47 protein-coding genes (1 of these 47 running past the window's edge) are annotated in these 57,671 nt (G+C 73.4%); 35 read left to right on the forward strand and 12 right to left on the reverse strand.

Annotation, left to right across the window (positions count from 1 at the left end; genetic code table 11):
• The coding region (locus tag B7P34_RS06865) for a class III extradiol dioxygenase subunit B-like domain-containing protein (protein WP_353620234.1) at nt 1-781 on the forward strand (781 nt) is incomplete at its 5' end.
• Nucleotides 782-1,032: 251 nt separating this feature from the next.
• Here the strand turns inward: B7P34_RS06865 and B7P34_RS06870 are convergent.
• Together B7P34_RS06870 and B7P34_RS06875 are read right to left on the reverse strand one after the other, a co-directional pair.
• Nucleotides 1,033-1,284, reverse strand: coding sequence for an antitoxin (locus B7P34_RS06870; RefSeq protein ID WP_106674910.1), 252 nt, complete (start codon nt 1,282-1,284; stop codon nt 1,033-1,035).
• A 31-nt stretch (nt 1,285-1,315) separates the two neighbouring features.
• On the reverse strand, nt 1,316-1,549 hold the full coding sequence (locus B7P34_RS06875) for a hypothetical protein (RefSeq protein WP_223267578.1): 234 nt from the start codon (nt 1,547-1,549) through the stop codon (nt 1,316-1,318).
• A 211-nt stretch (nt 1,550-1,760) separates the two neighbouring features.
• Between B7P34_RS06875 and miaA the strand changes: the two genes are divergently transcribed.
• The 6 genes from miaA (at nt 1,761) to hflX (ending at nt 9,838) form a co-directional block, all read left to right on the forward strand.
• Nucleotides 1,761-2,699 (forward strand): tRNA (adenosine(37)-N6)-dimethylallyltransferase MiaA, encoded by a 939-nt coding sequence (miaA, locus tag B7P34_RS06880; protein ID WP_106674912.1) that lies wholly within the window; start codon nt 1,761-1,763, stop codon nt 2,697-2,699.
• Between the two features lie 166 nt (nt 2,700-2,865).
• Entirely contained in the window at nt 2,866-3,285 is a 420-nt protein-coding gene (locus B7P34_RS06885; RefSeq protein ID WP_223267579.1) for a hypothetical protein, read from the forward strand.
• 74 nt (nt 3,286-3,359) lie between these two features.
• On the forward strand, nt 3,360-4,250 hold the full coding sequence (gene dapF / locus B7P34_RS06890) for a diaminopimelate epimerase (RefSeq protein WP_106674914.1): 891 nt from the start codon (nt 3,360-3,362) through the stop codon (nt 4,248-4,250).
• Nucleotides 4,251-4,447: 197 nt separating this feature from the next.
• Nucleotides 4,448-6,574 carry a RelA/SpoT family protein gene (locus B7P34_RS06895; protein ID WP_106674915.1) on the forward strand — a complete coding sequence of 709 codons (2,127 nt, stop codon included), beginning with the start codon at nt 4,448-4,450 and terminating at the stop codon, nt 6,572-6,574.
• 164 nt (nt 6,575-6,738) lie between these two features.
• Entirely contained in the window at nt 6,739-8,211 is a 1,473-nt protein-coding gene (locus B7P34_RS06900) for a M1 family metallopeptidase (RefSeq protein ID WP_106674916.1), read from the forward strand.
• 202 nt (nt 8,212-8,413) lie between these two features.
• Nucleotides 8,414-9,838: a GTPase HflX gene (hflX, locus tag B7P34_RS06905; RefSeq protein WP_223267591.1), complete on the forward strand. Its 1,425-nt coding sequence runs from the start codon at nt 8,414-8,416 to the stop codon at nt 9,836-9,838.
• A gap of 120 nt (nt 9,839-9,958) precedes the next feature.
• Here hflX and B7P34_RS06910 read toward each other — a convergent pair whose 3' ends face one another.
• The gene (locus B7P34_RS06910; RefSeq protein WP_106674918.1) at nt 9,959-11,149 is read right to left on the reverse strand and encodes a trypsin-like serine peptidase; all 1,191 of its coding nucleotides are present in this window, start codon (nt 11,147-11,149) and stop codon (nt 9,959-9,961) included.
• Nucleotides 11,150-11,411: 262 nt separating this feature from the next.
• Here B7P34_RS06910 and B7P34_RS06915 point away from each other — a divergent pair, with 262 nt between their 5' ends.
• From B7P34_RS06915 to B7P34_RS06935, 5 genes are all read left to right on the forward strand, one after another.
• Nucleotides 11,412-12,968 carry a diaminobutyrate--2-oxoglutarate transaminase family protein gene (locus B7P34_RS06915; protein ID WP_106674919.1) on the forward strand — a complete coding sequence of 519 codons (1,557 nt, stop codon included), beginning with the start codon at nt 11,412-11,414 and terminating at the stop codon, nt 12,966-12,968.
• 25 nt (nt 12,969-12,993) lie between these two features.
• Nucleotides 12,994-15,114 carry an IucA/IucC family protein gene (locus B7P34_RS06920; protein WP_106674984.1) on the forward strand — a complete coding sequence of 707 codons (2,121 nt, stop codon included), beginning with the start codon at nt 12,994-12,996 and terminating at the stop codon, nt 15,112-15,114.
• 108 nt (nt 15,115-15,222) lie between these two features.
• A complete protein-coding gene (locus tag B7P34_RS39285) occupies nt 15,223-16,080 on the forward strand; it encodes a GNAT family N-acetyltransferase (RefSeq protein ID WP_106674920.1) in 858 nt (285 codons plus the stop codon).
• 144 nt (nt 16,081-16,224) lie between these two features.
• Nucleotides 16,225-18,237 carry an IucA/IucC family protein gene (locus tag B7P34_RS06930; RefSeq protein WP_223267580.1) on the forward strand — a complete coding sequence of 671 codons (2,013 nt, stop codon included), beginning with the start codon at nt 16,225-16,227 and terminating at the stop codon, nt 18,235-18,237.
• Nucleotides 18,238-18,280: 43 nt separating this feature from the next.
• Entirely contained in the window at nt 18,281-20,260 is a 1,980-nt protein-coding gene (locus B7P34_RS06935) for an ATP-dependent DNA helicase (protein WP_106674921.1), read from the forward strand.
• A 123-nt stretch (nt 20,261-20,383) separates the two neighbouring features.
• On the opposite strand, the gene lexA is transcribed toward B7P34_RS06935, so the two are convergent.
• The gene (gene lexA, locus B7P34_RS06940) at nt 20,384-21,079 is read right to left on the reverse strand and encodes a transcriptional repressor LexA (protein ID WP_223267593.1); all 696 of its coding nucleotides are present in this window, start codon (nt 21,077-21,079) and stop codon (nt 20,384-20,386) included.
• A 626-nt stretch (nt 21,080-21,705) separates the two neighbouring features.
• Here lexA and nrdR point away from each other — a divergent pair.
• Both nrdR and B7P34_RS06950 read left to right on the forward strand, forming a co-directional pair.
• On the forward strand, nt 21,706-22,218 hold the full coding sequence (gene nrdR, locus B7P34_RS06945) for a transcriptional regulator NrdR (RefSeq protein WP_106674922.1): 513 nt from the start codon (nt 21,706-21,708) through the stop codon (nt 22,216-22,218).
• Nucleotides 22,219-22,330: 112 nt separating this feature from the next.
• Nucleotides 22,331-25,192: a vitamin B12-dependent ribonucleotide reductase gene (locus tag B7P34_RS06950; protein WP_106674923.1), complete on the forward strand. Its 2,862-nt coding sequence runs from the start codon at nt 22,331-22,333 to the stop codon at nt 25,190-25,192.
• Nucleotides 25,193-25,292: 100 nt separating this feature from the next.
• Here B7P34_RS06950 and B7P34_RS06955 read toward each other — a convergent pair whose 3' ends face one another.
• Nucleotides 25,293-25,715, reverse strand: a complete 423-nt coding sequence (locus tag B7P34_RS06955; RefSeq protein ID WP_106674924.1) for a nuclear transport factor 2 family protein — start codon at nt 25,713-25,715, stop codon at nt 25,293-25,295.
• A gap of 102 nt (nt 25,716-25,817) precedes the next feature.
• Here B7P34_RS06955 and B7P34_RS06960 point away from each other — a divergent pair, with 102 nt between their 5' ends.
• From B7P34_RS06960 to B7P34_RS06970, 3 genes are read left to right on the forward strand one after another with little or no spacing between them, the layout of a single operon-like run.
• The gene (locus B7P34_RS06960; RefSeq protein WP_106674925.1) at nt 25,818-26,432 is read left to right on the forward strand and encodes a TetR/AcrR family transcriptional regulator; all 615 of its coding nucleotides are present in this window, start codon (nt 25,818-25,820) and stop codon (nt 26,430-26,432) included.
• Nucleotides 26,433-26,458: 26 nt separating this feature from the next.
• On the forward strand, nt 26,459-27,292 hold the full coding sequence (locus B7P34_RS06965; RefSeq protein ID WP_106674926.1) for an arylamine N-acetyltransferase family protein: 834 nt from the start codon (nt 26,459-26,461) through the stop codon (nt 27,290-27,292).
• A 34-nt stretch (nt 27,293-27,326) separates the two neighbouring features.
• Nucleotides 27,327-27,932, forward strand: coding sequence for a YdbC family protein (locus tag B7P34_RS06970; RefSeq protein WP_106674927.1), 606 nt, complete (start codon nt 27,327-27,329; stop codon nt 27,930-27,932).
• A gap of 66 nt (nt 27,933-27,998) precedes the next feature.
• Here B7P34_RS06970 and B7P34_RS06975 read toward each other — a convergent pair whose 3' ends face one another.
• Nucleotides 27,999-28,640 (reverse strand): TetR/AcrR family transcriptional regulator, encoded by a 642-nt coding sequence (locus tag B7P34_RS06975; protein ID WP_223267581.1) that lies wholly within the window; start codon nt 28,638-28,640, stop codon nt 27,999-28,001.
• A gap of 138 nt (nt 28,641-28,778) precedes the next feature.
• On the opposite strand from B7P34_RS06975, the gene abc-f reads away from it, so the two are divergent.
• From abc-f to B7P34_RS07000, 5 genes are all read left to right on the forward strand, one after another.
• The gene (gene abc-f / locus B7P34_RS06980; protein WP_353620235.1) at nt 28,779-30,395 is read left to right on the forward strand and encodes a ribosomal protection-like ABC-F family protein; all 1,617 of its coding nucleotides are present in this window, start codon (nt 28,779-28,781) and stop codon (nt 30,393-30,395) included.
• Nucleotides 30,396-30,433: 38 nt separating this feature from the next.
• Nucleotides 30,434-31,093 (forward strand): histidine phosphatase family protein, encoded by a 660-nt coding sequence (locus tag B7P34_RS06985; RefSeq protein ID WP_106674929.1) that lies wholly within the window; start codon nt 30,434-30,436, stop codon nt 31,091-31,093.
• Between the two features lie 61 nt (nt 31,094-31,154).
• On the forward strand, nt 31,155-32,054 hold the full coding sequence (locus B7P34_RS06990; RefSeq protein WP_106674930.1) for an ADP-ribosylglycohydrolase family protein: 900 nt from the start codon (nt 31,155-31,157) through the stop codon (nt 32,052-32,054).
• Nucleotides 32,055-32,205: 151 nt separating this feature from the next.
• Nucleotides 32,206-32,907 (forward strand): ribonuclease HII, encoded by a 702-nt coding sequence (locus tag B7P34_RS06995; protein ID WP_106674931.1) that lies wholly within the window; start codon nt 32,206-32,208, stop codon nt 32,905-32,907.
• Nucleotides 32,908-33,116: 209 nt separating this feature from the next.
• Nucleotides 33,117-33,548 carry a hypothetical protein gene (locus B7P34_RS07000; RefSeq protein ID WP_223267582.1) on the forward strand — a complete coding sequence of 144 codons (432 nt, stop codon included), beginning with the start codon at nt 33,117-33,119 and terminating at the stop codon, nt 33,546-33,548.
• A 102-nt stretch (nt 33,549-33,650) separates the two neighbouring features.
• Here the strand turns inward: B7P34_RS07000 and B7P34_RS07005 are convergent, their stop codons facing one another.
• The 3 genes from B7P34_RS07005 to B7P34_RS07015 all read right to left on the reverse strand — a co-directional run bounded on the left by B7P34_RS07005 (nt 33,651) and on the right by B7P34_RS07015 (nt 37,297).
• Nucleotides 33,651-34,229, reverse strand: a complete 579-nt coding sequence (locus B7P34_RS07005) for a hypothetical protein (RefSeq protein WP_106674933.1) — start codon at nt 34,227-34,229, stop codon at nt 33,651-33,653.
• 272 nt (nt 34,230-34,501) lie between these two features.
• Nucleotides 34,502-34,933, reverse strand: a complete 432-nt coding sequence (locus B7P34_RS07010) for a VOC family protein (RefSeq protein ID WP_106674934.1) — start codon at nt 34,931-34,933, stop codon at nt 34,502-34,504.
• A gap of 198 nt (nt 34,934-35,131) precedes the next feature.
• The gene (locus tag B7P34_RS07015; protein WP_106674935.1) at nt 35,132-37,297 is read right to left on the reverse strand and encodes a RecQ family ATP-dependent DNA helicase; all 2,166 of its coding nucleotides are present in this window, start codon (nt 37,295-37,297) and stop codon (nt 35,132-35,134) included.
• 147 nt (nt 37,298-37,444) lie between these two features.
• Between B7P34_RS07015 and B7P34_RS07020 the strand changes: the two genes are divergently transcribed.
• From B7P34_RS07020 to B7P34_RS07050, 7 genes are all read left to right on the forward strand, one after another.
• Nucleotides 37,445-38,866 (forward strand): DUF4192 domain-containing protein, encoded by a 1,422-nt coding sequence (locus B7P34_RS07020; protein ID WP_106674936.1) that lies wholly within the window; start codon nt 37,445-37,447, stop codon nt 38,864-38,866.
• 125 nt (nt 38,867-38,991) lie between these two features.
• Nucleotides 38,992-41,034: a glycogen debranching N-terminal domain-containing protein gene (locus tag B7P34_RS07025; RefSeq protein ID WP_223267583.1), complete on the forward strand. Its 2,043-nt coding sequence runs from the start codon at nt 38,992-38,994 to the stop codon at nt 41,032-41,034.
• A gap of 89 nt (nt 41,035-41,123) precedes the next feature.
• On the forward strand, nt 41,124-41,885 hold the full coding sequence (locus tag B7P34_RS07030; RefSeq protein ID WP_030368650.1) for an NUDIX hydrolase: 762 nt from the start codon (nt 41,124-41,126) through the stop codon (nt 41,883-41,885).
• Nucleotides 41,886-42,142: 257 nt separating this feature from the next.
• Nucleotides 42,143-43,951 carry an ATP-binding cassette domain-containing protein gene (locus tag B7P34_RS07035; RefSeq protein WP_106674938.1) on the forward strand — a complete coding sequence of 603 codons (1,809 nt, stop codon included), beginning with the start codon at nt 42,143-42,145 and terminating at the stop codon, nt 43,949-43,951.
• Nucleotides 43,952-44,163: 212 nt separating this feature from the next.
• Nucleotides 44,164-45,048, forward strand: coding sequence for a FadR/GntR family transcriptional regulator (locus B7P34_RS07040; RefSeq protein ID WP_189382546.1), 885 nt, complete (start codon nt 44,164-44,166; stop codon nt 45,046-45,048).
• 491 nt (nt 45,049-45,539) lie between these two features.
• On the forward strand, nt 45,540-47,033 hold the full coding sequence (locus B7P34_RS07045; RefSeq protein WP_223267594.1) for an RNA polymerase sigma factor: 1,494 nt from the start codon (nt 45,540-45,542) through the stop codon (nt 47,031-47,033).
• 184 nt (nt 47,034-47,217) lie between these two features.
• Nucleotides 47,218-48,315, forward strand: coding sequence for a S1 family peptidase (locus B7P34_RS07050; protein WP_106674941.1), 1,098 nt, complete (start codon nt 47,218-47,220; stop codon nt 48,313-48,315).
• On the opposite strand, the gene B7P34_RS07055 is transcribed toward B7P34_RS07050, so the two are convergent.
• Nucleotides 48,275-48,505 (reverse strand): DUF7455 domain-containing protein, encoded by a 231-nt coding sequence (locus B7P34_RS07055; RefSeq protein ID WP_106674942.1) that lies wholly within the window; start codon nt 48,503-48,505, stop codon nt 48,275-48,277. The two genes, B7P34_RS07050 and B7P34_RS07055, sit on opposite strands and share 41 nt — an antisense overlap.
• A gap of 442 nt (nt 48,506-48,947) precedes the next feature.
• Between B7P34_RS07055 and B7P34_RS07060 the strand changes: the two genes are divergently transcribed.
• The 6 genes from B7P34_RS07060 to B7P34_RS07085 all read left to right on the forward strand — a co-directional run bounded on the left by B7P34_RS07060 (nt 48,948) and on the right by B7P34_RS07085 (nt 55,901).
• A complete protein-coding gene (locus tag B7P34_RS07060) occupies nt 48,948-51,068 on the forward strand; it encodes a DNA gyrase/topoisomerase IV subunit B (RefSeq protein WP_106674943.1) in 2,121 nt (706 codons plus the stop codon).
• Between the two features lie 199 nt (nt 51,069-51,267).
• Nucleotides 51,268-51,756, forward strand: a complete 489-nt coding sequence (locus tag B7P34_RS07065; RefSeq protein WP_106674944.1) for a DUF1453 family protein — start codon at nt 51,268-51,270, stop codon at nt 51,754-51,756.
• A 34-nt stretch (nt 51,757-51,790) separates the two neighbouring features.
• Nucleotides 51,791-52,948: a sensor histidine kinase gene (locus B7P34_RS07070; RefSeq protein WP_106674945.1), complete on the forward strand. Its 1,158-nt coding sequence runs from the start codon at nt 51,791-51,793 to the stop codon at nt 52,946-52,948.
• A complete protein-coding gene (locus B7P34_RS07075; protein WP_223267584.1) occupies nt 52,945-53,721 on the forward strand; it encodes a response regulator transcription factor in 777 nt (258 codons plus the stop codon). Before B7P34_RS07070 ends, B7P34_RS07075 begins: the two co-directional genes overlap by 4 nt.
• A 114-nt stretch (nt 53,722-53,835) precedes the next feature.
• A complete protein-coding gene (locus tag B7P34_RS07080; RefSeq protein ID WP_223267585.1) occupies nt 53,836-54,312 on the forward strand; it encodes a DUF485 domain-containing protein in 477 nt (158 codons plus the stop codon).
• Nucleotides 54,309-55,901, forward strand: a complete 1,593-nt coding sequence (locus B7P34_RS07085) for a solute symporter family protein (protein WP_106674947.1) — start codon at nt 54,309-54,311, stop codon at nt 55,899-55,901. The genes B7P34_RS07080 and B7P34_RS07085 overlap by 4 nt, the downstream gene beginning before the upstream one ends.
• Before the next feature lie 116 nt (nt 55,902-56,017).
• On the opposite strand, the gene B7P34_RS07090 is transcribed toward B7P34_RS07085, so the two are convergent.
• The gene (locus B7P34_RS07090; protein WP_106674948.1) at nt 56,018-56,695 is read right to left on the reverse strand and encodes a response regulator; all 678 of its coding nucleotides are present in this window, start codon (nt 56,693-56,695) and stop codon (nt 56,018-56,020) included.
• Nucleotides 56,692-57,671: the 3' portion of a sensor histidine kinase gene (locus B7P34_RS07095; protein ID WP_106674949.1), read on the reverse strand. It continues 649 nt past the right edge of the window; only the last 980 of its 1,629 coding nucleotides appear in the window; its start codon lies beyond the right edge, outside the window; its stop codon occupies nt 56,692-56,694. Before B7P34_RS07095 ends, B7P34_RS07090 begins: the two co-directional genes overlap by 4 nt.

Here is a 57,671-nt window from a genome sequence, read left to right on the forward strand (position 1 = left end):
GCAGAACCGCGGCCCGGGACGCCTCGGGCCGCGCCTGCGCGGGAGGCGCCGCGGGCGTATCGTTCCCGCCATGCTCGTCGCCGCCGCCGTATGCCCCTGCCCGCCGCTGCTCGTCCCTGAGGTCGCCGCCGGAGCCGCACCCGAGCTGGACGACCTGCGGGCCGCATGCCTCGACGCGGTGGGCGTCCTCGCCGCCGCCCGCCCCGACCGCCTCGTCGTCCTCGGCCCCGCGCCCCTGGACGGCCGGGGGCCGCACCCGCAGGGCGCGCGCGGCTCGTTCCGCGGCCTCGGCGTGGACCTCGACGTCCGCCTGGGGCAGGGCGCGCCCGCGGACGGCCGGGAGCTCCCGCAGTCCCTGGCGGTCGCTGCCTGGCTGCTGGACCGTACGCGCTGGGCCGTCGCGCCCGTCGAGGGCCTGGGCGTCGGGGAGCCGCTGGACCCCGAGCGCTGCCTCGCGGCCGGGCGCGAGCTGGCCGGAGCCGACGGCCGGACCGCCCTGCTGGTGATGGGCGACGGCAGCGCCTGCCGCACGCTCAAGGCACCGGGCTACCTCGACGAGCGGGCCGCCGGCTTCGACGCGGAGGCGGCACGGGCGCTGGGCGCCGCCGACACCGCGGCCCTGGCCGCGCTCGACACCGCACTCGCCCAGGAGCTGAAGGCCGCGGGCCGTGCCCCGTGGCAGGTGCTCGCCGGAGCGGGCGAGGGCGCGGGGCTCAAGGGACAGCTGCTGTACGACGAGGCGCCCTACGGGGTGGGGTACTTCGTGGCGACGTGGTCGTAGGCCCGGCGCGCCGCCTCTGAGCGGCCTCAGGCCGCCGTGACGGGCCCGTGAGGAGCCCGGGGGCCCTGCGGGTCCCCTCGCGCCGAACGGCGGCGAGGGGGCCGTACAGGCCCTCAGCGGCTTCTCGCGCGGGGCGGCCGGGCTCGCGACCGGGCATCCCCGGTGCCTCCGGACACAGCGACGGGGCGCGGAGCCGATGCTCCGCGCCCCGTCGCCGACGAGGTCAGTGGGCCGGGACAGCCCGGCGATCCTCAGGAGGCCTGACCGCCCGGGGAGCCGCCTTCCTTGCCGCCCTCCTTCTCGGCGAGCCGCTCGATGGCGTCCTTGGCCTTGCCGGTGCCCGTCTGGATCCGGCTGCTGTACTTGCCCTTGGTCTTCTCGTCGACGACCTTGGCGGCCTTCTCCAGCCCCTGCTCGATCTTGTCCCCGTGCTGCTGCGCGAGATCCCCGATCTTGTCCTTCGCTGGGGCGAGCTTGGCCTTGAGAGTGTCCAACAGGCCCATGGCGCCTTCCCTCGTCTTCCTGGTTCAAGAGCTACTTACGGGCGCCCTCACCGGCCTCGCTGTCCGCAGCCTTCTCCGCCGACTGCTGCTTGGGGATCTCGACCCCCTCGCCGGCCTGAGCCTCGGCCTCGGCCTCGCCGGACTCCTCCGCCCCGGCCGCCTCGGCCTCCGTCGCGGCGGCGTCGGCCGATTCCGCCGTCAGAGTGGCCGTTGCCGCCTCTTCGGTTGACGCCTCGGACGACTTGCGGCGAAACCTTGAAAACACGCCCATATCTACTCCATTACCTTACTGGTGTGAGCGAAACCCCGCGCCGCCCGGTCCGCGCCGGGGCGCCGATCCGTGGAACAGCTGCCTCCGGCACGTGAAACCGGCCGCCGGGACCTCGCAACAGGCAACGAACCCGGCAGCGCCGCGTCACGTCGCTCGTTCGTGGGGTGCGGTCAGGGTTTGCGAGACTGATCCGGTGAAAAACCCGGTGAAAAACGCAGTTCCCGCCCCGCGGGTCATCGCCGTCGTGGGTCCCACGGCGGCCGGCAAGTCCGACCTCGGCGTCGCCCTCGCCCAGCACTTGGGCGGGGAGGTCGTCAACGCCGACTCCATGCAGCTGTACCGGGGCATGGACATCGGCACCGCCAAGCTGACCCTGGAGGAACGGCAGGGCGTGCCGCACCACCTCCTGGACATCTGGGACGTGACCGAGACCGCGAGCGTCGCCGAGTACCAGCGGCTGGCCCGCGCGGAGATCGACCGGCTCCTCGCCGAGGGCCGCACCCCCGTGCTCGTCGGCGGCTCCGGCCTCTACATCAAGGGCACGATCGACGCCCTGGACTTCCCCGGCACCGACCCGGCCGTCCGCGCCCGCCTGGAGGAGGAGCTGGCCGAGCGGGGCCCCGGCGTCCTGCACGCCCGCCTCGCCGCCGCCGACCCGGCCGCCGCCCGAGCCATCCTGCCCGGCAACGGCCGACGCATCGTGCGCGCCCTGGAGGTCATCGAGATCACCGGCCGGCCCTTCACCGCGAACCTGCCGGGCGAGGAGCCCGTCTACGACGCCCTGCAGATCGGTGTCGACGTCGAGCGCCCCGAGCTGGACGAGCGGATCACCCTGCGCGTGGACCGCATGTGGGAGGCGGGCCTCGTCGACGAGGTGCGGGAGCTGGAGCGGCAGGGCCTGCGCGAGGGCCGCACCGCCTCCCGCGCCCTCGGCTACCAGCAGGTGCTCGCCTTCCTGGCGGGGGAGTGCACCGAGGACGAGGCGCGCGCCGAGACCGTACGGGCCACCAAGCGGTTCGCGCGCCGCCAGGACTCGTGGTTCCGCAAGGACAGCCGGGTCCACTGGCTGAGCGGAGCGGCCGACCGCAGGGCGGAACTGCCCGGGCTCGCGCTGGCGTTGCTCGAACGGGCGGTCACAGCCTGATCACGTGATGGCATCGGGACGCTACGCACGCCATTCCGGCCTGCGCGGGCGTGCCATCATCAAGCTTCGATCGAGCCGTGAAGTCCGGGTAGGAGGGCGCGTGGCGATGGAGGCCGGCCCTCGCGACAGACCACAACAGCCGCCGCGGAGGGGGCACCTCCCGGCAGTGGCCGGGGGAGAGCCGGAGGCTCTGACCCCGGACGGTCCCGAGGACACCGAAGGGGCCGTCGAGACCGGCAGCGCCGCGCCCGCGTCGTTCCGGGAGCTGCGCCCGCAGCGCAGGCTGCGCATCTGGCAGCTGGCCCCGATCGTCGGGCTCGCCGCCGTCGGCTCCCTGATGTTCGCCTTCCCGCTCGCCTTCGAGTTCGGCGACGGCGGACCTGTCGTCGCCATGCTCGGCCTGCTCATCAGCTGCTGCGCCGCGGGCTGGGGGGTGATGGCCGCCCGCCGGGTCGGCTACACCTGGCCCGGCATGCCGGCCCCCGGCTCCGGCGGCCGCCCGGACTGGCGGTACGCCGCCACGTACGCCCTCGTCGTCGCCCTCGTCGTCGTCCTCGCCGTGTGGCGCGTGGCGCGGCTGCGCTGAGCGAGGCCGCAGCAGTGGGGCGGGCCGGGGCCCTCGCCGGGGGGACGGCGGGCCCGTCCCCGTACCATCGAACCGTGAGCACCACACAGATCGCCTTCCTCAAGGGCCACGGCACCGAGAACGACTTCGTGATCATCCCGGACTACGACGGCCGCATCGAGCTGTCGCCGGCCGCCGTCGCCCGTCTGTGCGACCGCCGCGCGGGCATCGGCGCCGACGGCGTGCTCCGGGTCGTCCGGTCCGCGGCCCACCCCGAGGCGCGCGCCATGGCCGGCGAGGCCGAGTGGTTCATGGACTACCGCAACAGCGACGGCAGCATCGCCGAGATGTGCGGCAACGGCGTCCGGGTCTTCGCCCGCTACCTCCGTCACGCGGGCCTCGTCGAGGCGGGCGACCTGTCCGTCGCGACCCGCGCGGGCGTCCGGCAGGCCCACATCGCCAAGGACGGCCCCGACGGCACGCCCGGCGGGATCACCGTCGGCATGGGGCGGGCCGTGCTCCCCGAGGGCGAGGTGACCGTCACCGTCGGCGGCCGCAGCCGCCCCGCCCGCAACGTGAACATGGGCAACCCGCACGCCGTCACCTTCGTCGGCCACCTCGACGAGGCCGGCGACCTGTACACCGCCCCCGGCGTCGCCCCGGCCGCCGCCTACCCGCACGGCGCCAACGTCGAGTTCGTGGCCGACCGCGGCCCGCGGCACGTCGCCATGCGCGTCCACGAGCGCGGCTCCGGCGAGACCCGCTCCTGCGGCACGGGCGCCTGCGCGGTGATGGTCGCGACCGCCCGCCGGGACGGCCTCGACCCCGCCGTCACCGGCCTCCCCGTCACGTACACCGTCGACGTCCCGGGCGGGCGCCTGGTGATCAGCGAGGCGCCGGACGGCACGGTCGAGATGACCGGCCCCGCCGTGATCGTCGCGGAGGGCGCCTTCGACCCGTCCTGGCTGGCCGCGGCGCTCGCCTGAGGACACCTCGCCCGAGGACGCCACTACCTCCTTTCCGCTCCGTCCGCCGGGCTCCGTGCGGCGTGGCTCGCTCGAATGGGTGATCCGTTTCACTCTGGGCGAGAGCGGGTGAGCAGCGCGTGATGGGCTCGGTAGCATCAAGCACCGGTACGGAGGCGCGCAGCCGACCGCCGGTCGACGCTGCCGGAGGTGCCCCCATGAGCACGGACGCCACGCCCGAAGGTGTTCCAGGCCGCTGGCGCGGCCGCGCCCGCCTCGACCTGAGACGGCTGGGGCGGGCGGCCCTCGGCGGGTCGGGCTCGCGCGGCAGGCTGCCGGACGCCATCGACCACGTCGCCAAGGTGCACCGCGCCCACCACCCGGGCGCGGACCTCGACATCCTGCGGCGCGCCTATCTGCTCGCGGAGTCCTCCCACCGCGGCCAGACCCGCAAGAGCGGCGAGCCGTACATCACCCACCCGCTCGCCGTCACCCTCATCCTCGCCGAGCTGGGCGCCGAGACGACGACCCTGACCGCCTCCCTCCTCCACGACACCGTCGAGGACACCGAAGTGACGCTGGACCAGGTCCGCGCGCAGTTCGGCGAGGAGGTCCGCTTCCTGGTCGACGGCGTCACCAAACTGGAGAAGGTCGACTACGGCGCGGCCGCCGAGCCGGAGACCTTCCGCAAGATGCTCGTGGCCACCGGCAACGACGTCCGCGTCATGTCCATCAAGCTCGCCGACCGGCTGCACAACATGCGCACGCTCGGCGTGATGCGCCCCGAGAAGCAGGTCCGCATCGCCAAGGTCACCCGGGACGTCCTGATCCCGCTCGCCGAGCGGCTGGGCGTCCAGGCGCTCAAGACGGAGCTGGAGGACCTCGTCTTCGCGATCCTCCACCCCGAGGAGTACGCCCGCACCCGCGAATTCGTCCTCGGGCGCGCCGACGGCCTCGCGACCCTGGAGGCGACGGCGGAGCGGGTCCGGGCGGTCCTGCGCGAGGCGGACATCGCGGCCGACGTCCTCGTCAAGCAGCGCCACTTCGTCTCCGTGCACCGGGTGCGCCTCAAGCGGGCGGAGGTGACGGGCTCGGACCTCGGCAGGCTGCTCGTGCTGGTCGCGGAGGACGCCGACTGCTACGGCGTCCTCGGCGAGCTGCACACGTGCTTCACTCCGTTCATCTCGGAGTTCAAGGACTTCATCGCCACCCCGAAGTTCAACCTCTACCAGTCGCTGCACACGGCGGTGGCGTGCCCCGGCGGGGAGGCCGCGCAAGTCCTCATCCGCACCCACCAGATGCACAGGGTCGCCGAGGCCGGCGTCGTCGCCCTGGGCAATCCGTACGCGGCCCCGGAGACCCCTGACGCCACGGACGGCGAGCGCGTCGACCCCACCCGGCCCGGCTGGCTCTCCCGGCTCCTGCAGTGGCAGCAGGCCACGCCCGACCCCGACACCTTCTGGACCTCGCTCCGCGACGAGCTCGCCCTGGACCGCGAGATCACCGTCTTCCGCGCCGACGGCGGCACCATCGGCCTGCCCGTCGGGTCGAGCTGCGTCGACGCCGCCTACGCCCAGCACGGGGACGGCGGGCACAGCTGCATCGGCGCCCGCGTCAACGGCCGCCTCGTCACCCTCAGCACCGTGCTGCGCGACGGCGACACCCTGCAGCTGCTGATGTCCCGCGACAGCGCCTCCGGGCCCTCGCCGGACTGGACGGAGCACGCCCGTACGCCCGCCGCGCGGATCGCCATCGAGCGCTGGCTGGCGACCCATCCCGCGGCCGAGGCGACCCCGCCCGTGCCGCTCGCGCCGGGCCGCCCCTGCCCGCCTCCCCGGGCCACCGCGCCGGCCGCGCGGTGGCCCGTCGCCGTCACGGCCGACGGGGCGGACCTGGCGGCCGCGAGCGTCCGGCTGGCGGGCTGCTGTACGCCCGTGCCGCCCGACGAGGTCACCGGCTTCGCGGTGCGCGGCGGCGCCGTCACGGTGCACCGGACGCAGTGCCCGGCGGTGCACCGCATGGTCACCTCCGGCCGGCAGCCCGTCGGCGTCCGCTGGAGCAGCCCCGAGGAAGGCGGCGCCTGCGGCTACCGCGTCACCCTGCGCGCCGAATCGTTCAGCAGGCCGCACCTCCTGGCCGACCTCACGGAGGCCATCGCCGCCGAAGGGGCGGCGGTCATCTCGGCGGCCGTCGAGCCGCCCCACGAGCAGCGCGTGCGCCACACCTACACCCTCCAGCTGCCGGACGCCGACCGGCTGCCGGAGCTGATGCGCGCCATGCGGCGGGTGCCGGGGGTCTACGACGTGGCGCGGGCCGGCCGGCCGGTGGCCACGGCGCGCCTCTAGCCGGGGGCGGGGCGGCCGGCGGCGGGAGGCGGCCGGGAGTGGAGTGACGGTTTTCGTCCCCCTGGGCAGGGAGCCGCTCGTACAGCCTTCCGGGCACGCTCGTACGGGTGGGGCGGCGCCGTGCCGCCACTGCGCAGGGGTCCCGCGCTGATAGCGATGGACGCATGCCGCAGTCACCCGGGAAACCCGCCCTGATCCCCTGGCGGACCGTGCGCCGCCGCGCCGCCCTCGCCGTCGTCACGGCCCTCCTCGTCGGCGCAGCGGCCCCACCCTCCGCGAGCCCCCAGGGCGTCGGCGACCGGCTCTTCCCGGATCTCGGCAACCCCGGCTACGACGTCGCCGCCTACGACATCAAGTTTGACTACCACGCCAACAGCCGGCCGCTCGACGCCGTCACGACCATCGCGGCACGGGCCACCACCGGCCTGGACCACTTCAACCTCGACTTCTCGGGCGGCACGGTCCGCTCGGTGACGGTCAACGGCCTGCCCGCCCAGTTCGCCTCCGCCAAGGAGGACCTCGTCGTCACCCCGTCCGTCGCCCTGCCCGCCGAGGGCCTCTTCACCGTCGTGGTCCGGCACACCAGCGACCCGCGCGACCCCAAGGACGGCGGCTGGATCCGCACCAAGGACGGGCTGGTCATGGCCAATCAGGCCGACGCGGGGCACCGGGTCTTCCCCTGCAACGACCACCCCTCCGACAAGGCCCGCTTCACCTTCCACGTCACCGCCCCCAGCGGCCTGACGGTCGTCGCCAACGGCCGGCCGGAGGGCCGCGCGGCCCGGGGCGCGAACACCGCCTGGACGTACCGCACCGAGCACCCCATGGCCACCGAGCTCGCCCAGGTCGCCATCGGCCGCTCCGCCGTCGTCCACCGCACGGGGCCCCACGGCCTGCCCGTACGGGACGTCGTCCCGGCGGCCGACCGGCAACGCGTGGAGAAGTGGGCGTCCAAGACGCCCGAACAGATCGCCTGGATGGAGGGGAAGACCGGCCGCTACCCGTTCGAGAACTACGGCGTGCTGATCGCCGACGCGTCGACCGGCTTCGAGCTGGAGACGCAGACCCTGTCCCTCTTCGAGCGCGGCCTGTTCGTCCGGGACGACCTCCCCGCCTGGTACCTCGAGTCCATCATGGTCCACGAGCTGGCCCACCAGTGGTTCGGCGACAGCGTCAGCCCGGCGACCTGGTCCGACCTCTGGCTCAACGAGGCCCACGCCACCTGGTACGAGGCGCTGTACGCCGAGCACAAGGGCGGCCGCACGCTCGACGCCCGGATGCGGGCCGCCTACGAGCACTCCGACGCCTGGCGCGGCGACGGCGGGCCGCCCGCCCTGCCGAAGCCGCCCGACCCCGGCAGGCGGATCAGCATCTTCCGGCCCGTCGTCTACGACGGGGGCGCGCTCGTGCTCTACGCGCTGCGGCAGAAGATCGGGGCGGCGTCCTTCGACCGCCTGGAGCGCGAGTGGGTCAACGCCCACCGGGACGAGACCGCCACCACGGCCGACTTCACCGCCCTCGCCTCCCAGGTCTCCGGCCAGGACCTGAAGGAATTCCTGCAGGACTGGCTCTACGGCCCGAAGACCCCGCCCATGCCCGGCCACGCCGACTGGAAGGCCGGGGCGAAACCCGCGTGACGCTCCGGCGGCGGCGTGGGACCATCGACGCGTCGGCGGGGCCGCCGGCCGCGGGAATCCCCGGGGCCGCTCGCGCGTTGTCGACGGTGCGGCCGCTCCACGGCCGCCACCTCCCAACGATGCAAAGGATCAAATGACCTCCTCTTCTTCCCTTCCCCAGGACCGGCAGAGCCTCCCGGAGAGCCTTCGGGCCGACGCCCTGATGGAAGAGGACGTCGCCTGGAGCCACGAGATCGACGGGGAGCGCGACGGCGAGCAGTACGACCGCTCCGAGCGCGCCGCCCTGCGGCGCGTCGCAGGCCTCTCCACCGAGCTGGAGGACGTCACCGAGGTCGAGTACCGGCAGCTGCGCCTGGAGCGCGTGGTGCTGGTCGGCGTCTGGACGTCCGGCACCGTGCAGGACGCGGAGAACTCCCTCGCGGAGCTCGCCGCCCTCGCCGAGACCGCGGGTGCCCTGGTGCTCGACGGCGTCGTCCAGCGCCGCGACAAGCCGGACCCGGCCACGTACATCGGCTCCGGCAAGGCCCAGGAGCTGCGGGACATCGTCCTGGAGTCCGGCGCCGACACCGTCGTCTGCGACGGTGAGCTCAGCCCCGGCCAGCTCATCCAGCTGGAGGACGTCGTCAAGGTCAAGGTGGTCGACCGCACCGCCCTGATCCTCGACATCTTCGCCCAGCACGCCAAGTCCCGAGAGGGCAAGGCGCAGGTCTCGCTCGCCCAGATGCAGTACATGCTGCCGCGGCTGCGCGGCTGGGGCCAGTCGCTGTCCCGGCAGATGGGTGGCGGCGGCTCCGGCTCGTCCGGTGGCGGCATGGCCACCCGAGGCCCCGGTGAGACCAAGATCGAGACGGACCGCCGGCGGATCCGCGAGAAGATGGCGAAGATGCGCCGGGAGATCGCGGAGATGAAGACCGGCCGCGACGTCAAGCGCCAGGAGCGCCGGCGGAACAAGGTCCCGTCGGTCGCCATCGCCGGCTACACCAACGCCGGCAAGTCCTCCTTGCTCAACCGGCTCACCGGCGCGGGCGTCCTGGTGGAGAACGCCCTGTTCGCCACCCTCGACCCGACGGTGCGCCGGGCCGAGACGCCCACCGGCCGTGTGTACACCCTCGCCGACACCGTCGGCTTCGTCCGGCACCTGCCGCACCATCTCGTCGAGGCGTTCCGCTCCACCATGGAGGAGGTCGGCGACTCCGATCTCATCCTGCACGTGGTGGACGGCGCGCACCCGGCGCCCGAGGAGCAGCTGGCCGCCGTGCGCGAGGTGATCCGCGACGTCGGCGCGGTGAACGTGCCCGAGATCGTCGTGATCAACAAGGCGGATGCCGCGGACCCGCTGGTCCTGCAGCGGCTGCTGCGCGTCGAGAAGCACTCGATCGCGGTGTCGGCGCGCAGCGGCGAGGGCATCGACGAGCTCCTCGCCCTGATCGACCGCGAGCTGCCGCGCCCCGCCGTGGAGATCGAGGCGCTCGTGCCGTACACCCAGGGCTCGCTGGTCGCGCGGGCGCACGCCGACGGCGAGGTGATCTCCGAGGAGCACACCCCGGAGGGCACGCTCCTGAAGGCGCGGGTGCACGAGGAGCTCGCGGCGGAGCTCCAGCGGTACGTGCCTGCGGCCCGCGGCTGAGGACAGCGGCCCTGAGCTGAGGACAGGCTCTGAAGCGAGAAGGCCCCGCTCCCCGGAATTCCGGGGAGCGGGGCCTTCTCGCTTCAGAGCCGCTGCTACTGCGACGTCACCGCTCGGACGTCACCGTTTGGCGAACTTCTGGCTGATGGCGTTGTAGACGCCCTGCGCCTCCGGGCCCAGGCGCGGGCCGGCCAGCCAGGTGCTGTTGGCCGGGCCGATCGAGGTGTTGGAGACCAGCACCACCTTGCCGTCCGGGCCCTTGGCGAACCAGCCGCCGCCGGACGAACCACCGGTCATCGTGCAGCCGATGCGGTACATCGTCGGCTGGGACGTCTCGATCGTCAGCCGGCTCGGCCGGTCGACGCAGTCGTACATCTTCTGGCCGTCGAAGGGCGCGGCCGCCGGGTAGCCCCAGGCGCCCATGGACTGGATGGACTTCACCTGCGGGGCGTTGAACTCGACCGTGAGGGCGTTGCCGACCGTCTCCTCCAGGGACTTGCCGGAGCCCGCCTCGGGCTTCACGTGCAGCACGGAGAAGTCGTACGGGGCACCCGCGCCACCGGTCTCGGCGCCCTGCGCGATCCACTGGGAAGAGGTCTGCGCCCAGTCAGCCCACCACACGCCGTACGGGGCGACGTCCTGCACCGGCGCGCTGTTGACCTGGGCGCCCGGAAGGCCCTTGTCGTTGTACGACGGCACGAAGGCGATGTTGCGGTACCAGCCGCCCTTCTTGCCGGCGTGCACGCAGTGGCCCGCGGTCCACACCATGTTGGACTTGCCCGGGTGCGCCGGGTCCTTGACGACCGTCGCCGAACAGACCATGTGGCCCTCGGGGCTGTCGAAGAACACCTTGCCGACCGGGGCCGCGTTGTTGTGGTACGGAACGGCGACCGACTTCGCCTGCACCGGCTGCGGCTCGGGGTCCGTCACGCCCTGGTCACCGGAGGAGCCCGGCGCCGTGCCCGGAGCGCCCTGCGTGGAGAGCGTCTTGTCGTTCGGCCGGGCGTCCTTCATGGAGTCCGGCTTCCAGTGGTCCTTGATGATGGGGTTGACGAAGTCGCGGGCCTCGCGCAGCCACTGCTCCTTGTCCCAGTTCTTCCAGGCGCCGTTCTTCCACTTCTCCAGGTCCTTCAGAGAACTGGGAAGGTTCTTGGGCAGCTCGAGGCCCTCGTCGCCCTTCTGCGAGGCGGCCGCACTGGGCTTGTCGCTCCCCGCCGCCTCGTCGTCGGACGGGCCGCACGCGGTGGCGGTCAGTGCCAGCGCGGCCGTCAGAGCGGCCGCGGCCAGCGCCGGCCTGCGGATGGATGGCATGGAGTGGGTTCCCCCTGATCGATCTGTTCGGACGTGTCCGCAATGCGCGACCACGGTGTGGACTTGTCATGCACCGCCCCAGCGGGGGAGGCAGGGCCCCACTATGCCGGTGAGGTGGAGGACGGGTTCGGGCGGGTCCTCGGTTCCGCATCGCAAGGATCTTGGCGGTGGGCCGTGATCCGTGGCGCGCGGCGTCGTTGATACGTACGGGGGAGTGCTGACCAGCGTTCAGCCCAGAGTTCAGCAGGAGGAGCCGGAGCCCGTGGCCTTGACCCAGCTACCGCCGACGGTGTCGTCGGCCGCGGTGTACGAAGGCATTCTGCGGCGGCAGTCGTCCCGCGAATCGGCCGCGCGCACGTACGCCCGGTCGCTGCCCATCGTGCCGGTGCGTGCCCGGGGGCTGACGATCGAGGGCGCCGACGGCCGCCGCTACCTCGACTGCCTCTCGGGGGCCGGCTCGCTGGCGCTGGGCCACAACCACCCGGTCGTGCTGGAGGCCATCCGCTCCGTCCTCGACTCCGGCGCCCCCCTCCACGTGCTCGACCTGGCCACTCCGGTCAAGGACGCCTTCACGGACGAGCTGTTCGCCACGCTGCCGCGGGGGCTGGCCGCATCGGGCCGGATCCAGTTCTGCAGCCCGGCCGGCACCGACGCCGTGGAGGCCGCCTTCAAGCTCGTCCGCATCGCGACGGGCCGCGACGGCCTGCTGGCCTTCACCGGCGCTTACCACGGCATGACGGAAGGGGCGCTCGCCGCGTCGGGCGGGGCGCCGGGCGCCCGGGTGACCCGGCTGCCCTTTCCCCAGGACTACCGTTGCCCCTTCGGCGTCGGCGGGGAGAACGGCGCGCGGCTCGCCGCCCGTTGGACCGAGAGCCTCCTGGACGACCCCAAGAGCGGCGTTCGCCCGCCGGCCGGGATGATCGTCGAACCCGTGCAGGGCGAAGGCGGCGTGCTCCCCGCGCCGAGCGGCTGGCTGCGCCGGATGCGCGAGCTGACCGCGGAGCGCTCCATCCCGCTCATCGCCGACGAGGTGCAGACCGGAGTGGGCCGCACGGGGGCGTTCTGGGCCGTCGGGCACAGCGGCATCGAGCCCGACGTGATGGTCCTGTCCAAGGCGATCGGCGGCAGCCTCCCGCTCGCCGTCATCGTCTACCGCGAGGCCCTCGACGCCTGGCAGCCGGGCGACCACGCGGGCACGTTCCGCGGCAACCAGCTCGCGATGGCCGCCGGAGCGGCGACGCTGCGGTACGTGAGGGAGAACGGCCTGGCCGGCCGCGCCGCCGCGCTCGGCGGGCGCATGCTGGACCGGCTGAGGCGGCTGGCGGCGGAGTACGACTGCATCGGTGAGGTGCGGGGAGCCGGGCTCATGATCGGCATCGAGTTCGTCGAGCCGGAGGACGGCGCCGGCTCCGCAGCCCGTGCCGAGTGGCTTGCCGCGGCCGGTGACGGGGCAGGGCCGACGGCCCGCCCGGAAAGCGGCGGCGTACCGGCTCCCGGTGCGCGAGGCGGGCCAGCAGGCGGCGCGCGGCCGGGCACAGGGCGCGGCCCCGGCGCCGACGGCCCGCTGCCCGCCTCGCCCGCGCGGGCCGCGGCCGTCCAGCAGGAGTGCCTCCGCCGCGGCCTCATCGTCGAACTGGGCGGTCGCCACTCCTGCGTCGTCCGCCTCCTGCCGCCCCTGACCATCACCGACGAGCAGGCCGAGGCGGTCCTCGACCGGCTCGCCGACGCCGTCGCCGCGGTCTGCCGCCCCGGTTCGCGCATCCCCGGCATCCCCGCCCCGAGCACGCCGAAGGAGGCAGGCGCCGCATCCCCGGCCTGACGCCGTGACGTGCACGCCGCACCGTATGAACGCATCCACCGGGACCGGAGCCTCCACCACCGGCCAGGAACGGGAATCGTCCGCCCAGGAACGCGAACCGTCCGCGCAGGGCTGCTCCGCGCAAGGCTCCGCGCAGGGCGCGTCCCCGTCCGCCCGTCCGCATGAGGCCGCCCAGCTGCGTGAGGCTGCCCGTCCGCATGAGGCCGCCCGGGACCGCGAGTCCGCTCAAGGGCGTGAGCCTTCCCCTGACGCACAGCCTGTCGTCTCCGCCGTCCCCCGCCAGGGCGGCGCCCCGCGCGGCGAGATCCCGGACCCCGGCCCCCCGTGCGCCCCCGACCTGCTGGAGCACCCCGATCCGGCCGTCGCCGCGGACGCCGCCGCCGTGGAGAACCTGCTGCGCTGCTGGATCCGCGAGACCGGCGTTCCGCGGCCGGACGGCCCCGTGCTGCACCTGCCGCTCACCGCGAGCGGAACGGCCCTGCAGGCGCCGGTGACCTACTGGTCGGCCACCGGCTGGCACCGCCTCGGCCGGCCGGCCCTGGCGGACGCCCCCGACGACGCCCCTGCCGTCGACGCCGTCACCCTGGCCGCACTCCTCGGCCGGGAGGCGGCGCACCGCGCCGCCCGCGCGGGCTGCCCCGCCACGGGTGAGACCGCCGACCTCGCCTCCCGCGTGGCGGACTCCGCGCGCCGCACCGCCGTCTTCCTCGCCGACCGGCGCGCCCGCCCCGCCGACCCGGGCGCGGGCGAGCTCTTCCTCTACGCCGAGCAGTCCCTGCTCCTCGGCCACCCCCTCCACCCCACGCCCAAGAGCCGCGAAGGCCTCTCCGACACCGAGGCCCGCGCCTACTCCCCGGAGCTGCGCGGATCCTTCCCGCTGCACTGGCTGGCCGTCCACCGCTCCCTCCTCGCCACTGACTCGTCGTGGACCGAGCGGGGCCGGCCCGTCGACGCCGCCACCCTCGCCGCCCGGCTCGCCGGCCCGGAGCTGTGCCTGCCCCAGGACACCGTGCCGCTGCCGCTCCACCCCTGGCAGGCCCAGGACGTCCGCAGCCGCCCCGACGTCCGGGCGCTCCTGGACGCGGGCCTGCTCCACGACCTCCGCTCCCTCGGCGCCCCCTGGTACGCCACCTCCTCCGTACGGACCGTGCACCGGCCCGGCGCGCCCGCGATGCTCAAGCTCTCCCTCGGCCTGCGCATCACCAACTCCCGCCGGGAGAACCTCCGCAAGGAGCTGCACCGCGGCGTCGAGGTGCACCGCCTGCTGCGCAGCGGCCTCGCCGAGCAGTGGCGCGCGGCCTGCCCCGGCGGCCTCGGCTTCGACGTCGTCCGTGACCCCGCCTGGCTCGCGGCCGACGCCCCGGACGGCACGCCGCTGAGCGGCCTTGACACCGTCATCCGGCACAACCCCTTCGGCCCCGGCGACGATGCCGTCTGCCTCGCGGGGCTCGTGTCGCCCCGCCCCTGGCCCGCCACCGCGCACGGCCAACCCGGAGAGCCCGCCGAAGCCCTCCCCATGCGCTCCCGCCTCGCCCGCATCGTGGCCCGCCTCGCGCACCTGACGGGTCGCCCCGCCGGCGCCGTCTCCGCGGAGTGGTTCCTGCGCTATCTGGAAGCGGTCGTGCGCCCGGTGCTCTGGCTGGACGGGGAGGCGGGCGTCGCCCTGGAGGCCCACCAGCAGAACACCCTCGTCCTCCTCGACCGGGACGGCTGGCCCGCGGGCGGCCGCTACCGCGACAACCAGGGCTACTACTTCCGTGCCTCCCACCGGGACGCACTCGACCGGCGGCTGCCCGGGATCGGCACCCGGAGCGACACCTTCGTGTCCGACGAGGTCACCGACGAGAGGTTCACCTACTACCTCGGCATCAACAACATCCTCGGCCTGATCGGGGCGTTCGGCGCGCAGCGCCTGGCCGACGAACAGCTCCTGCTGGCGGCGCTGCGCCGCTTCCTCAGGGAAGCCGCCGCCGGCCCGGCCGCCACCCGCTCGTCCCTGCCCGCCCGCCTCCTCGAAGCGCCCACCCTGCGCTGCAAGGCCAACATGCTGACCAGGCTGAGAGGGCTCGACGAGCTCGTCGGCCCGGTCGACACCCAGTCCGTTTACGTCACCATCGCCAACCCCCTGGTCACGTCGGCCCGATGACCGGCGCGAGCCCCGGCCCCGGGCGAACGGGGCCCTTGAGGACACGGGCCCGGCAGGGCCCACGGGATCCCTGACACCGAGGGGATCCTCCGAGAGGAGTGCGTCTCCGTGCCGCCCACCGACCCCAGTACCACCCCGGGCGCCGGCCCGGGCCTCGGCGCCGTCCCGGGCCCCGGCCCGAGCTCCGACGGCCTCGCCGTCACGGGCACCGGCGGCAGGCTCGACGACAGAGCCTGCGCGAGCGCCGGCGACGGCGCCGGCCCCCCGACCGACAACGAGACCACCCTCGAACTGAAGCTGTCCGAAGAGCTCACCGAGCTCCTCGACCACGACCCGCCGGAGCCCGCCGCGATCACCGCAGGCCGCGGGCCCGCCGCGGCCATCGGCCCGGGGTCCGACCTCCTCGACTCACTGCCCGACTGGGGCCCCGCCGACACCGGCGCCGGCACCTTCCAGCTCGTACCCGTCCGCGTGGAGCGCGACCTGCGGCTCATCACCCGCTGGATGAACGACCCGGCCGTCGCGGCCTTCTGGAAACTGGGCGGTCCCGAGAGCGTCACCGAGGCCCATCTACGCGTCCAGACCGGTGGCGACGGGCGCAGCATCCCCTGTCTCGGGGTGCTCGACGGCGTGCCGATGAGCTACTGGGAGGTCTACCGCGCCGACCTCGACCCCATCGCGCGCCACTATCCCGCCCGCCCGCACGACACCGGCATCCACCTCCTGATCGGCAAGGTCGCCGACCGGGGCCGCGGCCTCGGCACCCGCCTGCTGCGGACGGTCGCCGACCTCGTCCTGGAGCACCGGCCCTCCTGCGGCCGCGTCGTCGCCGAACCCGACCTGCGCAACACCCCGTGCGTCTCCGCCTTCCTGAGCGCGGGCTTCCGGCTGATGGCGGAGGTCGACCTCCCCGACAAGCGGGCGGCACTCGTGGTCCGCGACCGTTCCCTGCGCACGCTCCTCTAGTACGTACGCACTCTCTCCGGTACGTACGCGCTTCCACTCGTACGTACGTGCCTCAGCCCTCGTCCGTCATCCTTCGCGCCTCACCCTTCACCCCTCGTCCCGGTTCATCCCACCCCATCCCACCGGCCTTTTCGAGGAGCCCCTTTGTCTCCTTCACCCCGGTCCGAATCGCCCCGGCCCGAACACCTCGGCACCCGCTCCGGCCCGGACGGCACCGCCCGCGCCGCAAACGCCGACAGCGCGGACACCCCGGCCCACTCCCACCCCGCGGACACCACTGACCGCCCCACGCGCCCCGCCCGCCCCGACGGCTCGGACTGGTCGCTCGCGGGGGCCCGCCTGCTCGCCAAGATGCTCGGCGAGCTCAGCTACGAGGGCGTGCTCAGCCCCGAGCCGGACGACACCCCCGAGCCGGACGACACCCCCGAGCCGGACGACACGCCGGAGCCGGACGACGCCCTGCCCGAGCCGCCGGACACGCTGCCCGGGCGTCCGGACGGCACCCCGGCGGTCCAGGGGCCCGCCGCTGCGTACCGGCTGCCGTTAACGGACGACGTCACCTGCTGCTTCCGCGCCCGCCGGGGCGCCTACGGCCACTGGCGCGTCGACCCCGACTCCGTCACCCCCTTCCAGGACCCCCTCCGCTTCCTCGCCCTCGCCCACGACACCGTGCTCGGCCTGTCCGGCGACACCACCGGCCACCTGCTCAGGGAACTGCTCGCCACCCTCGCCGCCGACACCCGCCTCCAAGCGGGCGCCCTCAGCGCGGCGGACCTCGCCGACCTCGACTACGCCGCGCTGGAAGGCCACCAGACCGGCCACCCCTGGCTCATCGCCAACAAGGGCCGGCTCGGCTTCTCCGCCTCCGACGCCGCCCTGTGGGCCCCGGAGGCCCGCATCCCGCGCCGCCTGCCCTGGATCGCCGTCCATCGCGACCTCGCGCACTACCGGGCCGTCCCCGCACTCGCCACCCCCGAACGCCTCTACGCCGAAGAGCTCGCCCCCGGCACCCGGGCCGCCTTCGCCCGCACCGTCGCCGACCACGGGCGCGACCCCGCCGGCTACCTCTGGCTCCCCGTCCACCCCTGGCAGTGGGACGAGACCGTGGCCCCCCTCTTCGCGCCCAGCCTCGCCGACGGATCCATCATCCTCCTGCCCACTGACAACGACCTCCGGCTCCCGCAGCAGTCCGTGCGTACCTTCCTCAACACCAGCCGCCCGGACGCCCGGACCGTGAAGCTCCCGCTGTCGGTCCTCAACACCCTCGTCTGGCGCGGCCTGCCCACCGAGCGCACCCTCGCCGCCCCCGCCGTCACCGCTTGGGTCCAGGCCCTCCGGGACGAGGACGACTTCCTCCGCGACGAGACCCGGGTGATCCTCCTCGGCGAGACCGCCTCCGTGACCGTCGAGCACCCCCTCTACGACCGGCTGCCCGGCGTCCCCTACCAGTACAAGGAACTGCTCGGCTGCATCTGGCGCGAGCCTCTCGGCCCCGCCCTCGCCCCCGGCGAGCGCGCCCGCACCCTCGCGGCCCTGCTGCACACCGACCCCGCCGGCCGCTCCTTCACCGCCGAGCTCGTCCGCCGCTCCGGCCTGGCCCCGGCCGACTGGCTGTGCCGGCTCTTCGCCGCGCTGCTCCCGCCGCTGCTGCGCTTCCTCTACCGCTACGGCACCGTCTTCTCCCCGCACGGCGAGAACGCCATCGTCGTCTTCGACGACAACGACGTCCCCACCCGCCTCGCCGTCAAGGACTTCGTCGACGACATCAACATCAGCGCCGTGCCGCTGCCCGAGCACGGCTCCATGCCCGCCGACGTACGGGAGGTGCTGCTCACCGAACCGCCCGGCTTCCTCACCCAGTTCATCCACTCCGGCCTCTTCGTCGGCGTCTTCCGCTATCTCGCGCCGCTGTGCGAGGAACAACTCGGCGTGCCCGAAGCGGCCTTCTGGTCGCTCGTCCGGGCGGAGATCGTGCGGCACCACGAGCGCTTCCCGCGGATGAAGGACCGCTACGAGACCTTCGACCTGCTCACCCCGCGGATCGAGCGCCTCTGCCTCAACCGCAACCGTCTGCACCTCGACGGCTACCGCGACCGCCCGGAGCGCCCGCACGCGGCCGTCCACGGCACCGTGCCCAATCCGCTGCACATTCCGTGACGGCGCCGTCGATGTCAGTGCCGCCCCTTAGGGTGGAAGAGCTATGACTGCCTCCTCCTCGCCCTCCCTCGCCGACCTGCTGCACGCCGCCGTCACCGCCGTCGGCGGCACCGAGCGGCCCGGCCAGGTCACCATGGCCGAAGCCGTCGCCGAAGCCGTCGACGGCAATTCCCATCTGCTCGTCCAGGCCGGCACCGGCACCGGCAAGTCCCTCGGCTATCTGGTGCCGGCCCTGGCCCACGGCGAGCGCGTGGTGGTGGCCACGGCGACGCTGGCGCTCCAGCGCCAGCTCGTGGAGCGCGATCTTCCGCGGACGGTGGACGCCCTGCAGCCGCAGCTGCGCCGCCGCCCCCAGTTCGCCATGCTCAAGGGCCGGTCCAATTACCTGTGCCTGCACCGGCTGCACGAGGGGGTGCCCCAGGACGAGGAGGAGGGGCTCTTCGACCCCTTCGAGGCGGCGGCGCCCTCCAGCAAGCTCGGCAAGGACCTGCTGCGCCTGCGCGACTGGTCCGACGAGACGGAGACCGGTGATCGCGACGACCTCACGCCCGGTGTCTCCGACCGCGCCTGGTCCCAGGTGTCGGTCACGTCCCGCGAGTGCCTCGGCGCCTCGAAGTGCGCGTACGGCGCGGAGTGCTTCGCCGAGGCGGCCCGGGAGCGGGCCAAGCTCGCCGACGTGGTGGTCACCAACCACGCCCTGCTGGCCATCGACGCCATCGAGGGCGCCCCGGTGCTGCCGAGCCATGAGGTCCTGATCGTCGACGAGGCCCATGAGCTGGTTTCCCGGGTCACCGGCGTCGCCACCGGCGAGCTCACCCCCGGCCAGGTCAACCGCGCCGTGCGGCGCGCGGCCAAGCTGGTCGACGAGAAGGCCGCGGATGCCCTGCAGACCGCCGCGGAGAGCTTCGAGCGCCTGATGGAGCTCGCCCTCCCGGGCCGTCTGGAAGAGCTCCCCGATGATCTCGAGTACGCCCTGATGGCGCTGCGCGACGCCGCCCGCACGGTCATCTCGTCCATCGGCAACACCCGCGACAAGTCCGTCCAGGACGAGGACGCTGTCCGCAAGCAGGCCCTGGCCTCCGTGGAGAACATCCACGCGGTCGCCGAGCGCATCGTGGAGGGCTCCGAGTACGACGTCGTGTGGTACGAGCGGCACGACCGTTTCGGGGCCTCGCTCCGGGTGGCCCCGCTCTCGGTCTCCGGGCTGCTGCGCGAGAAGCTCTTCAGCGAGCGGTCCGTGGTGCTCACCTCGGCCACGCTCAAGCTGGGTGGTGACTTCAACGGCGTCGCCGCGTCCCTGGGCCTGGCCCCCGAAGGCGCCGGCGGCGCGGACAGCCCGGAGTGGAAGGGCGTCGACGTCGGCTCGCCGTTCGACTATCCCAAGCAGGGCATCCTCTACGTCGCCCGGCATCTGTCCCAGCCCGGCCGGGAGGGCAGCCGTACGGACATGCTCGACGAGCTGGCCGAGCTGGTGGAGGCCGCCGGCGGCCGGACCCTGGGCCTGTTCTCCTCGATGCGCGCCGCTCAGGCCGCGGCCGAGGCGCTGCGCGGCAGGCTCGACGTGCCGATCCTCCTCCAGGGCGAGGAAACGCTCGGCGAGCTGATCCGGAACTTCGCCGCCGACCCCCGTACGTGCCTGTTCGGCACGCTGTCGCTGTGGCAGGGCGTCGATGTGCCGGGGCCGAGCTGCCAGCTGGTGGTCATGGATCGCGTGCCCTTCCCGCGCCCGGACGATCCGCTGATGAGCGCCCGGCAGAAGGCCGTGGAGGAGGCGGGCGGCAACGGCTTCATGGCGGTGGCGGCCACGCACGCCGCGCTGCTGATGGCGCAGGGCGCCGGCCGGCTCGTCCGGGCCTCGGGGGACCGCGGTGTGGTCGCCGTACTCGACCCCCGGCTGGCCACGGCCCGCTACGGCGGCTTCCTGCGCTCGTCACTGCCGGACTTCTGGTACACCACGGACCGTAACCAGGTGCGGCGCTCGCTGGCGGCGATCGACGGGGCGGCGAAGGCGGAGGGCCGATAGACGAGGGCCGATAGACACTGCGGGCCCGCTTCCGCCGGGCCCCAGGACGTAAGACCCCACGGCATAAAAGAGCCCCGGAACCGGCGCAGGTGGTTCCGGGGCCCGGCCTTGCGGCCTGCGCCTTCAGACGCGGCGCAGCACCGCCACGACCTTGCCGAGGATGGTGGCCTCGTCGCCAGGGATCGGCTGGTAGGCGGCGTTGTGCGGCAGCAGCCACACATGGCCGTCCTCGCGCTTGAAGCGCTTGACCGTGGCCTCCCCGTCGAGCATGGCGGCCACGATGTCGCCGTTCTCCGCGACGGGCTGACGGCGGACCGTCACCCAGTCGCCGTCGCAGATGGCGGCCTCGATCATGGAGTCGCCGACGACCTTCAGGACGAACAGCTCGCCGTCGCCCACCAGTTGGCGGGGGAGCGGGAAGACGTCCTCGACGGACTCCTCGGCGAGGATCGGACCGCCCGCGGCGATCCGGCCGACCAGCGGCACGTAGGACGCGGCGGGCTTGCCGGTGGTGTCCGTGGGCTGCGAGCTGGGCTGGTCGGAGCCGCGGACCTCGTAGGCCCGGGGGCGGTGCGGATCCCGGCGCAGGAAGCCCTTGCGCTCCAGCGCCATGAGCTGGTGCGCCACCGAGGAAGTGCTCGACAGCCCGACCGCCTGGCCGATCTCCCGCATGGAGGGTGGGTAGCCCCGGCGCTGGACGGAATCCCGGATCACTTCGATGACCCGCCGCTGGCGGTCGGTGAGGCCCGAGCTGTCAGCCCGGATGCCTGGAGGTCGTCCCGGGAGGGCCCGAGCGGGCTTCTGCCCCTCGGAGCTCATGGCTGCGTCATTCATCGGGTGTGCCTGGTCGAGTCGGTTCTGGGAGCGGTCCTGGGCGGTGATTGTGGCGCTGTCTGCGGTGGTGGTCACGTCGGCCCCTCTCGAGATGTTCTCCCTAGCTGGACAACGGTAGTTGCTTTCGAAAGGTTGCGCCAAACACACGTTCGAGTGAAATATCGAAGTTTGCCTGACGTGATCAAGGTCGAGGGTGTACGGCTGAAGATCAATTCGGACAATTACGGTACCCTTCGGTGCGAAGCGCACCGGGTGGGCTCCGGGGCCCTGCGGGCCCCGCGCAGGGCCGGCCGCGGCGGACCGGAGACCTCCGCGAACGGCTCCAGTCTGTCATCAAAGCCCCCGTGCTCCTGCGGCAGGGGCGGCTCGCGTAGGCTCGTGAGCGGTCTTCGCGGCCGCGACACGCGTCCGGCACGGTTCACCGCACGGCACCAGATCTAGTGGTTTGATTGGCGGAAGCCGCCCACAGGTTGTGGTCGAGGGGCGTCGCCGGTCATTTGCGGGCGCCGTCATCGCCTATGCTGGGGGCTGCTTCGCAAGGCCCCCGTTCGGGGGTCCGCCGAGGCTGAAGATCGTGCACAGTCCTACGAGGGTGAGGAGGGTGGAGAGCCATGCACTGCCCCTTCTGCAGGCACCCCGACAGTCGCGTCGTCGACAGCCGGACCACCGATGACGGCTGCTCGATCCGGCGCCGGCGCCAGTGCCCCGACTGCTCCCGTCGTTTCACGACCGTGGAGACCGCGTCGCTGATGGTGATCAAGCGGAGCGGGGTCACCGAGCCCTTCAGCCGCACCAAGGTCATCTCCGGAGTGCGCAAGGCGTGCCAGGGCCGCCCGGTCACCGAGGACGCCCTGGCCCAGCTCGGCCAGCGGGTCGAGGAGGCGGTGCGCGCCACGGGCAGCGCCGAGCTCTCCACCCATGACGTGGGTCTCGCCATACTCGGCCCCCTCCGGGATCTCGACCTCGTCGCGTATCTCCGGTTCGCGTCCGTGTACCAGGCGTTCGACTCGCTCGAGGACTTCGAGGCCGCCGTCGCGGAGCTCCGCGAGCAGCGGTCCGCCGCGACCGCCGGCGACGGCGCCGAGGACTCCCGGGTCCCCGCGCCCAGCACGGCCGCCGAGTAGCCGCGGCCATCACAGACCTGCCCGGTGCGCCGCGCGCCCGGGCGAAGACAGACATAGCGCGCCACGGAAGAAATAGGCGCATTAGGGCGTTTTGCCCGTAGAGGGAGGCGGCATGACCGAGACGACGAGCGGCCCGGCACGAGGTTCCCGCTCCAAGGGGAACAAGGGCGGCAAGGGTCTGCGCATCGAACGCATCCACACCACCCCCGGTGTCCACCCGTACGACGAGGTCGTGTGGGAGCGTCGTGACGTCGTCATGACCAACTGGCGCGACGGCTCGATCAACTTCGAGCAGCGCGGCGTGGAGTTCCCCGACTTCTGGTCGGTGAACGCGGTCAACATCGTCACGAGCAAGTACTTCCGCGGCGCGACGGGTTCGCCCGAGCGGGAGTCCAGCCTCCGCCAGCTCATCGACCGCGTCGTGCTGACCTACCGCAAGGCGGGCGAGGAGCACGGCTACTTCGCCTCCCCGGCGGACGCCGAGATCTTCGAGCACGAGCTGACCCACGCCCTGCTGCACCAGGTGTTCAGCTTCAACTCCCCGGTCTGGTTCAACGTCGGCACCAAGCAGCCGCAGCAGGTCTCCGCCTGCTTCATCCTCTCCGTCGACGACTCCATGGAGTCGATCCTCGACTGGTACAAGGAAGAGGGGATGATCTTCAAGGGCGGCTCCGGCGCCGGCCTGAACCTCTCCCGCATCCGCTCCTCCAAGGAGCTGCTCTCCTCCGGCGGCAACGCCTCCGGTCCGGTCTCCTTCATGCGCGGCGCCGACGCCTCCGCAGGAACGATCAAGTCCGGCGGTGCCACGCGCCGTGCGGCCAAGATGGTCGTCCTCGACGTCGACCACCCCGACGTCGAGGCCTTCATCGAGACCAAGGTGAAGGAGGAGGAGAAGGTCCGCGCCCTGCGCGACGCCGGCTTCGACATGGACCTGGGCGGCGATGACATCACCTCCGTCCAGTACCAGAACGCCAACAACTCCGTCCGCGTCAATGACGAGTTCATGAAGGCCGTCGAGACCGGCTCGAAGTTCGGGCTGCGCGCCCGGATGACCGGTGAGGTCATCGAGGAGATCGACGCCAAGGGCCTCTTCCGCAAGATGGCCGAGGCCGCGTGGGCCTGCGCCGACCCGGGCATCCAGTACGACGACACGATCAACCGCTGGCACACCTCGCCGGAGTCGGGCCGGATCACCGCGTCCAACCCGTGCAGCGAGTACATGCACCTGGACAACTCCTCGTGCAACCTCGCCTCCCTCAACCTCATGAAGTTCCTCCGCGACGACGACCAGGGCAACCAGTCGTTCGACGCCGAGCGCTTCGCCAAGGTCGTCGAGCTGGTCATCACGGCGATGGACATCTCCATCTGCTTCGCCGACTTCCCGACCGAGAAGATCGGCGAGACCACCCGCGCCTTCCGCCAGCTGGGCATCGGCTACGCCAACCTCGGCGCCCTGCTGATGGCCACCGGCCACGCGTACGACAGCGATGGCGGCCGCGCCCTCGCCGGTGCCATCACCTCCCTGATGACCGGCACCTCCTACAAGCGCTCCGCCGAGCTGGCCGCGGTCGTCGGCCCGTACGACGGCTACGCCCGCAACGCCGACGCCCACAAGCGCGTCATGAAGCAGCACGCCGACGCCAACGGTGCCGCCCGGCGCATGGACGACCTCGACACCCCGGTGTGGGCCGCGGCGACCGAGGCCTGGCAGGACGTCATCCGCCTCGGCGAGAAGAACGGCTTCCGCAACGCCCAGGCGTCCGTCCTGGCGCCCACCGGCACCATCGGCCTGATGATGGACTGCGACACCACGGGCGTCGAGCCGGACCTGGCCCTGGTCAAGTTCAAGAAGCTCGTCGGCGGCGGCTCGATGCAGATCGTGAACAACACGGTGCCGAAGGCGCTCAAGCGCCTGGGCTACCAGCCGGAGCAGGTCGAGGCGATCGTCGCCCACATCGCCGAGCACGGCAACGTGATCGACGCCCCGGGCCTCAAGGCCGAGCACTACGAGGTCTTCGACTGCGCCATGGGCGAGCGCGCGATCTCCGCCATGGGCCACGTGCGCATGATGGCCGCCGCGCAGCCGTTCCTCTCCGGCGCGATCTCCAAGACGGTGAACCTGCCGGAGTCGGCCACCGTCGAGGAGGTCGAGGAGGTCTACTACGAGGGCTGGAAGCTCGGCCTGAAGGCCCTCGCGATCTACCGCGACAACTGCAAGGTCGGCCAGCCGCTCTCCGCCAAGAAGAAGGAGGAGGCGAAGGCCCCCGAGGCCGCCCCCGCCGCGGAGAAGATCGTCGAGTACCGCCCCGTCCGCAAGCGCCTCCCCAAGGGCCGCCCGGGCATCACCACCTCCTTCACGGTGGGCGGCGCCGAGGGCTACATGACCGCCAACTCCTACCCGGACGACGGTCTCGGCGAAGTCTTCCTGAAGATGTCCAAGCAGGGCTCGACCCTCGCGGGCATGATGGACGCCTTCTCCATCGCCGTCTCGGTCGGCCTGCAGTACGGCGTGCCGCTGGAGACGTACGTCTCGAAGTTCACCAACATGCGCTTCGAGCCGGCCGGCATGACGGACGACCCGGACGTGCGGATGGCGCAGTCGATCGTCGACTACATCTTCCGCCGCCTGGCGCTGGACTTCCTGCCCTTCGAGACCCGCTCGGCACTCGGCATCCACTCCGCCGAAGAGCGTCAGCGTCACCTGGACACCGGCTCGTACGAGCCGACCGACGAGGACGTCGACGTGGAGGGCCTCGCCCAGTCCGCGCCGCGCCAGACCGAGGCCCCGAAGCCGGCCCAGCCGGCCGCCGCGGTCCCGGCCCCGAAGCAGGCCCACAACTCCACCGAGCTGGTGGAGATGCAGCTGGGCCTGAACGCGGACGCCCCGCTGTGCTTCTCCTGCGGCACGAAGATGCGCCGCGCGGGCAGCTGCTACCTCTGCGAGGGCTGCGGCTCGACCAGCGGCTGCAGCTGATGCGGGTGCCGCCCGGCACTGAATAGCATCTGAAGGCGGTGGTCGGAGGAATTCCTCCGACCACCGCCTTCGTCATGCCGCCTTCGTCATGCCCGCTTCGTCATGCCGGCGCGAGGAATTCCCTCTGGTCCTCGGTGATCGGCACGTCGTTGATGCCGGCCTCGCGCCGCCGCATCAGGCCGTCCGGGGCGAATTCCCACTGCTCGTTCCCGTAGCTGCGCCACCACTGGCCGGCGTCGTCGTGCCACTCGTACCGGAAGCACACCGAGATCCGGTTGCCGGACCACGACCAGAGCTCCTTGCGCAGCCGGTAGCCCTGCTCCTTCTCCCATTTGCGCCGCAGAAAGGCCCTTATCTCGTCGCGGCCGGTGAGGAATTCGTGCCGGTTCCGCCAGACGCAGTCCTCGGTGTAGGCGAGGGCGACCCGTTCGGGATCGCGGCTGTTCCAGGCGTCCTCGGCGGCCTGCACCTTGGCGCGGGCGGAGGATTCGTCGAAGGGTGGCAGGGGTGGGCGCTGAGTCATGGCATGCCCTTCCGCACATGAGAAATGGGCGAGAACGATCGTTCTCTCGTTTCGTGTGTAGCCTAGAGAACGATCGTTCTCCGCGCCAGACCGGGAGGGGCAATGGACATCACCGAAGCCGACGGACGCCTGCTCGACGCCGCGGAGGCCCTGTTCTACGAGCACGGCATCCAGGCGGTCGGGATGGACCGGATCCGGGCCGCGTCCGGGGTCTCGCTCAAGCGCCTCTACCAGCGCTTCCCCTCGAAGGACGTGCTGGTGGAGGCCTACCTGCGGCGCCGCGACGGGCGCTGGCGCGGCGCGCTCGCCGAGTACGTCGCCACGCGCCCGTCGGCGGTGGAGCGCCCCCTCGCGGTGTTCGACTGGCTGGAGGAATGGTTCGGCGAACCGGATTTCCGGGGCTGTGCGTTCATCAACGCCTACGGCGAACTCGGTACGGCATCCCCGGCCGTTTCCGAAGCCGTGCGGGACCACAAGGCCGAAGTGCTGCGCTATCTGCATGGACTGGTGCGCGACGCGGGGGCCGCGGAGCCCGGGCCCGTGGCGGAACAACTGGCGGTCCTGGCCGACGGCGCGATCACCGCGGCGGCGATCGGCGGAACTCCGGCCCCCGCGCGCAGCGCACGGAAAGCCGCTTCGACGGTGCTGGAGGCGGCCGGTGTCGCGCAGCGGCAGCCGGCGGGGTGCCCCGCGCCGGGAGGTCATACTGTCGGGTGACCGGCCGAGGGGAGAGGGAAACAGCAATGACGGGCGATTTCACATGGGGCGGCGAGGGCCTGGACCTGGGCGCCTATCTGGCGCGCATCGGCATGGAAGGACCGGTGCGGCCCGATCTCGCCACGCTCAGGGCGGTGCACCGCGCTCATGTGGCCGCTTTCCCCTTCGAGAACCTTGAGATCCTGTTGGGCCGGCCGATTCTCCTGGACGTCAAGGCACTTCAGGACAAGATGGTGGCGCAGCGCCGCGGAGGCTACTGCTACGAGCAGAACTTGCTCTTCGCGGCGGTCCTGGAGCGCATCGGATTCTCCTTCACGGGTATCGGTGCGCGGATCAGGATGGGCGGCGAGAAGCTGCGCCCGGTGACGCACATGGCGCTGAAGGTCGAAGCCGCCGGCGAACAGTGGCTGTGCGACGTCGGGTTCGGCGGTGAGGGGCTGCTGGAGCCCCTGCCGTTCCGTGACGGTGCGCAGGTGCGGCAGGGCGGCTGGACGTTCGGCATCGAGCGGGAGCCGGCGGACGTGCAGGTGCTCCGTTCGCTCCATCCGGAGGGCTGGTTCGACCTGTACGCCTTCGGCCCGGAGGAACGCGTCCCGGTCGACTACGCCGTCATGAACCACTACATCTCCACGCACCCGCACTCACCCTTCGTCTCGCGCGTGGTGGTACAGCAGACGGAGCCCGGCATACGGCGGAGTCTGGTGGGTTCCATGCTCGTCACTGCCCGCCCGGACGGTCAGGAGGAGCAACGCGAGGTGCGTGCGGCGGAGTTGGTGCGGTTGCTGGCGCAAGAGTTCCGGATCGAGCTCGGCGAGACGGACGCGGCGGTCCTCGGACGGGTGCAGTCCTCCGGTACGTGACTGCGGTCCGCTGTGCGGGCCGTACGATGGCGCGGTGCTGGTCAAGTGGACTCGCTGCACCGTGGTCGATCGCCGCGGCTTCGAACGCGGGCAACGCAAATGGGCGGGCCTGCTCGGCGAGCCCGGTTTCCGGGGGCAGGGCGGGGGCTGGAGCAGAGCGCGTCCCCACGTGGTGCACCTGTTCGGCTTCTGGGAGAGCCGGGCGTTCTACGACTCCTTCATGGCGCGGTCCCACGACAGGCTGGCGGCCGCGCAGGCCGGGACCTTCAAGAACGTCCAAGTGCGGCTGTTCGAGCACCGCTTCGACGTGAAGGTGGGCTTCAGTCCGCAGTTCACGGATGCGGACGTGGTGCGGATCGCCCACTGCAGGGTCCGGGAGGACCGCGTGGAGCACTTCACCCTGATGCAGGAGAAGGTGTGGAGCCCGGCCATGGCCGGGTCTCCCGGCATGCTGCGCGGCGTCTTCGGGGAGGCCCCCGGCCGGGAGTTCCTCGTCCTCTCCGTGTGGAACTCCGAGGCCGAGCACGGGAAGTACCGCGCGGAGCGGGTCGAGCGGCTCGCCCTGCGGACGCAGCTGGAAGCCGACGTGGCGGAGATCGGCGGCGATATCGTCGCCCTGGAGCCCTCCTGGACCGTGTGACGCGCCGGGGTGCCCGCGGCCGTGCGGCCCCGGCCCGTATGCCCGCGGGGCCCGTACGGCCGCGGGTCAGGCCAGTGACGTGAAGGCCCCCGCGCGGGCTGCCGCCAGGGCGGCGTCCGCGGCCTGCCCGGCGACCGCCCCGTCGACCGGTTCGCGGGTGATGAACAGCCGGAAGAAGAGCGGCGCCGAGACGGCGCGGGCGAGTGCGCCGGGGTCCGTGCCGGCGGGCAGTTCGCCGCGGGCGACGGCCCGTTCGACCAGCGGCGCGCAGCGCCCGAAGCGTTCGGCGTAGAAGCCCCGCAGGGCCTGCGCCGCCTGCTCCGACTGGAACGCGGCGGCGATGAAGGCGGCGGGCGCCGCCCCGGCGGCCGGATCGCCGAAGGTGTCGACGACCTCCTGCGCCAGAGCGTGCAGATCACCGCCGAGGGTCCCGGTGTCGGGCGGTGTCCAGCTGTCCTCGCCGGCCAGGTCCAGTGCGTCGGCGACGAGCCCCTCGACGCTGCCCCAGCGCCGGTAGAGCGTCGTCTTGTGGACGCCGGAGTGCTCGGCGACGTACTCCACGGTGAGGCCCGGATAGCCGTGCTCGACCAGCCCGGAGAGGACGGCGTCGCGTACGGCGGCGCGCGTGCGGGCGGTCCGGCCGCCGGGACGCACCGTGCCGGGCGCCGAGGGGCCGGGGGAGGGGGTCCGGGAAGGGTTCGAGGGCAACTGCAACTCCTGTTGCGTTAGCTGGGTAAGTCTGCCATGCTGAGCGTAACGCAACTGGGGTCGCATTTGGTGAAGGCGGTCCAGTGCCTGACCGTGGGGGCCTCGTGGTGCCCGCTGCCGATGCCGACGGAGGTTCCCTTGCCCACTCAGCTTTCTCTGCGCGGTGTGTCGATGTCCCGGGGCGACCGGCCGCTCCTCGACGACGTCACGTTCTCGGTACGGCCTGGCGAGCGCATCGGCATCGTCGGCGAGAACGGCGCCGGGAAGTCCACGCTGCTCAGGCTCCTCTCCGGCGCCGAGACTCCCGACGACGGAGTCGTCGTGTCCGACGCCGAGGGCGGCGTCGGCCGGCTCGGGCAGACGCCCGAACTGCCGCCGGACCGCACGGTGGGCGACGCGGTGGACCACGCCCTCGCCGACCTGCGCTCCATGGAGCGCAGGCTGCGGGAGCTGGAGGGATCCCTGGGGGAGGCCCGGCCCGAGGCCCTCGCGGAGTACGGAGAGCTGCTCACCGCCTTCGAGGCGCGCGGCGGCTACGAGGCCGACGCCAGGGTGGACAAGGCCCTGCACGCCCTGGGACTCGCCGGCATCGGACGCGAGCGGCTGCTGGGCAGCCTCTCCGGCGGCGAGCAGGCACGGCTCGGGCTCGCCTGCCTCATCGCGGCGGCCCCCGAGGTCATGCTCCTCGACGAGCCCACCAACCACCTCGACGGCTCCGCCCTGACCTGGCTCGAGGACACCTTGCGGGCGCACTCCGGCACCGTCCTCGCTGTCTCCCACGACCGCGTCTTCCTGGAGCGCGTCGCCACCACCGTGGTGGAGCTCGACGCCGACCGCCGGACCGTCGTCCGCTACGGCGGGGGATACGCCGGATTCGTGGAGGAGCAGGCCGCTGCCCGCCGCCGCTGGGAGCAGGCCTACGAGGAGTGGACGGCCGAGACGGCGGCGCTGGAGGGGGCCGCCGCCGGCGCCGCCCGGCGGGTGGCCCCGGGCCGGGCCGCCAAGGACGGCAACAAGATGGCCTACGACCGCGACAAGGGCCGCGTCCAGGCCTCGGTCTCCAGCCGCGTGCGCAACGCCCAGGAGCGGCTGCGCCGGCTCCGGGAGAACCCGGTGCCCCGCCCGCCGGAGCCGCTGCGCTTCGCCGCCCGCCCGGCCGCGGGCACCACCGAAGGCGTTCTCGTCGCCCTGGACGGCGTACGGGCCGGTGAGCGGCTGGCGGTCGACCGCATGGAGATCCGCGCGGGCGAACGGCTGCTGGTCCACGGAGCCAACGGAGCGGGCAAGAGCACCCTGCTGCGCCTCCTCGCGGGCGTTGCCGAACCGGACGCCGGCACGGTGACCAGGCGCGGGCGCACCGGCTACCTCGCCCAGGAGGTCCCCGTGACCCGCCCTGCCGAGCGGCTCTTCACCGCCTTCTCCCGCGGCCTCCCGGGCACGGAGGAGGAACGGCGGGCCCTGCTGCTCTCCTACGGGCTCTTCCGGGAGCGCGACCTCCACGTCCCCGTCGGAGCGCTCTCGGCCGGGCAGCGCCGCCGCCTCGGGCTCGCCCGGCTGCTCGCCCGGCCCGCCGACCTCCTCCTGCTGGACGAGCCGACGAACCACCTCGCGCTCGGCCTGGTCGAGCAACTGGAAGAGGCGCTCGCCGAGTGGTCCGGCGCGCTCGTCGTGGTCACCCACGACCGGCTGCTGCAGGACCGCTTCGAGGGCCGCAGGTGCGAGATACGGGCGGGCCGGGCGCTGATCGGGGGCTGACGAGGCGGGCGGCCGGCACCCGATCTAGGGTGGGCGGCATGGCACGGCCCCGACGCATCGTTCTCATCCGGCACGGAGAGTCGGTGGGCAACGTCGACGACACGGTCTACGAACGGGAGCCCGACCACGCCCTGAGCCTGACGGAGCGGGGCCGCAAACAGGCCAAGGACGCCGGGGGACCGCTCCGCGAGCTCTTCGGCGACGAGCGGGTCTCGGCCTATGTCTCGCCCTACCGGCGCACTCACCAGACGTTCCACGCCCTGGGTCTCGACCCGGGCCGCGTGCGCGTCCGCGAGGAGCCGCGGCTGCGCGAGCAGGACTGGGGCAACTGGCAGGACCCGGTCGAGGTGCGCAAGCAGAAGGCCTACCGGGACGCCTACGGCCACTTCTTCTACCGCTTCGCCCAGGGCGAGTCCGGGGCCGACGTCTACGACCGCGTCGGCGCCTTCCTGGAGAGCCTGTGGCGCAGCTTCGAGGACCCCGGCCACCCGCCGAACGTCCTGCTGGTCACCCACGGCCTGACCATGCGGCTCTTCTGCATGCGCTGGTTCCACTGGACGGTCGCCGAGTTCGAGTGCCTGTCGAACCCGGGCAACGCCGAGACCCGCGCGCTGCTCCTCGGGCCCGACGGCCGCTACCACCTCGACCGGCCGTTCGAGCGCTGGTGCACCCCCGAGCCGTACGGCTTCACCGGTTAGACACCACCTCCGCCGGCCGGACACCACCGCCGCCGCCGGAAAGGAATTAGAGTTCGCTGCGATGACCGCTGACCGATTCCACCGCGCACTGGCGAGCCTGCGCGGGCTGGCCCTCGGCGACGCCCTCGGCTCCCAGTTCTTCGTCCCCGCCAACTACCCGTCCCTCAAGCGCCGCGAGCTGCCCCCCTCCCCCTGGCAGTGGACCGACGACACCGAGATGGCCTGCTCCGTGCTGGCCGTCCTCGCCGGACACGGGCGCATCGACCAGGACGCGCTCGCCCGCTCCTTCGCGGAGCACCACGACTTCGACCGGGGATACGGGCCGGCCGTGGGCCGCATGCTGCGCCTGGTCAGGGAGGGCGGCGACTGGCGCGAGCTGGCCTCGGCCCTCTTCAACGGGCAGGGGTCCTGGGGCAACGGCGCGGCCATGCGCATCGCCCCGCTCGGCGCCTGGTACGCGGACGACCCGGAACAGGCCACGCACCAGGCGGAGATCTCCGCCTACACCACCCACCAGCACCGGGAGGCGGTGGCCGGGACCATGGCCGTGGCCGCCGCGGCGGCCATCGCCGCGGGGCAGGCGGGACCCGTCGCGCCGGGCGCCCTCCTGGACGGCGTCATCGCCCTCGTGCCGCGCAGCGCCGTCCAGGCGGGGCTGCGCCGCGCGCGGGACATGCTCGACTACGGCGACGCGACCACCGTCGCCGCCGTCCTCGGCTGCGGCCGCCGCACCAGCGCGCACGACACCGTGCCCTTCGCCCTGTGGTCCGCGGCGCGCAACCTCACGTCCTACGAGTCCGCGTTCTGGACCACCGCGCAGGTCGGCGGTGACGTGGACACCAACTGCGCCATCGTCGGCGGAGTGGTCGCGGCCGGCGAGCGGGGTACGCCGCCCGCCGACTGGCTGCGGCGCACCGAGCAGCTGCCGGACTGGCTTCCCTCGGGCGCGGGTCGCCGGTAGGCGCACCGGCCGGGGCGAAGGAGGGGCCCGGCCGCCCGGCCGCCCCGGGCGGCCGGGGTACCCGCCGGAAACCGGAATGGAACCGGCCGGAAGAAAGGGGAGGGGGCGGGGCTACTCCGCCCACCCGCAGGGGCGTACGCTTGCTGGCGCCATGCCGTACGAACCGCCTACCCACACCGTCGAGCGCTCTTTGCGCGCAACGACCGGAGCCAAGGTCGTCGCCGGGCTCGACGAGGTCGGCCGGGGCGCCTGGGCCGGCCCGGTCACCGTGTGCGCGGCCGTCACAGGGCTGCGCCGCCCTCCCGAGGGCCTCACCGACTCCAAGCTGCTGACGCCCAAGCGGCGGGACGCCCTCGCCGGGCAGCTGGAGAGCTGGGTCACCGCCCACGCGCTCGGTCACTCCTCCCCACAGGAGATCGACGAGCTGGGCATGACGGCGGCGCTGCGGCTGGCCGCGAACCGTGCCCTGGAGGCACTGCCCGTCCGGCCCGAGGTGGTGATCCTCGACGGCAAGCACGATTACCTCGGCGATCCCTGGCGGGTCCGTACGGTCATCAAGGGCGACCAGTCCTGCGTGGTCGTCGCGGCGGCGTCCGTGCTCGCCAAGGTCCGGCGCGACGCGATGATGGCGGAACTGGGCGCCGGCTACGAAGACTTCGGCTTCTGTGACAACGCCGGATATCCCTCGCCGGTGCACCGCGCCGCCCTCGAGGCGCTGGGCCCCACCCCGCACCACCGGCTGTCCTGGTCCTATCTGGACGCGCTGCCCAGGTGGCAGCACCTCAAGCGGGTTCGCAGCGTCCCCGACACAGCTTCACTGGAGGCCGGTGGCCAGCTCGGTTTCGACTTCTGAGCGGCCCTGACCGCCACCCGCCGACGCGACTCGCACCGGCGTTTGATAAACATCAACTCATGCCTCTCATCCCCGAGGAGCCTCAGATTCACGAGAGTGTCCCGGGTCCCCGCGCCGTGCCGGCCCCCGGCCGTACGACGCCGACCCCCCGCCCTGTTCCTGGCCCCCGTCCGGCCCCGCGTCCCGGCCCCGCCGCCCAGCGCGGTCCGGTGCCGGCGCCGTCCCGGCCCGCCGCGGCGCAGCCGGCCGCTGCCGGTCCGCAGATCCAGCTGATCCCCGCCTCCGCGCAGGGTGCCCTGGACGCCGCGGACGAGGCCGTCGACCTGCTGCTCGACACCGGCCGCGCACCCGGCGAGATCCTGGTGCTCACCACCGGCGACCCGCACCCCTGGGCGGCGCACGAGCTGTCCTTCGGTGAGACGTCCTACTGGGCGCAGCACGATGCCCGTGACGACGTCTTCTACGCGGCCGCCGACGCGGACCGCGCCGGCTCCCGGCCCGTCGTGGTCGTCGCCGTCAACGGCGGCGAGGACGACGCGGTCACCCGCGCGCTGCCCGCGGCGATGGCCCGCGCCGGTGCGCTGCTGATCGTCTGCGGCGACCCGCAGCGCGTCAACGCCCTGATCTCCGCGGGCGTCTGAGGACCGGCCGCCGGCCACCCCTCGGCGGGGTGGCCGCCACGGTCCGGTCCTGCATGCGGACGTATGGTGCCCCGGGCGCGTGACGCCCGGGCCCCGCGGCCGTCAGCGGGCTGCCGTGTGGCGGTCCGCTTTGGGCGCTCCGCCGCCCGACTTCACGGGCGCCGGAGGGTGCTCCGGTGAGCGCGGCCGGCGTCCGCTGCGGCCTTCGCCGAGAATCTGCCAGCCGCCCGCGGTCAGCGTGATGTACGCCCCGCAGCGCAGCCCGTGCAGGGTGCAGGCGTCACGCAAGCCCCACATCCACGCCCCGTCCTCCTCGGTCCAATGGGCCTCGCCCGAACGGCAGTAGAGCAGTACGGCCGTCCGCACCGGGGTGCGCCGCCGCAGGTCGTGCGGGATCACCCGGCGCAGCTGCGTGAGGAGCGCGTTGCGCAGCTCCCAGCCGTCGGGCGGGGTCGGCCGGCGGACGAACGAGGCACTCGCCGCGAGCCGTTCGTCGTGGTCGAGGACGGCGACGACGGCGGTCGACGGCGCCGGCAGATGGCGGGCGTGCAGACCGGTGATCACCTCGCGCGGATTGCGCAGCAAGGGAATTCCGGCCGCGGCCCACTCGGAGGGCTCGAGCATCCGGCTCAGCCGGTGACCGGGCTCGGCGGGCGGAGGCGGTGCGAAGTCGAAGGCCATGACCCTCCCTTCGGCTGCGTGGCCACGGCCGGGCGGCGGGCAGGAGTGCGCGCCACGACGGCCGTCCCGGCGGGCCGCGGACGGACGAGAGCGGGATCGCGTCCAATTCTCGCCGCGCCGGGGGCATGCGGCAACGATCAATTGGCGCCATTGGTCGGCGGCGCGCGACCCTTGGCGCCCCGGCCGCCCCCGCCGGCCCGCCGGCCGGGCGGTGCTACCCGATGTCCCCCAAGGCCGGAGACGGGTCCCCACCTCGCAGTCTCGGAGGAGAATCAGGCGAGACAGAACTCGTTGCCCTCGATGTCCTGCATCGTGATGCACGACTCGTTGACGCCATCGGCGCGCTGCGTCAGCACGTGTTTCGCGCCGAGCGCCATCAGCCGTGCGCATTCGGCCTCGAGTGTGGCCAGGCGCTCCTCACCCACGAGCCCGGCGCCGGCCCGCACATCGAGATGCACCCGGTTCTTGACGACCTTGCCTTCGGGAACTCGCTGGAAGAGCAAGCGCGGGGCCACACCCGATGGATCAGTGCACGCGAAGTAGATCTCATCCTCGGGCGGCAGCGTGCGGTGGTACTCCTCCCACGTGGCAAAGCCCTCCGGGACCGTCGGTACGACGTACCCCAGCACCTCGCACCAGAAGGCGGCGAGGCGCGCAGGCTCCGCGCAGTCGAAGGTCACTTGGAACTGTTTGGTCGTTGACATCGGCGCACGATAACAGGGGCCCTGATCATCTCCCCAGGTCGGGAGGTCCGCACGTTGTCGGGAGGAGGCGCCTGCTACCCGCTGCTGTGTCGTGCGGTCGCAGGGGTGAACCGAGGTCAGTGCCTCCCCAAAGGGAACCTGGTATGCGATCCCGGCCGGCCACTCTCGTGCTGCCAAAGATCAGTGACGGGACAACCCTTAGCCCTGCACCGCCAGCACCATCGGGAAAACCTCCGGCGCCCCGGCCCGCCGCAGCAGCCGGGCGGCCACGGCCAGCGTCCAGCCGGTGTCGGTGAAGTCGTCGACGAGCAGGACGGGCCCGCCGGCGGAGGCCAGCGCCGCCGCGAGCTCCGGCGGCACGGTCAGCGCACCGTCCAGCGCCCGCAACCGCTGGGCGCTGTTGGTGCGCGGCACCCGGGTGTCGGTGTCCGCGCCGCCGTACTCGACCGTGCCGAGCAGGGGCATCCGGCCGACCGAGGCGATGCGCTCGCCGAGCGACCGGATCAGGCGCGGCCGCGTCCGCGAGGCGAGCGTGACGACACCCACGGGGCGCGCGGGGGCGTCCGCGGCGCCGGAGGCCCAACCGCCGGGACCGCGGGCCCAGTCGGCCAGCACGGTCACCACCGCGTCCGCCACATCATCCGGAACGGGCCCGTCCGGTGTCTGCGGGGCGAGGAGGGGACGCAGCCGGTTGCCCCAGCCGATGTCGGACAGCCGCCCGAGGGCACGGCCGGTCGCGGCCTGCTCGCCCGCCGGGATGCGGCCCTTGAGGTCGACACCGACCGCGGGCATCCCGGTCGGCCACATCCGGCGCGGTTCGACCTCCACGCCCGGGCGGCCCAGCTCGCCCCGCGAGGCGTCGAGCGCCGCGGCGGAGACGTCCGCGGTGAAGCGCGGGCCCGCGCAGTTGTCGCAGCGCCCGCACGGCGCCGCCTGCTCGTCGTCCAGCTGGCGGCGCAGGAACTCCATCCGGCACTGCGTCGTGGTGGCGTACTCGCGCATCGCCTGCTGCTCCGCGCCGCGCTGCCGCTCGACCCATGCGTACCGCTCGGCGTCGTACGCCCACGGGCGCCCCGTGGCCGTCCAGCCGCCCTTCACCCGGTGCACGGCGCCGTCGACGTCGAGGACCTTGAGCATGGTCTCCAGGCGGGAGCGCCGCAGCTCCACCCGGGGTTCGAGGGCCGGCAGGGAGACGGGGCGGTCCGAGGCGGCGAGCACCTCCAGCGTGCGGCGGACCTGGTCCTCCGGAGGGAAGGCGAGGGACGCGAAGTACTTCCAGATCGCCTCGTCCTCCCGGCCAGGGAGCAGCAGGACCTCGGCGTGCTCGACGCCGCGGCCGGCGCGGCCGACCTGCTGGTAGTAGGCGATGGGGGAGGAGGGGGAGCCGAGGTGGACCACGAAGCCCAGGTCGGGCTTGTCGAAGCCCATGCCCAGTGCGGACGTGGCGACGAGCGCCTTGACGCGGTTGGCGAGCAGGTCCTCCTCGGCCTGCTGCCGGTCCGCGTTCTCCGTCTTGCCCGTGTACGCGGTGACCGTGTGGCCGCACCGGCGCAGGAACGCGGTGACCTCCTCGGCGGCCGCTACGGTGAGGGTGTAGATGATGCCCGAGCCGGGGAGCTCGGCGAGGTGGTCGGCGAGCCAGGCCAGCCGGTGCGCGGCGTCGGGCAGCTGCAGCACCCCGAGGCTCAGGCTCTCCCGGTCCAGCGGGCCGCGCAGCACCAGCGCCCGGGTCGACTCCTCGCCCGTGCCCAGCTGCTCGGCGACGTCGGCGGTGACGCGGGCGTTGGCGGTGGCGGTCGTGGCGAGGACGGGGACGCCGGGCGGCAGGTCGGCCAGCATGGTGCGCAGCCGGCGGTAGTCGGGCCGGAAGTCGTGGCCCCAGTCGGAGATGCAGTGGGCCTCGTCGACGACGAGAAGGCCGGTCGCGGCGGCGAGCTTGGGCAGGACCTGGTCGCGGAAGTCGGGGTTGTTCAGGCGCTCCGGCGACACGAGCAGCACGTCGACCTCGCCCGCCGCGACCTCGGCCTGGACGGTGTCCCACTCCTCGACGTTGGCGGAGTTGATCGTGCGCGCGTGGATGCCCGCCCGCGCCGCGGCGTCCACCTGATTGCGCATCAGCGCCAGCAGCGGCGAGACGATCACCGTGGGGCCGCTGCCGCGCGCCCGCAGCAGGGCGGTCGCGACGAAGTACACCGCCGACTTGCCCCAGCCCGTCCGCTGCACGACCAGGGCGCGCCGGTGGTGGGCGACCAGCGCCTCGATCGCCAGCCACTGGTCCTCGCGCAGTCTCGCCGTGCCCGTGGTGTCACCGACGAGGCGGGCCAGGACGGCGTCGGCCGAGGCGCGGAGGTCTTCGTTCGTCATGCCCCCATGCAACACGAGTGCACTGACAATGCGCGAACGCGCCCGGCCCGCTGTGGAAAACCACTGTCCACAACATTAGTAGGACCATAATTCCGGAGTTATCCACAGGCCTGGCGGGCTCCGGCGGGCCCGCGGGACTCTCGGGCCATGACGCAGCACAACGAATCCTCCCGTCCCTCCGTCCCCTCCTCCCCGTCCGCCGGCGTGCCCGGCACGCCGGGCGCGGGCCCCGGGCAGCAGGTCACCCTCCGCTCCCCGGCCGAGCTGGCCGACGCCCTTCCGTACCTCCTGGGCTTCCACCCGACGGACAGCGTGGTCCTCGTCGCGCTGCACGGCGACCGGGGCCGCTTCGGGGGCCGGCTCCGGCTCGGCATCCCGCGCAGCGGCGAGGAGTGGCCGGAGGTCTGCGACCAGCTCGCCGAGACCCTCCTGTCCGGCAGCAGCAAGCGCGGCAACCGCCCCGAGGGCGTGATCATCTTCTTCTGTCAGGACCCCGACACCGCCGGCGGCCAGACGCCGCAGCAGGTCATGGAGCGCCTGCGCCCGTTCGCCCAGAGCCTGCGCCGCGCCTGCGGCCGGCTGGACATGCCCGTGCACGAGGCCCTGTGCATCTCCGACGGCCGGTTCTGGTCGTACTGCTGCCCCGACCCCCGCTGCTGCCCGCCCGAGGGCACCCCGCTCTCCCTGCCCGGCACGTCGGTCATGGCGGCCGCCGCCACCTACGCGGGCATCGAGGTGCGCGGCACGCTGCGGGAGATGGAAGACCGGTACGCACCCCTCACCGGGGAGAGGACGGAGGGGCAGCGCAAGGCGCTCGACGCCGCGGCCTTCGCGATGGTGCCCCGCATCCTCGGCAGCGCCGGCTGCGAACCCGTGCGGCAGGAGACGCTCGCCGTCGCGCGGACCCTGGTGGACCGCTTCGACGGGACGCCGCCACCCCCCGGCCGGCCCGCGGCCGACGCGTACGACGACTCCCTCCTGACCGACGAGGAGGCCGCCACGGTCATCGTGGGCCTGCAGGACCGCCTCACGCGCGACCGGGCCGCGGAGTGGATGGAGGGGCCGCGCGCCGCCGCCGTGCTGCGGGTGTGGCGCGCCCTGGCCCGCCGCTGCGTGCATCCGTACGCGGAGTACGCCGCGGCTCCCGTCACACTCGCCGGCTGGGTGGCCTGGGCCTGCGACGACCAGCCGGAGGCCCGGGTCGCGCTGAGCCGGGCGCTCGCCGCCGACCCCGAGTACGTCTTCGCCCAGCTGCTCTACCGTGCCTGCAACGAAGGGCTGGACCCGGAGCCGCTCCGCCAGTGCCTGCGGCAGGAGGGGGCCGACCGGGCCCTCCAGGACGCGGTCCGGGCCGAGGTGGAGCGCATGGAAGCGGCGGCACGGGCCTCCTCGGCGGCCCCGGAGGCGCAAGGCGCAGGCGGCACGCGGAGCACGCGCCGGCGGTCGCGGCCCGGAGGCCCCGCGGGCAGCACCGGCCCCGCGGGCCCGGCCGGGCCCGCAGGCAAGCCCCGCACGCGGCGGAGGAGCCTCCGGAAGGGGGACCGCAGCCGGGAGGAGCGGCCGCAGTGAACCCATGGCCCACACAGGCGGCCCTCCACACCGTGACCTCGGCGGGCCCGCCGCCGTTCATCCGTGTGGCCCGCAAACGTTGTCCGTCGTCCCGGTCCGTGAAACCCACAGGGGAGCGCAGTCAAGTGCAAGGCACCGTCCCCCATGGCCAGCCGCCCCGGCCCCGTCATGCGCCGCCCCAGCGCGCCGCCCAGGGCCGTCCGCCCGCTCCGCAGCCCGTGCACACGGCCATGATCTGCGTCGCCCTGCCGGCCCTGGCGATCTCGGGGGAGCACGGGCAGATGACCGGGCAGGGGCTCGACGGCTTCTACCGAGGCGGGCGCCGGCTCCTGGCCCGCTGCAGGCTGAGGGTCGGCGGGGCCGAGCCGCTGCCCGTACAGGGGCGGATGCTCGGCGCGGACCGTGCCCGCTTCGTCGGCGCCGTGAGAACGGCCGCGGATTCGGGGCCCGACCCCGCCGTCACGGTCGAGAGGCTGCGCTCGGCCGAGGGCGTCGAGCGGATCGCCCTGCGCAGCACCGCGGCCCGTGCCCTGCGGCTGCCCGTCGAGGTGTCGCTCGGCACCGACCTGGCGGAGCTGGGCGCGGTCGCGGCGGGGGCGGCCGGGCCCGAGGTCCCCGCCGGAGTGCATGCCTCCGGCCTGCGGTGGTCCACGACGGAGGCGCAGGCGGCGGTCACCGCCGATCCCCCGCCGGGGGACGCCCTGGCGTCTGCCGGGCTGCTGTGCTGGGAGATCGAGCTGCCGCCGGGAGGCACGCGCAGCATCGAGCTCCGCGTCCTCCCCGAGCAGCCCGGCAAGGTCCGGCAGCCCGAGGCGGCCGTCTCCCCGGGCCGCCCCGCCACCGTGCCCTGGGGCGACCCGCAGGCGGAGGGCGACGACCCGCGGGCGGGGGCCCTGCTCGCCGCCGCCCTCGACGATCTCCGTGCGCTGCTCGTGCGCGACCCCGGCAGCCCCGGCGACGTCCATCTGGCGGCGGGCGTCCCCTGGCGCTGCGGGCTCGCCCCCGCCGAGGCCCTGTGGGCGGCGCGGATGACGCTGCCCCTCGGCGTCCGGCTGGCCGCCGGGACGCTGCGCACCCTGGCCCGTACGCAGCTGGCGGGCCCGGGCCCCGACGGCGGGCGGATCCCCGGCGCCCTGCGCCACGCCGGGGCGCACCTGCCCCCCGGCTGCACCGGCATCGAGGCCACACTGCTGTTCCCCGTCGTCCTGGCGGAGGCCCGCCGGTGGGGGCTTCCGGACCGGGAGACGGAGGCGCTGCTGCCCGCCGTCGAGCGCTGCCTCTCCTGGCTGCAGACCGCCACGGGCGAGGACGGCTACCTCCCGGACCCGGTGCCCGGCGGGCCGTACCGGTGCGAGACGCAGGCGCACGCCCACCGCGCGGCCCTCCTCGGGGCCGATCTCCTGGAGGCTTACGGCCGCCCCGGGGCCGAGCACTGGCGGAGCTGGGCGGCCGACCTGCGCGGGCGGTTCCGCGAGGAGTTCTGGGTGGAGGACCCGGGCGGCGGGCGCCCCGCGGCCGCTCGCACGCCCGAAGGGCGCCGGATACCGCACCTGGGCGGTGCCGCCGCCCACCTCCTCGACACCGGCCTGCTGGGAGGGGGGATGCAGGCGCCGGGCCTGCTCGACAAGGTGCAGACCGAACAGCTCGCCAGGCTGCTCGGCGGGCCCGCGCTCGACTCGGGCTGGGGCCTGCGCAGCCTCGGGGCGAGGGAGCCGGGGCACAACCCCTTCGGCCACCGCAGCGGTGCGGTCAGGGTCCACGAGACGGCGGTGGCCGTGGCGGGCCTGGCCTCCGCCGGATACGAGAAGGAGGCGGGCGCGCTGCTGCGCGGCACCCTGGACGCGGCGGCCGCCTTCGGGCACCGCCTGCCGGAGATGTACGCGGGAGAGCAGCGCACGGCCGGGAGCGCGCCGCTGCCGCACCCGGCCGCCTGCCGTCCCGCGGCCGTCGCCGCCGCGGGCGTGGTGCACCTGCTGACCGCGCTCGCCGGTCTGCGGCCCGACGCCCCGGCGGGCTGCGTCGCGGTGCGGCCGCTGCACACCGCGCCGCTCGGGGCACTCCGGTTCACAGGGCTGCGCATCGCCGAGCAGCCCTTCGCGATGCGGATCAGCAGGCTCGGCCTCGGCATGGTCGAGGAAGCCGCCGACGGCCTGCAGCTGGGGGTGTGAGCGGGTTGCTTCCGAGGCTCGCGGAGGGGGCGCTCCCCGGCCCTCCGCAAGACCCTGTTTATCGTCAGGAAGACGACTATGATCGCGTCATGCCCTACGACCCGTCGGCCTTTCCGCCCTTCGCTGTCACCGTCGACCTGGTCGTGCTCACCGTGCGCAGGCATGCGCTGTGCGCGCTGGCCGTGCGCCGCGGCGAGCCGCCGTACCAGGGCCGCTGGGCGTTGCCGGGCGGGTTCGTGCGGGGCGATGAAGACCTGACGACCGCCGCCGCGCGGGAGCTGGCCGAGGAGACCGGGCTGAACGCCCACGACCCCGCGGGCCCCGTCCTGCCCAACGCCGCCCACCTGGAGCAGCTCGCCACGTACGGCGATCCGAAGCGCGACCCGCGCATGCGGGTGGTGAGCGTCGCGCACCTGGCGCTCGCGCCCGACCTGCCCGCTCCGCGCCCCGGGGGAGACGCGCGCAGCGTCCGCTGGGCGCCGGTGGAGGAGCTGCTGGACCAGGAGGCCGGCTACGGCCGCGACGGCGAGCAGGTCACGCCCCTGGCCTTCGACCACGCGCAGATCCTCGCCGACGGCGTCGAGCGCGCCCGGTCCAAGATCGAGTATTCCTCCCTGGCCACGGCCTTCTGCCCTCAGGAGTTCACCGTCGGCGAGCTGCGCCGGGTCTACGAGGCGGTGTGGGGCGTCGCCCTCGACCCCCGCAACTTCCACCGGAAGGTGACGGGCACCCCCGGCTTCCTGGTGCCCACCGGCGGGACGACGACGCGCCAGGGCGGCCGTCCGGCCCAGCTCTTCCGGGCCGGCGGGGCCACGCTCCTCAACCCGCCCATGCTGCGCCCCGAGGCATAGTCCTCGGCGGCCCTCGCCGCCTCACCACCCCTGCCGGGAGGGCCGCGCGTCGCGGCGGCGCCCGGCGGCCGGGTATGCGCGCGAGCGCATGCCCATGAGGGGACACGCTTACAACTGCCTACATTGCGTGGCAATTCGGACATACCGGGTTACGGTGCTGCCGTACCTCCCAGCGATCCCCTGCGCCCTCGGCCGTCTCGGTCACCGAGCGGGCCGAGGGGTGCCGCCGAGCCGTCTCACGCCCCGCGAGAGAAGCCATGATCCAGGCCATCGGACTCACCAGCGCCCCCCAGCGCAACAGGTTCCCCGCCGTCGACGACCTCACCTTTGAGGCCCGCCCCGGCCGGGTCACCGTCCTGCTCGGTGCCCCTGGCGCGGGCAAGACCAGCGCCCTGCGCCTCCTGCTGCGCCTCGACCCCGGGCGCGGCGTCGCCCTCTTCCGCGGCCGCCCCCTGGACCGTGTCCCGCACCCCACCCGCGAGATCGGCGTCGTCCTCGGGGACGTCCCCGGCCACCCGGCCCGTACCGCCCGGGGACACCTGCGCATGCTCAGCGCCGCCGCGGGCGTCCCCGCCGAGCGCGCCGACGACGTCCTGGAGGTCGTCGGCCTGACCGGCCTGGCGGGCCAGCGCCTCGGCGACTTCTCGCTGGGCATGGACCGCCGCCTCGGCCTCGCCGCAGCCCTCCTCGGCGACCCCCACACCCTCGTCCTGGACGAGCCCGCCCACGAGCTCTCGCCTCGCGAGACGGCCTGGCTGCACGGCATGCTGCGGGCGTACGCGGACCACGGCGGCGCCGTCCTCGTCACCTCGCCCGACCCCAGGGAAGCGGCCCGCATCGCCGACCGGGTCGTCACCATCGACGAGGGCCGCCTCGTCGCCGACCAGGAGGCCGCCGAGTTCTCCCGCACCCGCCTGCGTCCGCGCGTCGCCGTCCAGTCGCCGCTGGCCGGCCGCCTCGCCCACGCCCTCACCGCCGAGGCTGACGAAGCGGCGGCCGCCGAGCCGGGGCAGGCCGTGGAGGTCGTGCAGGAGGGCGGCAGCAAGCTGTCGGTCTACGGCAGCACCTGCGCCGTCGTCGGCGAGACCGCCTACCGGCACGGCATCCTCCTCCACCGGCTGACCGAGGAGATCGGCGACACCGGCCCCGTACCCCCGCTGCTGCGGGCCGACGGCCGCAGGCCCGCCCCGTCCGCGCCGCCCCCGGCGGGGACGCCCGAGGGTGTGCGCGCGGAGGAGCAGGACGCCGCGGCCGCCGGCCCCGTCCAGCTCCCGCGCCTGCAGCCCCGTCTCCCGGCCCCCGACCCGGCCTGGCCGCTGCGGTACGAACTGCGCCGCGCCACCGGCGTGCGGACCGGCTGGATCGTGGCGGCCGCCTCCCTCGCCGCCTCCCTGCTCGTCGCCGTCCTCCTCGCCAGGTCGGGCGGCGCTCCCGAGCCGCGCGTGCTCACGGGCTGGCCGGCCCTGCTGCCGCTGCCCCCCGCCGTCTTCGGGGCCGGCCTCGTCGGCGCCCTCGCCTTCGGCCAGGAGTTCCGCTATCCCGCGCTCGCCCCGGACCAGGGCACCGTCCCGCGCCGCCTCGGCCTGCTCTTCGCCAAGCTCACCGTCACCGCCGTGGCGGCCGTGCTGCTCGCCCTCGCCTCCCTCTTCCTCGACGCCGGCGCCCTCGGGCTGCTCTTCGGCAATGACGTCGTCTCCCTCCCGCGCGACTGGGCCGTGCTGCTGGCGGGCTGGACGGCCCTGACCTTGGGCTGCGCCTGGGCGGGGCTGCTGGCCGCCGGACTGTTCCGGTCGACGGCTCTGGGTGTGGTCGCGGTGCTGGCCGTGCCGACGCTCGTGGTGCCCGTCCTCGGCAGCGTTCTCGCCGAGCCCGCGGCCCGCTCGCTCGTCGGGCTGCCGGAGCGGCTGCGTTCCGCCGCGGTCGTGCAGTGGCCCTCCGGCGTCGACCGGGGCGTCTCGACGGCGCTGCGGCTGGTCTCCCAACCGGTCGGCTGGGCGCTCGCATTGTCACTCGGAGCGCTTCTCGGGGCCTACGTCCTCGCCGTGTTCCGCGGAAGGCCGCGGTGAGGGCCGCCGCCGCGCCGGGCGGAGGTCCCGGCACCCCTTCCCACGTGCGGAGTTCCCGGGCCGTCGCCGTCACGCTCCGCATATGAGCCATCTCGGAGAGTGCCCGATTCTGTCCGTTTGGCCGTCAATTGTGAGGTAATGGGCGATCACCCTTTCGTGTGCTTTTCACCAAAGACCTCAAGGGACCTCGAGGTGTCGCCGACAAAGGAGGCGTGAGTACCCTTGCGCACACCATGATGACCGCGGCTCGCCCCGCCGACTCCGGCCTCGCAGGCCCGGGCGAGCTTGACCGTTACTCCTATGCGGAGGCCCCGGGGGCCGACCGCGGAGCACCGCCCGCCTGGGACGGCGAGGCGGAGCTGAGCCGTGCCGGCCGCAGGGCCGCCGGCAGCCGGGGCCGGGGCCTGCACGGCCAGCTCGTGCAGCAGCTCGGCCAGATGATCGTCTCGGGCGACCTGGGCGCGGACCGCCCGCTCGTCCCCGAGGAGATCGGACAGCGCTTCGAGGTCTCCCGGACCGTCGTTCGCGAATCCCTGCGCGTCCTGGAGGCCAAGGGCCTCGTCAGCGCGCGCCCCAACGTCGGCACGCGCGTCCGCCCCGTCAGCGACTGGAACCTCCTCGACCCCGACATCATCGAGTGGCGGGCCTTCGGCCCGCAGCGGGAGGACCAGCGCCGCGAGCTGTGCGAGCTGCGCTGGACCATCGAGCCGCTGGCCGCCCGCCTCGCCGCCGGGCACGGCCGCGAGGACGTCCAGCAGCGCTTGGCCGACATGGCCGAGATCATGGGCCACGCCCTGGCCCAGGGCGACTCGCTCACCTTCACCCGCGCCGACGCCGAGTTCCACTCCCTGCTCCTGCAGGTCGCCGGCAATCGCATGCTGGAGCACCTCGCCGGCATCGTGTCCTCCGCCCTGCACGTCTCGGGCGCGCCCTCCGGCGGCTGTGACCGTCCCACCGAGGCCGGCGTGGGGCACCACCTCCGCATCGTCGACGCCGTCGGCGCGGGCGACGGGGCCGGGGCCGAGGCCGCCATGCGGCAGCTGCTCATCGCCCACCCGGACGTCGAGCGCGTGGTGCCCGCACCGCGCGAGCACTGACCGCGGAGAGGAGCGGGACGGTACGAGTGGGGTCGTACGGAAGGGCCGCACGCGCAGGGCCGGGCCAGGGCCCACGCGTGCGGCCGGATGCGCGGCCGCACGCGTGAGCCGTCCGGTGGCGCGGGCGCCCCTCCCGGAACTCGGACCGGGACGCCAGGAAGTGGAGTGTTCTGTCCAGTTGAGCAGGCATTCATTCCGGTTTGGGGTGTGACTCGGGCCACGAGGATTGGGCGTAACGCTCCTTGAGGCAGTGCGATGACTAAAGAGGTGGTGGACGCGGAGGGAATACCGGCCTCGTCCGGGGCGCTGTCTCCGTCTGCATCCCATCACCCGCGCGCCGTCGGTTCATCCTTAGCCGGCGGTCGTCGGAACCGGTTCCCCGATCAGGGCGGGCCGGGGCCGGAAGCCGTTTCCATCGTTCCGAGAGGTTGTTCGTGTCGGCCAGCACATCCCGTACGCTCCCGCCGGAGATCGCCGAATCCGAGTCTCTGATGGCGCTCATCGAGCAGGGAAAGGCCGAGGGGCAGATCGCCGGCGACGACGTGCGTCGGGCCTTCGAGGCTGACCAGATTCCGCCAACCCAGTGGAAGAACGTTCTGCGCAGCCTCAACCAGGTCCTCGACGAGGAGGGTGTGACGCTGATGGTCAGTGCCGCAGAGGCGCCCAAGCGCACCCGCAAGAGCGTCGCAGCGAAGAGCCCGGCGAAGCGCACCGCCACCAAGGCCGTCGCCTCCAAGACGGTCACGGCCAGGCAGACCGCGTCCTCGGCGTCCGCCACGTCCGCCTCCGCGGCGTACGGCGACGACGAGAGCGCGGAGGCGCCCGCCAAGAAGGCCGTCGCCAAGAAGGCGGCGGCGAAGAAGACGGTGGCCAAGAAGACCGCCGTCAAGAAGACGGCGGCCAAGAAGACCGCCGCGAAGAAGGACGCCGACGAACTCCTCGACGAGGACCTCGTCGACGAGACCCCGACCCCGGGCAAGGGCGAGGAGGAGGACGAGACCGGCGAGAACAAGGGCTTCGTCCTCTCCGACGACGACGAGGACGACGCTCCCGCGCAGCAGGTCGCCGTCGCCGGTGCCACCGCCGACCCGGTCAAGGACTACCTGAAGCAGATCGGCAAGGTCCCCCTCCTCAACGCCGAGCAGGAGGTGGAGCTCGCCAAGCGCATCGAGGCGGGCCTGTTCGCCGAGGACAAGCTGGCGAACTCCGACAAGCTCGCCCCCAAGCTCAAGCGCGAGCTGGAGATCATCGCCGAGGACGGGCGCCGCGCCAAGAACCACCTCCTGGAGGCCAACCTCCGTCTGGTGGTCTCCCTGGCCAAGCGCTACACCGGCCGCGGCATGCTCTTCCTGGACCTGATCCAGGAGGGCAACCTCGGTCTGATCCGTGCGGTCGAGAAGTTCGACTACACCAAGGGCTACAAGTTCTCCACGTACGCGACCTGGTGGATCCGCCAGGCCATCACGCGCGCGATGGCCGACCAGGCCCGCACCATCCGCATCCCGGTGCACATGGTCGAGGTCATCAACAAGCTCGCGCGCGTCCAGCGCCAGATGCTCCAGGACCTGGGCCGCGAGCCCACCCCGGAGGAGCTGGCCAAGGAGCTCGACATGACCCCGGAGAAGGTCATCGAGGTCCAGAAGTACGGCCGCGAGCCGATCTCCCTCCACACCCCCCTGGGTGAGGACGGCGACAGCGAGTTCGGTGACCTCATCGAGGACTCCGAGGCGGTCGTGCCGGCCGACGCCGTCAGCTTCACCCTGCTCCAGGAGCAGCTGCACTCCGTCCTGGACACGCTCAGCGAGCGCGAGGCGGGCGTGGTCTCCATGCGCTTCGGCCTCACCGACGGCCAGCCGAAGACGCTCGACGAGATCGGCAAGGTCTACGGAGTGACGCGCGAGCGCATCCGCCAGATCGAGTCGAAGACGATGTCCAAGCTGCGCCACCCGTCCCGTTCCCAGGTCCTCCGCGACTACCTGGACTAGACCCGGAGCGGTACGCAGCAGTCCCCGCAGGGCCCGGCACCTCGTGAAGAGGCGCCGGGCCCTGCGGGCTGTACGGGTGACAGTGCGACGGATCCGGAGGCATGCCGTCCAGGTTCCGGATGCGCCGCAGGCCGTGCGGGTTGACTCTTGGTGTACGAGGAACTCCGCAGAGTCAGGAGACTGTATGCGTTCGCTGAGCTGCCTGCTGGCCGGGACGATCGCGCTACTGGTCGCGGTCCCCGCTCCGGCGGTGGCGGACCGTGCGGTCGTCGGGGGGCAGGCCGTCAGGAGCTCCGAGGCGCCCTGGGTGGTCGCCCTGGGCAGCCGGCAGCGGTTCGGGCCCGCCAGGGCCGGGCAGTTCTGCGGCGGCGTCGTCGTGGCCCGCAGAACGGTCGTCACGGCCGCGCACTGCCTGAGCCACGAGGTGCTCGGCGTCGACGTGAACGAGGCGAACGACCTGCGCGTCATCATCGGCCGGGACGACCTGCGAGGCGTCGGCGGCTCGGAGGTGGAGCCGCAGGAGACCTGGGTCAATCCGGGCTTCGACCCCAGCAGCAACGCCGGGGACATCGCCGTCCTCACCCTGAAGAACGCGGTGCCGGAGAGCTACGTGATCCCGATGGCGCAGCAGGGCGACCCGGCGTACCAGGTGGGCGGGCAGGCCACCGTCTACGGCTGGGGGGACGTCGTGGGCAACGGCAGCTACTCGGACATCCTGCGCGGGGCGCGCGTGCGCGTCCTGCAGGACACGGCGTGCGAGCGGGCCTATCCGGGCAGCGCGGAGGGGGTCTACCGCCGGGCGTCCATGCTGTGCGCCGGGATGCCGCTGGGCGGGCGGGACGCCTGCCAGGGCGACAGCGGCGGACCGCTGGTGGCCAAGGGCAAGGTCGTGGGCGTGGTGTCCTGGGGGGCCGGCTGCGGCCAGCCCCTGTATCCGGGCGTGTACACCCGGATCTCGGCCTACACGGCCCTCGTGGCCTCGCACAGCCCCGACGGGGCACGGCCGGAGGCTCCGGCCCAGCAGCCTGCCACTCAGCCCGCTGTGACGCCCGGGCAGCCGCCCGCGGCGCAGCCCCACAGGCCGCCCGCCGGCAAGGGGGTCAAGACCGAGCCCAGGCCCCGGGGCGTACGAGAGCGGGCGGCTTCCCCCGCAGTGGGGGCAGCCGCCCGCGGCTGTCCGGCACAGGGTGGCCGGACCTCGCTCGTCGTCGGATGCGATGTGTCAGCGTTCCGCTACGGACTCAGCGGTCCTCGTCGGGCGCAGACGCCGGGGAGGCGGTGAGCCGCTCCGTCTCGTCCTGTATTTCCGCGGCGATCTTCTTGAGTTCTGGCTCGAACTTGCGTCCATGGTGGGCGCAGAAGAGCAGTTCACCGCCGCTCATGAGAACGACGCGCAGGTAGGCCTGAGCGCCGCACCGGTCGCAGCGGTCAGCGGCCGTCAGCGGGCTCGCGGGGGTCAGAACAGTAGTCACGTCGCCTCTTCTCTAGCTCGACGAGCTGTCGTACCAGGGTCAACATCCAACCAGGCCGAAAACGTTCCCGCTCACGGCTTTTCCTCGAAAGTTCCTTCCGAGTCGCTTCCGAGTCGGCCAGATCTTGACGGTTGGCGGCGAATGAGCCGTATTGCGTGGGCCTACGGTTTCACATCGCTGGGGGCTTTCGTCCTCCCGGCCGGCTTGCCGGTGTTCTTGAGGACGTGCCCGGAGCCTAAATGGTTCATGCCTCCAAGGGAACGTGATGTGCACGTCACTCCATCGTGTCATCGAACGTGTGATCGACGGCTCGACTAGCATGGTCGTTCCCACGGGTGGCTGCACAAAGGCTCTACCAGGCATCGGTACCCTCTGAACGGCAACCGGGCCGCCGGTCCGCCCGACCGGGGCCGAAAAGAAATTCAGCGAGGAGCGAACCCGCGTGACCGCCGAAACGTCCGTGCCGTCCACTGCGCTGCTCACCGGGGCAGACCGGGACGGGTCCAACTACACCGCGCGGCACCTGCTCGTCCTCGAAGGCCTGGAAGCCGTCCGCAAGCGGCCCGGTATGTATATCGGCTCGACGGACAGCCGCGGCCTGATGCACTGCCTCTGGGAGATCATCGACAATTCCGTCGACGAGGCCCTCGGCGGCTACTGCGACCGCATCGAGGTGATCCTCCACGACGACGGCTCCGTGGAGGTGCGCGACAACGGCCGCGGCATCCCCGTGGACGTCGAGCCCAAGACCGGACTGTCCGGCGTCGAGGTCGTCATGACCAAGCTGCACGCGGGCGGCAAGTTCGGCGGCGGCTCCTACGCGGCGTCCGGCGGTCTGCACGGCGTCGGCGCGTCGGTGGTCAACGCGCTCTCCGCCCGCCTGGACGTCGAGGTCGACCGCAACAGCCGGACCCACGCCATCAGCTTCCGCCGCGGCGTCCCCGGCATCTTCACCGAGTCCGGCCCGGACGCCCCCTTCGACCCGGCCAACGGCCTGCTCAAGGGGAAGAAGATCCCCAAGGCGCGCACCGGCACCCGCGTCCGCTACTGGGCGGACCGCCAGATCTTCCTCAAGGACGCCAAGCTCTCCCTGGAGACCCTCTACGGGCGCGCCCGGCAGACGGCCTTCCTGGTGCCCGGCCTGACGATCGTCGTCCGCGACGAGCGCGGCCTCGACGGCGAAGCCGGCACCGAGGAGGTCTTCCACTACGACGGGGGCATCAGCGAGTTCTGCGAGTACCTGGCGCAGGACAAGGCCGTCTGCGACGTGCTGCGGCTGAGCGGGCAGGGCACCTTCAAGGAGACCGTGCCCGTCCTGGACGACCGCGGCCACATGACCCCCACCGAGGTCACCCGCGAGCTGGGCGTGGACATCGCCCTGCGCTGGGGCACGGGCTACGACAGCACGGTCAAGTCGTTCGTCAACATCATCGCCACCCCCAAGGGCGGCACGCACGTCACGGGCTTCGAGCGCTCGATCACCAAGACCGTCAACGAGGTGCTGCGCTCCTCCAAGCTCCTGCGCGTCGCCGAGGACGACGTCGTCAAGGACGACGCCATGGAGGGGCTCACCGCCGTCGTGACGGTGCGCCTCGCCGAGCCGCAGTTCGAGGGGCAGACCAAGGAGGTGCTCGGCACCTCCGCCGCGAACCGGATCGTGGCCAACGTGGTCGCGAAGGAGCTCAAGACGTTCCTGACTTCCACCAAGCGCGACGCCAAGCAGCAGGCCAGGGCCGTGCTGGAGAAGGTCGTCGCCGCGGCCCGCACCCGCATCGCGGCCCGGCAGCACAAGGAGGCCCAGCGCCGGAAGACGGCCCTGGAGTCCTCCTCGCTGCCGGCCAAGCTCGCCGACTGCCGCAGCGACGACGTCGAGCGCAGCGAGCTGTTCATCGTCGAGGGCGACTCGGCGCTCGGTACGGCGAAGCTGGCGCGGAACTCCGAGTTCCAGGCGTTGCTGCCGATCCGCGGCAAGATCCTCAACGTTCAGAAGGCGTCGGTCTCCGACATGCTGAAGAACGCCGAGTGCGGCGCGATCATCCAGGTGATAGGAGCCGGGTCCGGCCGGACCTTCGACATCGACGCGGCCCGCTACGGCAAGGTCATCTTCCTGGCCGACGCCGATGTGGACGGCGCGCACATCCGGATCCTGCTGCTGACCCTCTTCCAGCGCTACATGCGGCCCATGGTCGAGGAGGGCCGGGTCTTCTCCGCGGTCCCCCCGCTGCACCGGGTGGAGCTCACGCACCCCAAGAAGGGGCAGGACAAGTACATCTACACGTACTCCGACAACGAGCTGCGGCAGACGCTGCTGGAGCTGGAGCGGAAGAACGTGCGCTACAAGGACTCGATCCAGCGCTACAAGGGCCTCGGCGAGATGGACGCCGACCAGCTCGCGGAGACCACGATGGACCCGCGCCACCGCACCCTGCGGCGGATCAACATCAGCGACCTGGAAGCGGCGGAGCGCACCTTCGACCTGCTGATGGGCAACGAGGTGGCGCCGCGCAAGGAGTTCATCACCAACTCCGCGGCCACCCTCGACCGCTCGCGCATCGACGCCTGACCCGTCCCTCCCGGACGGTCCCTCCAGGGCTGTCCCTCCCGGGTACCTCCCTGGTGCTCTCTCCACCCGTGGGTGGAGGGAGCACCGTCGTGCATCTCCACCCGGGACCCACCCGTGCTCCGATCCGCGCCGGGAGCCGGATCCGTAGTTTCGGAAGCGTTCGTCGTCAGCGCTTTTCCGGGATCCGCGGAGGCTCCTCATGCCGGGTATGGCCAATGGTCTGGTGATCGTCGCCGTTGTCGTGCTCACGCTGGTCCGGCAGGTCCGGCCGCAGCGGGTGAGCACGGACGCCAGGAGCTGGTGGGTTCTGCCGGCCGTACTGGTCTTCCTGGCCGTGCGCGAGCCCGGGCTCATCGATCCCGCGCACCGGGCCGTGTCCGCCGGACTGCTGGCGGGCGGGGTCCTGGCCGGGCTCGCCACGGGGGCCGCCTGGGCGTGGAGCAGCCGCGTCTGGGCGGACGCGTCCGGCGAGACCTGGGCCCAGGGCAGCAGGGCGACGGCCGCGATATGGCTCGGCGGGGCCGCCCTGAGGCTGGGGCTGCACGGCCTGGGCGCGCTGGCGGGCGTCCACCAGGGAAGCTCCGCGACGATGGTGACCGTCGCCGCCGTGCTGCTGGCCCGTAGCGCCGTGGTCCTCCACCGCGTCCACGGCATACGCCCGGCGTACCGTGTCACGGCCGGCGGCTGACACCGGCTGCAGGGTGGAAGGATCGCGCGTGCCGATGGAGAACTGGACGGCCTGGCCCGCCCGCGAGGCCCTCTCCGGGGTCGGGGTGCCGAGGCGCCGGCAGGTGATGACGTGGGGCGTCAGGGGAGTCCTGGCGGCCCTGGTGCTCTGGGGGGCGCTGCGCAACGGCTCCTTCCACGGCTGGGGGTACGCGGCCCTCGCCGCGGGCTTCCTGGCCTGCGCCGCCGCCATGCGGGGCTACTTCCTCGCCACGCTGGCGCGGCGGCCGGGGCTCTCCCTGGCGCTCCTCGGGGTGCTGCTGGGGGTGGGAGCGGCCGCCCAGCTGGCCGGGGAGCACACCTCGGCCGCCGTGCTCTGGGGCAGCACCGTCGTGATCGCTGTGGAGCGGCTGCCGCTCCTCCACGCGCTGAGCGTCTCGGCCGTCGCCATGGGGGCCTACGCCCTGGCGAGCACCGAGCGGCCGCTGGTGATCGTGGGCACGGTGGTGGCGCTGCCCTTCGTCGGCTACGCGCTCCGGCTGGACGAGGAGGCGCGGGGGGCCGGGTTCCGGCTGCTGGCCCAGGAGCGGGCGGCGCGGCGCGCGGAGGCGGAGTCGGCGGCGCTGGCCGAGCGGGCCCGGATCGCCCGGGAGATCCATGACGTGCTCGCGCACAGCCTGTCCGCGCAGATGGTGCACCTTGAGGCGGCCCGGCTGCTGATCGAGCGCGGTGAGGACCCGCAGCGGGTGCTGGAGCGGGTGGTGGCGGCCCGGAGCATGGCGCGCGAGGGACTGGCCGAGACCCGGCAGGCCCTGTCCGCGCTGCGCGGGGAGCTGAGTCCCGTGGAGGAGTTCCTGCGGGAGTCCGCGGCGGGGGAGGGGACGCGGCTGGAGGTGACGGGGGAGCCGCGGGCCCTGCCGGCCGAGGCCGGGCTGGCGGTGCGCAGGGTCGCGCAGGAGGCGCTGACCAATGTGCGCAAGCACGCCCCGGGTGCACGGGTGGAGATGCGGTTCACCTATCTGGAGGGGTGGGTCGAGCTGTGGGTCCGCGACCGGGGGGCGCGCGGAGCGTCGGGAGAACTGGGGGCCGCCGGCGCCGGGTACGGTCTGCTGGGGATGAGGGAGCGGGCCGAGCTGCTGGGCGGCACGCTGGACGCCGGGCCGGCAGGGTCCGGGGAGGAGGGGTTCGTGGTGCGTCTGCGGGTGCCCGCGTGACGGGTGGCGGTGCTGTGGGCACCGGCGGTGGTGCGGGCGAGATCGCGAGGGTCGTCGTCGCGGACGACCAGACCGTGGTGCGTGAGGGCATCGTGATGCTGCTGGGGCTGCTCCCCGGCATTGAGGTCGTCGGTGCGGCGGCCGACGGGGAGGAGGCGGTGCGGCTCGTAGCCGAGCACGCTCCGGACGTGGTGCTGATGGACCTGCGGATGCCCCGCTGCGACGGAGTGGAGGCCACGCGGCGCATCCGGGCCGAGCACCCGGCCACGCACGTCGTCGTCCTGACCACCTACGCGGACGACGACTCGCTGTTCCCCGCGCTCCGGGCGGGGGCGCGCGGCTATCTCACCAAGGACGCCGGCGGCGAGGAGATCGTCCGGGCCGTGCGGCACGTGATGTCGGGCGAGGCCGGGCTGTCGCCGAACGTGCAGCGGCGGCTCCTGGAACGGCTCTCGGATCCCGCCGCGGCCGGCGGTGCCGCGCCTGCCGGCCCGCCCGCCGGTGCGGTGCCGGCCTCGTTCCCGGCGGCCGCGTCCCCGGTCCGCCGGGAGCTCCCCGACGGGCTCACCGCGCGTGAGGCGGAGGTGCTGTCGCTGGTCGCCGAGGGCCTGTCGAACGCCGAGATCGCCCGGCGGCTGCACGTGAGCACGGCGACGGTGAAGACGCACATCAACAACCTCTTCGCCAAGACGGGCGTGCGCGACCGCGCCCAGGCCATGCGCTACGCCTTCCAGTACGGCATCGCGCGGCCCCCGGGCTCATCCATCACCTGATGGGGTGAACGTCGGGCCGACGGCCCGGCCCGGGCACCGGCGTTCCGCCCATCCTTGGGTCCCTGACGGCGGGTGACACCGGTCGGCCGGGCCCGGCGACCCAAGGAGAGTTCGGTGGAGAAGCACGACAGACGCAGTTCCGGGGGAAGCGCTGCCGGAACGATTCAGCCGACCGCCCTGGACATCTACAGCGAGGTCCAGCGCGGCGCCGCCTTCCGGGAAGTGCGCCGCCGCTACCGCCGGTTCGCGTTCCCCGCGGCGGCCGCGTTCCTGCTCTGGTATCTGGCCTACGTGGTGACGGCGATCGCCGCACCCGGCCTGATGGCCCGCCAGGTGGCGGGCGCGCTCAACGTCGCGATGGTCGCCGGCTTCGCCCAGTTCGCCACGACGTTCCTGCTCACCTGGGCCTACGCCCGCCACGCCCGGCTGCACCGGGACCCGGCGGCGCTGGAGCTGCGCTGGGCGGTCAGCCTGGAGACCCGCCAGGACGCCGCGCCCGTCCCCGTCCCCGCACCGGCCCCCGTCCCCGGCGTCCCGCAGGCCCGACGGGCCGGCGCCCCCGCCCTCCGTCCGCGGGGCGAGCACCGATGACCGGCGCCCACCACGTCCTGGCCCTCGCCCTGTTCAGCGGCTTCGTCCTCGTCACGCTGGCCATCACCACCTTGGTGGGCCGCGGCCGCCGCGGCTCCCCGGAGGAGTTCTACGCGGGCGGCCGGCTCTTCTCCCCCATGGAGAACGGTTTCGCCATCGCGGGCGACTACATGTCCGCCGCCTCCTTCCTCGGCGTCACCGGCCTCATCGCCCTCTACGGCTACGACGGCATCCTCTACACCGTGGGCTTCCTCGTCGCCTGGCTCGTCGTGCTCTTCCTCGTCGCCGAACTCGTCCGCAACTGCGGCCGGTTCACCCTCGCCGACGTCCTGGTGACCCGGCTGCGCGAGCGGCCGGTCAGGATCGCGACCGGGGTCTCCTCCGTCACCGTCTCCGTCGTCTACCTCGTCGCCCAGATGGTCGGCGCGGGCAGCCTCATGACACTGCTGCTGGGCGGCACGGGCGCGTGGGCCCGCGCCTGGACGGTCGTCGGCGTCGGCGTGCTGATGGTCGTCTACATCACCCTGGGCGGCATGCGGGCCGCCACCTGGATCCAGATCGTCAAGGCCGTCCTGCTGCTCGGCGGCACGACCGCCCTCACCGTCCTCGTCCTCCTGCGCTTCCACGGCGACCTCTCCGCCCTGCTCACCACCGCGGCCGATCGCAGCGGCCACGGCCGGGCCTTCCTCGCCCCCGGCCTGAAGTACGGCGGCGACTGGACCTCCCGGCTGGACTTCGTGAGCCTGGGCCTCGCGCTCGTCCTCGGCACCGCGGGGCTGCCGCACATCCTCTCGCGCTTCTACACGGTGCCCACGGCCCGCGCCGCCCGCCGCTCGGTGATCTGGTCCATCGGGCTCATCGGCACCTTCTACCTGATGACCGTCGTGCTCGGCTTCGGCGCCGCCGCGGTGCTCGGCTCCGGCGCCGTGCGGGCCGCGGGAGCCGGCGGGAACAACGCGGTGCCGCTGCTCGCCCTCGACCTGGGCGGCGGCCCCGGGTCCACCGGCGGCACGGTGCTGTTCTCCGTGGTCGCGGCCGTCGCCTTCGCCACGATCCTCGCCGTCGTCGCCGGGGTCACGCTGGCCTCCTCCGCCTCGGTGGCCCACGACCTGTACCGGACGCTCGGCCGCCGCGCCCGTACGCCCCGCAGCGAAGTGGCGGTCGCGAGGGCCGCGGCCGCCGGCACCGGGGCGGTGGCCATCGGGCTCGGCCTGCTCGCCCAGGACCTCAACGTCGCCTCCCTGGTGGGGCTCGCCTTCGCCGTCGCCGCCTCGGCGAACCTGCCCGTGCTGCTCTACTCGCTCTTCTGGCGGCGGTTCACCACCCGAGGCGCGGTCTGGTCGGTCTACGGCGGGCTGGTCCCGGCCGTGGCGCTCGTCGTCCTGTCACCGATCGTCTCCGGCGCCCCCGGGGCGGTCTTCCCCGGCCTGGACTTCGCGTACTTCCCGCTGGAGAACCCCGGCCTCGTCTCCGTCCCCCTGGGCTTCCTCGCCGGCTGGCTCGGCACGGTGACCTCGCCCGAACCGGCCGACGCCGCCGGGCACGCCGAGACGGAGGTGCGCTCGCTGACCGGCGCCGGCGCGGCGTGACGCCTCCGGCGGAGGCGGCGAGAGCACTGGAGCCGCGTCACGGCACTGCCACGGCACTGCAGCCGCGCCACGGCACCGGAGCCGCGTCACGCATCGCGGTCCACGGAGCGGCGGAGCTACCGGCCCATCCACGCGTACCGGTGCTCCGGACGGCCCGTCTCCCCGTACTTGAGGGTCAGGCTCAGCCGTCCGGACTCCTCCAGCCGCTTCAGGTAGCGCTGCGCCGTGGAGCGGCTCAGCCCCGACCGGGCGGCGACCTCGTGCGCGGACAGCGGGGACGCGGCGTCCGAGAGCACCCGGCGTATCAGCTCGGCCGTGGGCGCCGAGTGGCCCTTCGGCAGCGGCGTGCTGGTGGCGGCCGTGCGCAGCGTGCCGAAGATCCGGTCGACCTGGTCCTGCCCCGCCTCCTGCGCGTCGTCGAGGGTGCGGCGCAGCTGCGCGTACGCCTCCAGCTTCACCCGCAGCCCGGGGAAGGTGAACGGCTTGACGAGGTACTGCAGGGCCCCGTAGCGCATGGCTGCCTGGACGGTCGCGACGTCGCGCGACGCCGTCACCATGATCACGTCGGTGAGGTCGCCGAGCTGCCGCAGGCGGCGGACGAGCCACAGGCCGGTCTCGTCCGGGAGGAAGTGGTCCAGCAGCACCAGGTCGATGCCGCCCTTCTCCAGCACGGCCATGGCCTGAGCCGCGTTGTGGGCCTTGGCGCCGACGCGGAAGCCGGGGACCCGCGCCACGTACGCGGCGTTGATCTCGGCGACGCGGAAGTCGTCGTCCACGACCAGGACATCGATCATCGTTCACCCCTTCGAGTGAGCTGCTTGGGCTGCCGCGAGCGCAGTGCTTCGGGCAGCTCCACGGTGAACACCGCGCCGCCGCCCTCCCGTTCACCCACCCGCACGGAGCCCCCGTAGCGCTCGGCCAGCCGCCGTACGAGGGAGAGGCCGAGCCCGCGGCGGCGGTGCGGGGCGGCCTCCTTGGTGGACCAGCCGTCGGTGAAGACCAGTTCACGGACCGCGGCCGGCACGCCGGGCCCGTTGTCCGCCACGCGGACGACGAGCGTCTCCCCGACGGCCCGCAGCTCCACCTCCACGAACGGGGGACCGGCCGCCTGGTGGGAACCCGCCGCGTCCAGGGCGTTGTCCATGAGGTTGCCGAGCACGGTGACCAGGTCGCGCGGGTCCACGACCCGGTCGGGCAGCCGGGTCGCCGGGCTCACCCGCAGGGCCACGCCGCGCTCCGCCGCGACCGCGCTCTTGCCGACCAGCAGGGCGCCCACCAGCGGGTCGCGGACCCGCTCGGTGACCTCCTCGGCCGTCGCCCGGTGCGCGCCGGTGACCTCGGCGACGAAGTCGGCGGCCTCCTCGTGCAGGCCGAGCTCCAGGAGCCCGGCGATGGTGTGCAGGCGGTTGGCGTGCTCGTGGTCCTGGGCGCGCAGGGCGTCCGTCAGGCCGCGGGTGCCGTCGAGTTCGCGGCGGAGCTGCTCCAGCTCGGTGCGGTCGCGCAGCGTCGCCACGGTGCCGCCGCCGGCCGTGTCCCTGCGGTTGACGACCAGCACCCGCCCGTCGCGGACGGTCAGCAGGTCGGTGCCCGTCACCCGGCCGGCCAGCACGTCCGTGGTGCGGCCGGGCGGCAGCACGCCGTCCAGGGGGTGGCCGATGGCGTCCCGGCCGATGCCCAGCAGCCGCGCGGCCGCGTCGTTGACGAGACGGACGCGGCCGTCCTTGTCGAGGGCGACCACGCCCTCGCGAATGCCGTGCAGCATGGCCTCGC

The sequence above is a fragment of the Streptosporangium nondiastaticum genome (assembly GCF_003011965.1).
Taxonomy (GTDB): Bacteria; Actinomycetota; Actinomycetes; order Streptomycetales; family Streptomycetaceae; genus Streptomyces; species Streptomyces nondiastaticus.

Bases quoted from the DNA above. Each gene is read 5' to 3' on its own strand.
- B7P34_RS06870 (WP_106674910.1), bottom strand. From the start codon at position 1,284: ATGGGCCTGTTGGACACTCTCAAGGCCAAGCTCGCCCCAGCGAAGGAC.
- B7P34_RS06895 (WP_106674915.1), top strand. From the start codon at position 4,448: ATGAGCACGGACGCCACGCCCGAAGGTGTTCCAGGCCGCTGGCGCGGC.
- B7P34_RS06900 (WP_106674916.1), top strand. From the start codon at position 6,739: ATGCCGCAGTCACCCGGGAAACCCGCCCTGATCCCCTGGCGGACCGTG.
- hflX (WP_223267591.1), top strand. From the start codon at position 8,414: ATGGAAGAGGACGTCGCCTGGAGCCACGAGATCGACGGGGAGCGCGAC.
- B7P34_RS06910 (WP_106674918.1), bottom strand. From the start codon at position 11,149: ATGCCATCCATCCGCAGGCCGGCGCTGGCCGCGGCCGCTCTGACGGCC.
- B7P34_RS06920 (WP_106674984.1), top strand. From the start codon at position 12,994: ATGAACGCATCCACCGGGACCGGAGCCTCCACCACCGGCCAGGAACGG.
- B7P34_RS06935 (WP_106674921.1), top strand. From the start codon at position 18,281: ATGACTGCCTCCTCCTCGCCCTCCCTCGCCGACCTGCTGCACGCCGCC.
- lexA (WP_223267593.1), bottom strand. From the start codon at position 21,079: ATGAGCTCCGAGGGGCAGAAGCCCGCTCGGGCCCTCCCGGGACGACCT.
- nrdR (WP_106674922.1), top strand. From the start codon at position 21,706: ATGCACTGCCCCTTCTGCAGGCACCCCGACAGTCGCGTCGTCGACAGC.
- B7P34_RS06950 (WP_106674923.1), top strand. From the start codon at position 22,331: ATGACCGAGACGACGAGCGGCCCGGCACGAGGTTCCCGCTCCAAGGGG.
- B7P34_RS06955 (WP_106674924.1), bottom strand. From the start codon at position 25,715: ATGACTCAGCGCCCACCCCTGCCACCCTTCGACGAATCCTCCGCCCGC.
- B7P34_RS06960 (WP_106674925.1), top strand. From the start codon at position 25,818: ATGGACATCACCGAAGCCGACGGACGCCTGCTCGACGCCGCGGAGGCC.
- B7P34_RS06965 (WP_106674926.1), top strand. From the start codon at position 26,459: ATGACGGGCGATTTCACATGGGGCGGCGAGGGCCTGGACCTGGGCGCC.
- B7P34_RS06985 (WP_106674929.1), top strand. From the start codon at position 30,434: ATGGCACGGCCCCGACGCATCGTTCTCATCCGGCACGGAGAGTCGGTG.
- B7P34_RS06990 (WP_106674930.1), top strand. From the start codon at position 31,155: ATGACCGCTGACCGATTCCACCGCGCACTGGCGAGCCTGCGCGGGCTG.
- B7P34_RS06995 (WP_106674931.1), top strand. From the start codon at position 32,206: ATGCCGTACGAACCGCCTACCCACACCGTCGAGCGCTCTTTGCGCGCA.
- B7P34_RS07005 (WP_106674933.1), bottom strand. From the start codon at position 34,229: ATGGCCTTCGACTTCGCACCGCCTCCGCCCGCCGAGCCCGGTCACCGG.
- B7P34_RS07010 (WP_106674934.1), bottom strand. From the start codon at position 34,933: ATGTCAACGACCAAACAGTTCCAAGTGACCTTCGACTGCGCGGAGCCT.
- B7P34_RS07015 (WP_106674935.1), bottom strand. From the start codon at position 37,297: ATGACGAACGAAGACCTCCGCGCCTCGGCCGACGCCGTCCTGGCCCGC.
- B7P34_RS07020 (WP_106674936.1), top strand. From the start codon at position 37,445: ATGACGCAGCACAACGAATCCTCCCGTCCCTCCGTCCCCTCCTCCCCG.
- B7P34_RS07030 (WP_030368650.1), top strand. From the start codon at position 41,124: ATGCCCTACGACCCGTCGGCCTTTCCGCCCTTCGCTGTCACCGTCGAC.
- B7P34_RS07035 (WP_106674938.1), top strand. From the start codon at position 42,143: ATGATCCAGGCCATCGGACTCACCAGCGCCCCCCAGCGCAACAGGTTC.
- B7P34_RS07045 (WP_223267594.1), top strand. From the start codon at position 45,540: ATGGCGCTCATCGAGCAGGGAAAGGCCGAGGGGCAGATCGCCGGCGAC.
- B7P34_RS07050 (WP_106674941.1), top strand. From the start codon at position 47,218: ATGCGTTCGCTGAGCTGCCTGCTGGCCGGGACGATCGCGCTACTGGTC.
- B7P34_RS07065 (WP_106674944.1), top strand. From the start codon at position 51,268: ATGCCGGGTATGGCCAATGGTCTGGTGATCGTCGCCGTTGTCGTGCTC.
- B7P34_RS07070 (WP_106674945.1), top strand. From the start codon at position 51,791: ATGGAGAACTGGACGGCCTGGCCCGCCCGCGAGGCCCTCTCCGGGGTC.
- B7P34_RS07085 (WP_106674947.1), top strand. From the start codon at position 54,309: ATGACCGGCGCCCACCACGTCCTGGCCCTCGCCCTGTTCAGCGGCTTC.
- B7P34_RS07090 (WP_106674948.1), bottom strand. From the start codon at position 56,695: ATGATCGATGTCCTGGTCGTGGACGACGACTTCCGCGTCGCCGAGATC.